Origin of the sequence: Pseudomonas sp. StFLB209, from assembly GCF_000829415.1 — a bacterium.
Lineage (GTDB): Bacteria > Pseudomonadota > Gammaproteobacteria > Pseudomonadales > Pseudomonadaceae > Aquipseudomonas.
On sequence record NZ_AP014637.1, the window covers coordinates 5,156,232 to 5,213,902 of the forward strand.

General features: G+C 59.5%; 46 protein-coding genes and 1 pseudogene (2 of these 47 cut by a window edge). 27 read left to right on the forward strand and 20 right to left on the reverse strand.

What is annotated here, in order from left to right:
- Positions 1-127: the beginning of an amino acid ABC transporter permease gene (locus tag PSCI_RS23150; protein WP_045491531.1), read on the reverse strand. Its footprint begins 539 nt before the window's first position; only the first 127 of its 666 coding nucleotides appear in the window; it begins with the start codon at positions 125-127; the stop codon falls past the left edge of the window.
- 254 nt (positions 128-381) lie between these two features.
- Between PSCI_RS23150 and PSCI_RS29575 the strand changes: the two genes are divergently transcribed.
- Entirely contained in the window at positions 382-549 is a 168-nt protein-coding gene (locus PSCI_RS29575; protein ID WP_173426699.1) for a hypothetical protein, read from the forward strand.
- On the forward strand, positions 546-1,184 hold the full coding sequence (locus PSCI_RS23155; RefSeq protein ID WP_045491534.1) for a helix-turn-helix domain-containing protein: 639 nt from the start codon (positions 546-548) through the stop codon (positions 1,182-1,184). Before PSCI_RS29575 ends, PSCI_RS23155 begins: the two co-directional genes overlap by 4 nt.
- 99 nt (positions 1,185-1,283) lie before the next feature.
- Here the strand turns inward: PSCI_RS23155 and PSCI_RS23160 are convergent, their stop codons facing one another.
- Complete coding sequence (locus tag PSCI_RS23160; RefSeq protein WP_045491536.1) at positions 1,284-2,195, reverse strand: LysR family transcriptional regulator; 912 nt, start codon at positions 2,193-2,195, stop codon at positions 1,284-1,286.
- Positions 2,196-2,331: 136 nt separating this feature from the next.
- On the opposite strand from PSCI_RS23160, the gene PSCI_RS23165 reads away from it, so the two are divergent.
- The 4 genes from PSCI_RS23165 (at position 2,332) to PSCI_RS23180 (ending at position 7,856) form a co-directional block, all read left to right on the forward strand.
- A complete protein-coding gene (locus PSCI_RS23165; protein ID WP_045491537.1) occupies positions 2,332-3,222 on the forward strand; it encodes an NAD(P)-dependent oxidoreductase in 891 nt (296 codons plus the stop codon).
- A gap of 3 nt (positions 3,223-3,225) precedes the next feature.
- A complete protein-coding gene (locus tag PSCI_RS23170) occupies positions 3,226-4,743 on the forward strand; it encodes an aldehyde dehydrogenase family protein (protein WP_045491538.1) in 1,518 nt (505 codons plus the stop codon).
- A gap of 5 nt (positions 4,744-4,748) precedes the next feature.
- The gene (locus PSCI_RS23175; protein ID WP_045491540.1) at positions 4,749-5,906 is read left to right on the forward strand and encodes a M20 aminoacylase family protein; all 1,158 of its coding nucleotides are present in this window, start codon (positions 4,749-4,751) and stop codon (positions 5,904-5,906) included.
- Positions 5,907-6,527: 621 nt separating this feature from the next.
- Complete coding sequence (locus PSCI_RS23180) at positions 6,528-7,856, forward strand: DUF3100 domain-containing protein (RefSeq protein ID WP_045491542.1); 1,329 nt, start codon at positions 6,528-6,530, stop codon at positions 7,854-7,856.
- Positions 7,857-7,924: 68 nt separating this feature from the next.
- Here the strand turns inward: PSCI_RS23180 and PSCI_RS29885 are convergent, their stop codons facing one another.
- A complete protein-coding gene (locus PSCI_RS29885) occupies positions 7,925-8,437 on the reverse strand; it encodes a hypothetical protein (protein WP_084710266.1) in 513 nt (170 codons plus the stop codon).
- 334 nt (positions 8,438-8,771) lie between these two features.
- Entirely contained in the window at positions 8,772-9,677 is a 906-nt protein-coding gene (locus PSCI_RS23190; RefSeq protein ID WP_045491544.1) for an AraC family transcriptional regulator, read from the reverse strand.
- Positions 9,678-9,857: 180 nt separating this feature from the next.
- Here PSCI_RS23190 and PSCI_RS23195 point away from each other — a divergent pair, with 180 nt between their 5' ends.
- Together PSCI_RS23195 and PSCI_RS23200 are read left to right on the forward strand one after the other, a co-directional pair.
- On the forward strand, positions 9,858-10,907 hold the full coding sequence (locus PSCI_RS23195) for an NAD(P)-dependent alcohol dehydrogenase (protein ID WP_045491546.1): 1,050 nt from the start codon (positions 9,858-9,860) through the stop codon (positions 10,905-10,907).
- 97 nt (positions 10,908-11,004) lie between these two features.
- Positions 11,005-11,244, forward strand: a complete 240-nt coding sequence (locus PSCI_RS23200; protein WP_144403313.1) for a hypothetical protein — start codon at positions 11,005-11,007, stop codon at positions 11,242-11,244.
- 61 nt (positions 11,245-11,305) lie between these two features.
- On the opposite strand, the gene PSCI_RS23205 is transcribed toward PSCI_RS23200, so the two are convergent.
- On the reverse strand, positions 11,306-12,529 hold the full coding sequence (locus PSCI_RS23205; protein ID WP_045491550.1) for an RNA-guided endonuclease InsQ/TnpB family protein: 1,224 nt from the start codon (positions 12,527-12,529) through the stop codon (positions 11,306-11,308).
- Between the two features lie 254 nt (positions 12,530-12,783).
- Complete coding sequence (locus PSCI_RS23210; RefSeq protein ID WP_045491552.1) at positions 12,784-19,164, reverse strand: non-ribosomal peptide synthetase; 6,381 nt, start codon at positions 19,162-19,164, stop codon at positions 12,784-12,786.
- A gap of 439 nt (positions 19,165-19,603) precedes the next feature.
- Between PSCI_RS23210 and PSCI_RS23215 the strand changes: the two genes are divergently transcribed.
- Entirely contained in the window at positions 19,604-20,383 is a 780-nt protein-coding gene (locus PSCI_RS23215) for a helix-turn-helix transcriptional regulator (protein ID WP_045491554.1), read from the forward strand.
- An 18-nt stretch (positions 20,384-20,401) separates the two neighbouring features.
- Here the strand turns inward: PSCI_RS23215 and PSCI_RS23220 are convergent, their stop codons facing one another.
- The 3 genes from PSCI_RS23220 to PSCI_RS23230 all read right to left on the reverse strand — a co-directional run bounded on the left by PSCI_RS23220 (position 20,402) and on the right by PSCI_RS23230 (position 24,786).
- Entirely contained in the window at positions 20,402-21,796 is a 1,395-nt protein-coding gene (locus PSCI_RS23220) for an aminotransferase-like domain-containing protein (protein WP_045491556.1), read from the reverse strand.
- 27 nt (positions 21,797-21,823) lie between these two features.
- The gene (locus PSCI_RS23225) at positions 21,824-23,269 is read right to left on the reverse strand and encodes a hypothetical protein (protein ID WP_045494794.1); all 1,446 of its coding nucleotides are present in this window, start codon (positions 23,267-23,269) and stop codon (positions 21,824-21,826) included.
- Positions 23,270-23,763: 494 nt separating this feature from the next.
- On the reverse strand, positions 23,764-24,786 hold the full coding sequence (locus PSCI_RS23230; RefSeq protein ID WP_045491558.1) for a zinc-dependent alcohol dehydrogenase family protein: 1,023 nt from the start codon (positions 24,784-24,786) through the stop codon (positions 23,764-23,766).
- A 316-nt stretch (positions 24,787-25,102) separates the two neighbouring features.
- On the opposite strand from PSCI_RS23230, the gene PSCI_RS23235 reads away from it, so the two are divergent.
- From PSCI_RS23235 to PSCI_RS23275, 9 genes are all read left to right on the forward strand, one after another.
- Complete coding sequence (locus PSCI_RS23235) at positions 25,103-26,017, forward strand: LysR family transcriptional regulator (protein WP_045491560.1); 915 nt, start codon at positions 25,103-25,105, stop codon at positions 26,015-26,017.
- A 346-nt stretch (positions 26,018-26,363) separates the two neighbouring features.
- Positions 26,364-26,663, forward strand: a complete 300-nt coding sequence (gene hxsD, locus PSCI_RS23240) for a His-Xaa-Ser system protein HxsD (protein ID WP_045491561.1) — start codon at positions 26,364-26,366, stop codon at positions 26,661-26,663.
- Positions 26,660-28,147, forward strand: a complete 1,488-nt coding sequence (gene hxsB / locus PSCI_RS23245) for a His-Xaa-Ser system radical SAM maturase HxsB (protein WP_045491563.1) — start codon at positions 26,660-26,662, stop codon at positions 28,145-28,147. The genes hxsD and hxsB overlap by 4 nt, the downstream gene beginning before the upstream one ends.
- Positions 28,147-29,382 (forward strand): His-Xaa-Ser system radical SAM maturase HxsC, encoded by a 1,236-nt coding sequence (gene hxsC / locus PSCI_RS23250; protein ID WP_045491564.1) that lies wholly within the window; start codon positions 28,147-28,149, stop codon positions 29,380-29,382. The genes hxsB and hxsC overlap by 1 nt, the downstream gene beginning before the upstream one ends.
- On the forward strand, positions 29,379-29,987 hold the full coding sequence (hxsA, locus tag PSCI_RS23255; RefSeq protein WP_045491565.1) for a His-Xaa-Ser repeat protein HxsA: 609 nt from the start codon (positions 29,379-29,381) through the stop codon (positions 29,985-29,987). The genes hxsC and hxsA overlap by 4 nt, the downstream gene beginning before the upstream one ends.
- 49 nt (positions 29,988-30,036) lie before the next feature.
- A complete protein-coding gene (locus PSCI_RS23260) occupies positions 30,037-30,450 on the forward strand; it encodes a hypothetical protein (RefSeq protein WP_045491567.1) in 414 nt (137 codons plus the stop codon).
- Positions 30,451-30,482: 32 nt separating this feature from the next.
- Complete coding sequence (locus PSCI_RS23265) at positions 30,483-30,788, forward strand: hypothetical protein (RefSeq protein ID WP_045491569.1); 306 nt, start codon at positions 30,483-30,485, stop codon at positions 30,786-30,788.
- A gap of 139 nt (positions 30,789-30,927) precedes the next feature.
- The gene (locus PSCI_RS23270) at positions 30,928-31,872 is read left to right on the forward strand and encodes a hypothetical protein (protein WP_045491571.1); all 945 of its coding nucleotides are present in this window, start codon (positions 30,928-30,930) and stop codon (positions 31,870-31,872) included.
- Between the two features lie 259 nt (positions 31,873-32,131).
- Complete coding sequence (locus tag PSCI_RS23275; RefSeq protein ID WP_144403314.1) at positions 32,132-33,781, forward strand: hypothetical protein; 1,650 nt, start codon at positions 32,132-32,134, stop codon at positions 33,779-33,781.
- Positions 33,782-33,944: 163 nt separating this feature from the next.
- Here the strand turns inward: PSCI_RS23275 and PSCI_RS23280 are convergent, their stop codons facing one another.
- Both PSCI_RS23280 and PSCI_RS23285 read right to left on the reverse strand, forming a co-directional pair.
- Positions 33,945-36,884: a DEAD/DEAH box helicase gene (locus PSCI_RS23280; RefSeq protein ID WP_045494797.1), complete on the reverse strand. Its 2,940-nt coding sequence runs from the start codon at positions 36,882-36,884 to the stop codon at positions 33,945-33,947.
- 539 nt (positions 36,885-37,423) lie between these two features.
- The gene (locus PSCI_RS23285) at positions 37,424-38,674 is read right to left on the reverse strand and encodes an MFS transporter (RefSeq protein WP_045491575.1); all 1,251 of its coding nucleotides are present in this window, start codon (positions 38,672-38,674) and stop codon (positions 37,424-37,426) included.
- A gap of 102 nt (positions 38,675-38,776) precedes the next feature.
- Between PSCI_RS23285 and PSCI_RS23290 the strand changes: the two genes are divergently transcribed.
- From PSCI_RS23290 to PSCI_RS30280, 3 genes and pseudogenes are all read left to right on the forward strand, one after another.
- Complete coding sequence (locus tag PSCI_RS23290; protein ID WP_045494800.1) at positions 38,777-39,781, forward strand: AraC family transcriptional regulator; 1,005 nt, start codon at positions 38,777-38,779, stop codon at positions 39,779-39,781.
- 400 nt (positions 39,782-40,181) lie between these two features.
- Positions 40,182-40,937, forward strand: a pseudogene (locus tag PSCI_RS30275) (MCP four helix bundle domain-containing protein); the annotation flags it as partial.
- A 21-nt stretch (positions 40,938-40,958) separates the two neighbouring features.
- A complete protein-coding gene (locus PSCI_RS30280) occupies positions 40,959-41,792 on the forward strand; it encodes a methyl-accepting chemotaxis protein (protein ID WP_373568512.1) in 834 nt (277 codons plus the stop codon).
- A 104-nt stretch (positions 41,793-41,896) separates the two neighbouring features.
- On the opposite strand, the gene PSCI_RS23300 is transcribed toward PSCI_RS30280, so the two are convergent.
- Positions 41,897-42,523 (reverse strand): TetR/AcrR family transcriptional regulator, encoded by a 627-nt coding sequence (locus PSCI_RS23300; RefSeq protein WP_045491579.1) that lies wholly within the window; start codon positions 42,521-42,523, stop codon positions 41,897-41,899.
- A 134-nt stretch (positions 42,524-42,657) separates the two neighbouring features.
- On the opposite strand from PSCI_RS23300, the gene PSCI_RS23305 reads away from it, so the two are divergent.
- A complete protein-coding gene (locus PSCI_RS23305; protein WP_045491581.1) occupies positions 42,658-43,098 on the forward strand; it encodes a hotdog fold domain-containing protein in 441 nt (146 codons plus the stop codon).
- Here PSCI_RS23305 and PSCI_RS23310 read toward each other — a convergent pair.
- Positions 43,090-44,103, reverse strand: a complete 1,014-nt coding sequence (locus PSCI_RS23310) for an AraC family transcriptional regulator (RefSeq protein WP_197540959.1) — start codon at positions 44,101-44,103, stop codon at positions 43,090-43,092. The genes PSCI_RS23305 and PSCI_RS23310 overlap by 9 nt on opposite strands.
- Positions 44,104-44,147: 44 nt before the next feature.
- Here PSCI_RS23310 and PSCI_RS23315 point away from each other — a divergent pair, with 44 nt between their 5' ends.
- The gene (locus tag PSCI_RS23315; protein WP_045491583.1) at positions 44,148-45,146 is read left to right on the forward strand and encodes a zinc-dependent alcohol dehydrogenase family protein; all 999 of its coding nucleotides are present in this window, start codon (positions 44,148-44,150) and stop codon (positions 45,144-45,146) included.
- Positions 45,147-45,521: 375 nt separating this feature from the next.
- Here the strand turns inward: PSCI_RS23315 and PSCI_RS23320 are convergent, their stop codons facing one another.
- Entirely contained in the window at positions 45,522-46,736 is a 1,215-nt protein-coding gene (locus PSCI_RS23320) for an aldose 1-epimerase family protein (RefSeq protein ID WP_045491585.1), read from the reverse strand.
- Between the two features lie 262 nt (positions 46,737-46,998).
- Here PSCI_RS23320 and PSCI_RS23325 point away from each other — a divergent pair, with 262 nt between their 5' ends.
- Entirely contained in the window at positions 46,999-48,852 is a 1,854-nt protein-coding gene (locus tag PSCI_RS23325; RefSeq protein WP_045491587.1) for an ABC transporter ATP-binding protein, read from the forward strand.
- A 127-nt stretch (positions 48,853-48,979) separates the two neighbouring features.
- Here PSCI_RS23325 and PSCI_RS23330 read toward each other — a convergent pair whose 3' ends face one another.
- Genes PSCI_RS23330 through PSCI_RS23340 form a run of 3 tightly spaced genes read right to left on the reverse strand, consistent with a single transcriptional unit; the run spans position 48,980 to position 50,708 of the window.
- A complete protein-coding gene (locus PSCI_RS23330; RefSeq protein WP_045491589.1) occupies positions 48,980-49,510 on the reverse strand; it encodes a hypothetical protein in 531 nt (176 codons plus the stop codon).
- The gene (locus PSCI_RS23335; RefSeq protein WP_045491592.1) at positions 49,507-50,031 is read right to left on the reverse strand and encodes a hypothetical protein; all 525 of its coding nucleotides are present in this window, start codon (positions 50,029-50,031) and stop codon (positions 49,507-49,509) included. The genes PSCI_RS23330 and PSCI_RS23335 overlap by 4 nt, the downstream gene beginning before the upstream one ends.
- A complete protein-coding gene (locus PSCI_RS23340) occupies positions 50,028-50,708 on the reverse strand; it encodes a hypothetical protein (protein WP_045491594.1) in 681 nt (226 codons plus the stop codon). Before PSCI_RS23340 ends, PSCI_RS23335 begins: the two co-directional genes overlap by 4 nt.
- Before the next feature lie 243 nt (positions 50,709-50,951).
- Between PSCI_RS23340 and PSCI_RS23345 the strand changes: the two genes are divergently transcribed.
- The 3 genes from PSCI_RS23345 (at position 50,952) to PSCI_RS23355 (ending at position 54,906) form a co-directional block, all read left to right on the forward strand.
- Positions 50,952-51,482 (forward strand): sigma-70 family RNA polymerase sigma factor, encoded by a 531-nt coding sequence (locus PSCI_RS23345; RefSeq protein ID WP_045491596.1) that lies wholly within the window; start codon positions 50,952-50,954, stop codon positions 51,480-51,482.
- Positions 51,479-52,417 (forward strand): FecR family protein, encoded by a 939-nt coding sequence (locus PSCI_RS23350; RefSeq protein ID WP_045491599.1) that lies wholly within the window; start codon positions 51,479-51,481, stop codon positions 52,415-52,417. Before PSCI_RS23345 ends, PSCI_RS23350 begins: the two co-directional genes overlap by 4 nt.
- Before the next feature lie 86 nt (positions 52,418-52,503).
- Positions 52,504-54,906: a TonB-dependent siderophore receptor gene (locus PSCI_RS23355; RefSeq protein WP_045491602.1), complete on the forward strand. Its 2,403-nt coding sequence runs from the start codon at positions 52,504-52,506 to the stop codon at positions 54,904-54,906.
- Positions 54,907-54,929: 23 nt separating this feature from the next.
- Here PSCI_RS23355 and PSCI_RS23360 read toward each other — a convergent pair whose 3' ends face one another.
- The 3 genes from PSCI_RS23360 to PSCI_RS23370 all read right to left on the reverse strand — a co-directional run.
- On the reverse strand, positions 54,930-55,877 hold the full coding sequence (locus PSCI_RS23360; protein ID WP_045491604.1) for a SphA family protein: 948 nt from the start codon (positions 55,875-55,877) through the stop codon (positions 54,930-54,932).
- A 70-nt stretch (positions 55,878-55,947) separates the two neighbouring features.
- The gene (locus PSCI_RS23365) at positions 55,948-56,715 is read right to left on the reverse strand and encodes a coniferyl-alcohol dehydrogenase (protein ID WP_045491606.1); all 768 of its coding nucleotides are present in this window, start codon (positions 56,713-56,715) and stop codon (positions 55,948-55,950) included.
- A gap of 49 nt (positions 56,716-56,764) precedes the next feature.
- Positions 56,765-57,671 carry the 3' portion of a benzaldehyde dehydrogenase gene (locus PSCI_RS23370; RefSeq protein ID WP_045491608.1) on the reverse strand. It continues 569 nt past the right edge of the window, so only the last 907 of its 1,476 coding nucleotides appear in the window; the start codon falls outside the window, past its right edge; its stop codon occupies positions 56,765-56,767.

A 57,671-nucleotide genomic window follows, 5' to 3' on the forward strand; every position in this document is an offset into this window, starting at 1 on the left:
TCACGGTGTTGAGCAGGGCCACCAGCAGCGAGGTACAGATGGCGATCAGGCCGACCTGGAGCGTCACGCCAACAGCTTTCAGAAACGCCGGTAGCGTACTGAGAATAAATGCATAGTCGAGGGTCATTGCGAGGACTTATAAGCGAGCAGTATTGGCTTGTGGCCAGTTGCTTATAGCCTATAGGTACAAATAGCCTGCCTGGAAATAACGTTATCGACTAAGCATAGGCACAAAAATCTGCCATTCGTCGCCATAAGCGAGGCACGAGCGTGCAGCTTTCGCTAAGTCCAAAAAGGAATTAACACATGTAAATTCAGTATTTCTGGGTCTAACTGAAAGTCGCTACTGTAGCCCCACTTACCTCGCACTGAGTACGCACCATGCAAGCCACCGCTACCGTCATCGACTTCACCCTCCATCGCAAACGCCGTGAAGCACGCCGTAACGCCGAGTTGATGTGGAAGATGTATGCCGCGTGCTCCGGGCTCAACGCATGGACCCAGATGATGGCGCAACAGGATGTGCAGATCGGCAAGGCACGGCCATGAGCCTGCTGCGCAGCGCAGTGGCCGCGCAGGAAGCGCCGCCGCTGTCGACTGAATATGCGCCTGCCGACGAGGACCTGATCGGCGAGCGGGTGGCCCTTAACCTGCAACGTCTGCGCAGCAAACGGTATCTGTCACTCGACGCCCTGGCGCGCTTGAGCGGGGTCAGCCGCGCCATGCTGGCGCAGATTGAGTCCGGGCGCAGCGTGCCGTCGATCAAAGTACTGTGCAAGATTGCCAAAGGCTTGAAAGTCTCGGTGGCGGCGTTTCTCGAAACACGCGCCTTCGAGGGAGTCGAGCTGCTACCGGCCCGCGACAGCAAACGGCTGGTCAGCCCCGGCGGCCACTTTGTCAGCCGTGCGCTGTTCCCGTTCGACCGTTCACGCCAGACCGAATTCTATGAAATCCGCCTCAGCCCCCTGGCTGAAGAAAGCTCGCAGGGTCATGCCGCCGGCGTACAAGAGAACCTGGTGGTGACTCAAGGCGTGCTGGAAATCAGCGTCAATGAGGAGCGCTACCTGCTCTCCCCTGGCGATTCGATTCTGTTCTATGCCGACCAGCCGCACCGCTATCGCAACCCGGCAGACAGCGAAGCGGTGGCGTATCTGGTGATCAGCCATCCCGAGCAACTGGACTAAGCCTGTTGGAGCTTGCCCGCTGCCACGGCGCCACTGGAGCAGCTTTAGCTGCGAAAGGCTTCGCAGCTAAAGCCGCTCCTACGGGCCATATTCGGGTATCTAACCCTCGCCCTTGAAAGCCGTCATGTCCTGCAGGACCATGCTCAACAGGCGGCTGGCACCCACGCTCAACTGACGGCCCAGGCGGCTGATCAGGTGAGTTTCCGGGGTGCTGAAGATCTCGCTCTCCAGCGGCAACGCCACCAACTGACCATTGCGGATCTCGTCTTCCATGATAAAGATCGGCATCAAGGTCACTCCACCACGCATCGAAAACCGCTTGAGCATGGCGAAGGTGCTGCAAGTCAGCGTCGGCGTCAGGGTTAACCCCAGGCGGTGTTCGGCCTGGGTGACGATCTGGCGAATCCCGTATGACACCCCAGGCAACGCCAACCGATAGCTGTCCAGCCCCTTGAGCGGCAATGGCTCGGTTTGCTGCGCCAAGGGATGCTCCGGGCTGACCGCGACGCACACCGGCTGGCGGGTATGTGCATGGGAGCGGATCTTGGGGTCGGTGGGCGGGTTGAATACCAGGCCCAGGTGAGCTTCATCCTCGACGACCTGGCGAATCACTTCGTTAGTGCCACACACGTTGACCTGCAGGTCGATGCGCGGGTACTGCTCGGAGAACCGGCTCAGCGGCGCGACCAGGCCATCAATAAAACCCTCGCCGATCGCCAGCACCACCGAACCGCTCTGCAAGCCACGCAATGCCTGCAGTGAATCGAGCAACACCTCCTGTTGCGAGAGCCGCTGACGGTAGTAAAGCAAGACCCGTTCACCGGCCTCGGTGGGCTTTACTCCGCGCCGATGGCGCTCCAGCAGCGGGCTGCCCAGTTCGTGTTCAAGCTGGGCGATCTGGCGGCTGACCGCCGAGGCCGCCACGTCGAGAAAGTCCGCCGCGGCACGCACGCTGCCCAGCCGTACGGCCTCGAAGAAATACAGAATGCGCCGATCCTGAACCAGACTCATAAGGCTCCTGTGTTGCTATAAAAGCAACAGAATTGGGTTTGACCGATTATTGCTGCGATGACTGAGGGCTGTCCATACTCGACCCATTGGCTTCATTCACTTCATTCATGATTTCGAATAACAGCGAGCGTGCGACATGACATTCAAGGTGGGCGTAATCGGGCTGGGCAATATGGGCGGCGGCATGGCGGCCACGCTGGCCGGCAAGGGATTCGATGTACGAGGCTTCGACCTGTCGCCTGCCGCATTGGCCCAGGCGCAGGACAAAGGCGTCAAGCCGGTTGCGGCACGTGACGAGTTGATCAAGGCCGTTGACGTGCTGATCCTGTCGTTGCCCAAGGCCGAGCATGTCGAGGCGGTGTGCCTGGGTGAGCAAGGCATCATCGAACTGGGCCGCGAGGGCCTGGTGGTGATCGACACCACCACCTCAACGCCGGAGGCCAGCCGCAAAGTGGCGGCGGCGCTGCGCGACAAAGGCATTGCGTTCATGGATGCACCAGTATCTGGCGGCCCCAAAGGCGCAGCCACCGGCAGCATGTCGATGGTCATCGGCGGCGACGAAGCAGACTTGGCCAAGGTCATGCCGGTGCTCGAAGCCATGAGCGGCAGCCGTGTGCACATTGGTAGCTGTGGCGCCGGCAACGTGGCCAAGATCGCCAACAACATGCTCGCCGCCGCGCACCTGATTACCACCGCCGAAGCCGTGAGCATGGCCGCCAAGGCCGGTGTAGACCCGGAAAAACTCCTGCAGGGCCTCAATGCCGGCTCCGGGCGCAGTGGCGCCAGCCAGGTGATGTTTCCGACCTGGGTGCTGAACAAAGCCTATGACTCAGGTTTCAGCATGGGCCTGATGCGCAAGGATGTGGGGCTGGCCAGCGATCTTGCAGCAAGTATGGATCTCGACCTGCCGCTGGCACGCACCGTTGCGCAGCTATGGCAAGACAGCAGCGCCACCCTGCCCGACGGCGCAGACTTCTGCTGCATCGTGCAGCGCACCGACAACGCCCTGTTTGGCCGTGAGGAATAAACCATGAGCATGCACAAGATTATCGAGTTGATGCAGCCGTTCTGGGGCGATCGTCAGGTCATCGCCAGTTATGTTGGCGGTGAGTTCATTGCGGGCCACGGCACCCCGATTGAAGTGCGCAACGCCCACGACGACAGCCTGATGCTGAGCTACCCCGATGCCGATCAGTCACTGGTCGAGGTCGCCAGCAACGCCGCCGGCACCGCTCAGCAACAATGGTGGGCAATGACCGCCCAGGCCCGTGGCCGCGCCATGTACCAGGTCGGCGCGCAGATTCGCCAGCACAGCGAGGCGTTGGCACAGATCGAGTCGTTGAGCGCCAACAAGCCGATCCGGGACGCGCAGGTCGAAGTGGCCAAGGTCGCCGAGATGTTCGAGTACTACGCCGGCTGGGCCGACAAACTGCACGGTGAAGTGATTCCGGTGCCGACCTCGCACCTCAACTACGTCACCTATGAACCACTTGGCACGGTACTGCAGATCACCCCATGGAATGCGCCGGTGTTCACCTGCGGCTGGCAGGTCGCACCGGCAATCGCCGCCGGTAACGCGGTGATCCTCAAGCCTTCGGAGCTGACCGTGCTGTCGTCGCTGGTCATCGGCGTGCTGGTCGAGCGTGCCGGTGTACCCAAGGGCCTGGTCAACGTGGTGGCCGGTTTCGGCCATAGCATCGGTCAGCAATTGATTGCCGGCGCCGATATCCGCAAGGTGGTGTTCGTCGGCTCGCCGGCCACCGGCCGCCACATTGCCAGCGCCGCTGCACAGCGCTGCATCCCGGCGGTGCTGGAGCTGGGCGGCAAGTCAGCCAATATCGTATTCGCCGACGCCGATCTCGACGTGGCGCTGCGTGGCGCCCAGGCAGCGATCTTCTCCGGCGCCGGGCAAAGCTGCGTGTCCGGCTCGCGGCTGCTGGTCCAGGCCTCGATCTTCGACAAGTTCACCCAGGCGCTGGCCAGTGCCGCGCAGCAATTTGTGGTCGGTGACCCAAGCGATCCGCAGACCCAGATCGGCCCGATCAATAACCCCAAGCAGTACAGCCATGTGAAAACCATGGTCGAGCGTGCCTTGCAAGACGGCGCACAGTTGGTGGGCGAAGGTGCCGAACCGGTTCCTGCACGACCCGGCTACTACATCAACCCCACGGTATTGTCAGGTCACAACGCCCTGCACTGTGCCCAGGAAGAAATCTTCGGCCCGGTGGTGGTAGCGATTCCCTTCGAAGACGAGGCCGAGGCCATCCGCATCGCCAACGACAGCCGTTTCGGCCTCGCTGGCGCGGTCTGGACCCGCGATGTCGGGCGAGCCCACCGCGTGGCAAAACAGGTCCGGGCTGGCACGTTCTGGATCAACGGCTACAAGACCATCCATGTCAGCTCGCCGTTTGGTGGCTATGGTGAAAGCGGCTATGGTCGCTCTTCGGGGCTGGATGCCTTGCGCGAATACAGTGAAGTGAAAAGCGTCTGGGTCGAAACAGCTGCCATCCCGGCGGCCAGTTTCGGCTACGGCGCGAGCCTGGAGTAACTGCAATGACTATTTCAGCCAAATTGATCGACGACGCCACCGTGTGGCGGCGTCAGTTTCATGCCGCGCCCGAACTGGGCTTTCATGAAGTGCAGACCAGCGAGCGGGTCGCCAGCCTGCTGGAGAGTTTCGGGATCGAGGTGCATCGTGGCCTGGGTGGCACCGGGGTGGTCGGCGTGCTGCGCAACGGTGAAGGGCCGGCGATTGGCATTCGCGCCGACATGGACGCCTTGCCGATCCAGGAACTGGGCCAGTGCGCGCACCGCTCGACCCATCAGGGCTGCATGCATGCCTGCGGCCATGACGGGCATACCGCGATCCTGCTGGCCACCGCCCGGCACTTGAGCGAGACGCGCCGCTTCAGCGGCACTGTTTATCTGGTGTTCCAGCCGGCTGAAGAGAACCTGGGCGGTGCCCAGAAGATGATCGAAGACGGCCTGTTCGAGCGTTTTCCGATGCAAGCCATTTATGGCCTGCACAACTGGCCCGGGGTGCCGGCCGGCAAGGTGCTGGTCAATCCGGGGCCGATGATGGCCTCGCTGGATACCTTTGAAATTGTCCTGACCGGCAAGGGCTCGCATGCGGCAATGCCCGACCGTGGCTTCGATCCGATTGTCGCGGCGGCCGAACTGATTCTCGGCTTGCAGACCATCACCTCCCGGCGCCTGTCACCGCTGGACAGTGCGGTGATCAGTGTCACCCAGATCAATGCGGGGGAAGCGATCAACGTGCTGCCGGAAACCGCCACGCTGCGTGGAACCGTACGCTGCCTGCAAACCCCGGTGCGTGAAAAGGTCCAGCAACTGATTGGCGAATTCGTCGAACAGTTGCCCGCCGCCTTTGGCGTGCACGGTGCGCTGAGCTACAACGTCGGGTATCCGGTCACCGAAAACCACCCGACTGAGGCGCAGATAGTGTGCCAAGCAGCGCAGTCTGCGTTGGGCGAAAGCAACGTACAGTTTGGTTGCAACCCTTCAATGGCCTCGGAAGACTTCGCCTTCATGCTACAAGCCTGCCCCGGTGCTTACATCTGGATGGGCGTCGATGGTCAACAGCCTTCAGCCGCCCTGCATAACCCCTACTACGACTTCAACGACCAGGTCATCGAGCCCGGCGTTGCGGTCTGGACCGCCCTGGTCGAACAGAACCTGCCGGCTCGCTGAGCCACTGCGCGGGGGCCGCCCGGCCCCCGCTTGCCCTTTCCTGTCTCCATGTCCCCGGTAGGACCGGCTTTAGCCGAGAAAGCTTCCCGGCTAAAGCCGGTCCTACACGCTAATGCCGATCAGTTAAGGGCAGCGCGGCCTTTGTGGGAGGCAGCTCTGCTGACGACTGCTGCGGTGAGATAGTAGCAAATGTGCCGGTTTTACTGGCCCTGTCGCGGGCAGACCGGGGCGCCGACCGGCCCCTCCCACTAGAACCAAGCTCGGCCGCAAGATCACTTAACTGATCGGCATTACCCGGTAGGAGCGGCTTTAGCCGCGAAGACTTCCCGGCTAAAGCGAATCGCCGCCCGGCCAGTCCGCGACAGCGGCTGAGCTTCTGCGCCTGGCGTTTGTGCGTTCTGTTTTAAGCAACAACAAATGAAATTCAGAATATTGGAGTGCGCCCAGGTGCTGGCCATACTGAGGACGCCCCGCCACTTGCGGTGCCTATAAAAAGATCAATCGCGACACTCCATGCCTGCCATGGATTTGCTTTCTGCCCTGAGTGCCGCAAGGCGCTCCCTGACAACACAACAACTATTGGGCCATCCTGACCGGTGCCCAGCAGGCAAGGGGATTCATATGCATCACGCCAACACGCTCGCCGTGCGCGAGCACAATGCCGTCTCAGCCACGGTCAAGCTGTACATCTGGGCTGCAATCATCCTCATCATCGCCGAAGTGATCGGCGCCCTGAGCATTCCGCTGGGGCCCGGCAAGGTCGTGCTGCTGCCCATGGTCTGGGCCCTGCTGATCGGTGCTGCGATCGGGATCGCCAGTCATCGCCTGCCTGGCAGCCTGGCCATCGACAAACGCGCCCAGGCCCGCGCGGCAGCCATTCTGCAGCCGGCGCTACTGGTGTTTATCGCCAAGCTGGGGCTGGTGGTCGGCGGTTCGCTGCCGGTGGTCATGGCGTCTGGCTGGGCGCTGGTGTTTCAGGAGTTCGGGCATTTTGTCGGCACGGTGATTCTCGGCCTGCCGGTGGCGCTGCTGCTGGGTATCAAGCGTGAAGCGATCGGTGCGACCTTCTCGGTAGGTCGCGAGCCGAGCCTGGCGATCATCGGTGAGCGTTACGGCATGGATTCGCCGGAGGGCCGTGGCGTACTGGCGGAATACCTGACCGGTACGTTGTTTGGTGCGTTGTTCATTGCCATCGTCGCCGGCTTCATCACCAGCCTGGGGATTTTCGACCCTAAATCACTGGCCATGGGTTCGGGCATTGGCTCGGGCAGCATGATGGCCGCCGCAGCAGGCGCCATCGCAGCGCAACAGACGCCTGAAGTGGCCAAGGAAGTCATGGCCCTGGCGGCCGCTGCCAACCTGATCACTACCACCTTGGGCACCTACTTCACCCTGTTTATCTCGCTGCCACTGGCAGTCTGGGGTTACCGGGTACTAGAGCCGCTGATCGGTCGCACCACCAAGGCCTCGGTGTTCGACAATGGTCCAGCCAGCAACGAAGTGTCGCTGGAGACCCCAGACCTGGGCTGGCTGGGTCGTATCAGTGCCTGGTTCGCTGCCGGTGGCTTGGCACTGCTGGCCAACTATGTCGGCTACAAAGTGCTGTCACCCGATGCGTTTGCCGGTATGGCGATCATGATTGGTGCAGTATTTGTCGGTGAACTGCTCTGCTCGCTGCTGCGCCGCAAGATCCCGGCGGTGTGCACCGTCTCGGTGGTCGCCATGCTGCTGACTTCACCGCTGTGCCCATGGGCGGCAGAGATTTCCCGGCTGGTGGGTTCGATCAACATGCTGGCGGTGATCACACCCATGCTGGCCTTCGCCGGTCTGTCGATCGCCAAAGACCTGCCAGCGTTCCGGCGCCTGGGCTGGCGCATCGTGCTGGTCTCGTTTCTGGCCAACTTCGGCACCTTTATTGGCGCGGTGCTGATTGCCGAGTTCTTCCACTGATCGACAAATGTTCATGAAAAAAGCCCGCCAGTGCGAACTGGCGGGCTTTTTTCATTCAGCGGTTCGAATCAGCAAGTGCAGCACATCATCGGCATACCATTGCAGCTCATCATCATGGGCATGCTGCAGTCGTTCATCATCTTGTTCATCAGCATGCAGCAGTTGTTCATCATCTCCATGCTCATGCCTGGCATCGGCATCATCATGCACTTCATGCAGTCGGCTTCGATGGTGCAGGTCATCATGCACTTCATCATCGGCATGGGCATGCCCATCGGCATCATCATTGGCATGTTCATGCCGGTCATCATGTTCATCATGTTCATGCCGTTCTCGGACATGCACATCATCGCCATGTTGCCGCAATGCATCATCATCGGCATGCCGCAGTTCATCATCATCGCCATCATTTCGGCGTTGTTCTTGAACATGGCCATGTCCATGCCGGCCGCAGGCTTCATGGTGCACATCATGGCGTCGGCCATCATTTCGCACTTCATGGTCGCCATCATCATCGGCATGCCCATCATCGGCATCATTGGCATGGAAGTGTTCATCGGCATCTGCATTGCGTTCATCATGATCGAAACTCCGTTATCGATAAGCGTGAATAACTGCTTGATGGCGCCGATTCTAAGAATTTGCCGGTTGCGCACAAGATGCCGAAACAGCAGCACCCCATGGGGCACACAACCGGGAAAAGGTCGTGCATGCGCACGAACCGCTGGCTATAGCGGATGATTCGACGCTATTGCGAAACAGCTAATCAGCATCGCTGCGATACCGATGCGATAGATATCGCTTATTGATCTATCCACCTTCAATTCATGAATAAACGTTCTAAAAGCGCCAAATATTTCTCAATACCTAAGCGGTCTTCTTCGGTACTTCGCAAAAATGACGTAAATCTGCCACTCACGCCAACAACTGTGCTGCGGCCAGTTCTCGCAACTGGATAATGTCGCGTTTGGGTGCAATGCCAAACAATCGCCCATACTCGCGGCTAAATTGCGAAGGGCTTTCATAACCCACCTTGAACGCCGCACTGGAGACGTCCAGATGCTCGTTGAGCATCAGCCGCCGGGCTTCGGTCAGGCGCAGCCACTTCTGGTACTGCAACGGGCTCATGGCGGTGAGTTGGCGAAAATGATGATGGAAAGTCGGCGAACTCATCTGCACCCGCGCCGCCAGTTCTTCGACTCGCAGCGCCTTGGCGTAGTTGAGTTTCAGCCAGTCAATCGCCCGCGCGATCCGGTGCCCCTGACTGTCGACACTGACGATCTGGCGCAGTTTGGCGCCTTGGTCGCCGCATAGCAGCCGGTAATGAATCTCGCGCTGGACCATCGGCGCCAGCACCGCAATGGCCTCGGGCTCATCGAGCAATTCCAGCAAGCGCACCATCGGCGTCAGGATCGCCGGGGTGGCGGTGCCGATGCCGACACTCTTGCCGGGGGTTTTGTCACGACTGAGCGCCAGGCCGCCCAACGCAATCAGCTCCGCCATGACCCGCAGGTCCAGTTTGAACACCAACCCCAGGCACGGCTGTTCAGGACTGGCCTGGGTCACTTCTGAGTTGGCCGGCAGGTCAAGCGAGGTGACCAGAAACCGCGAACTGTCGTAAGCAAAGCCCTCACCGCCCGCCCAGAGCTGCTTGGCGCCCTGAGCGACCAACACGATGCTGGGCGGCACCATGCAGCTTTGGGGCGGCGCCAGCTCGTTACGCCGGTACAGGGTCAGCCCGCTGATGGCCGTTTCAAGGTCTCCCGGTTCGGCAACCTGCCGAGCGATCAGGCGGGCCAGTGAAGCTTGTGGGGTGGTCATGGGCGAGCGAACCTGCAGGCTATTTGCTTGAGATGTGCAGAATAATTCGGCCGCCAGAGTGCTCCTACTGAAAATGTGCACAGCCAGCGGATCAGGCAAGAAATCCAGCGAAATACGTTAGCCGGTTCTGGTCGTTACCCGGAAAAATGTTGATCACGACCAACCGCCTGGAGTTTTCCCATGACCATCCATGCTTACGGCGCCCATGCTGGCGACCAGCCGCTCGTTCCGTTGCAAATCACCCGCCGCGCGCCTGGCGCCGACGATGTGCAGATCGACATCGCCTTCTGCGGTATCTGCCACTCCGACCTGCATCAGGTGCGTGCTGAATGGGCCGGCACTCAGTTTCCCTGTGTGCCCGGTCACGAAATCGTCGGTCGGGTTACCGCCAAGGGCGCGCATGTTGCAGCGTTTGAAGTCGGTGATCTGGTCGGCGTCGGCTGCATCGTTGACAGTTGCCAGCACTGTGAAGACTGCGACCAAGGGCTGGAAAACTACTGCGACGGCATGATCGGCACCTACAACTTCCCGACCCCGGACGCCCCTGGCCACACCCTTGGCGGCTACTCGCAGCAGATTGTGGTGCACCAGCGTTATGTATTGCGCATTCGCCATCCTCAAGCACAACTGGCCGCCGTGGCGCCGCTGCTGTGTGCCGGCATCACGACTTGGTCGCCGCTGCGCCACTGGAACATCGGCCCGGGTAAGAAAGTCGGCATTGTTGGTATCGGTGGCCTGGGGCACATGGGCATCAAGCTGGCCCACGCCTTGGGCGCCCATGTGGTGGCCTTCACCACTTCCGAGTCCAAGCGTGAAGCGGCGCGGCAGCTGGGTGCCGATGAAGTGGTGGTGACCGGTAATCCGGACGAACTGGCCGCCCACCGCAAGAGTTTCGATTTGATCCTCAACACCGTGGCGGCGCCCCACGACCTTGATGCCCTGCTGGTGCTACTCAAGCGCGATGCCTGCATGACCCTGGTCGGCGCGCCAGCTTCGCCGCATCCTTCGCCTAACGTGTTCAATCTGATCACCAAACGCCGCACCCTGGCCGGTTCGATGATCGGCGGCATCGCTGAAACCCAGGAAATGCTCGACTTCTGCGCCGAACACAACATCGTCTCGGACATCGAGCTGATCGCTGCCGAACAGATCAACCAAGCCTACGAGCGGATGCTCAAGGGGGACGTCAAGTATCGCTTTGTGATCGACAACGCCACCCTGGCGCCCTGAGCTATCCCTGGCTTGCCGGTGATTGCTCCGGGGCCGCACCGGCTCGCGGTTTTGCTGTTACGCTGAGTGCCCAGATAGTCCTCATATGGTGAAGCTCATGTCTCTGCCCGACCTGCTGATACCCGATGCTGTGAAGACCGAAGCCATTCAGATTCTGGCCGATATCGAACGCGCCGACGGGGTGCTGGAAATGTCCCGGCTCGCCGGGGTTGCCGAGGGCTTTACCCTCGGCCTGGCCTGTTCTCAAGGCTTGGCGCAGGCCGAGCTGGACACCCTGGAGCGGGTGTTCAGCTCGTCGGTCAGCCGCAGGATGGCTGTGCTGCGCAGCCAGGCCTGAGCGCTGGCTGACGACGACTTGACATCCTCCCCGGCCTGAAGGCCGGAGATTCCTACGGCGCTCAGGCGCGGCATCGGGCCGCCCCCGAGTCGCTTCGGTAGGTTCCTGCTGCTGGCGCCATGACCTCTGCGCTCACTTCACAGGCTAACCGGGCGTGTCCCGCCCTTAGTACATTGATCGCCCCGACCACATCGGCGTTGCCTTCGAAACCACATCCCACGCACCTGAACAGCGCCTGCGTCTGGCGGTTGGCCGCCGACACATGGCCGCAACACGGGCACGTGCGGCTGGTATCTCGCGGCGGCACGGCAATCAGCCAGCCGCCGCGCCACGCCAGCTTGTAGTCCAGTTGGCGGCGGAACTCGAACCAGCCCTGATCGAGGATGGACCTGTTCAGGCCAGACTTGGCCCGAACGTTTCTTCCCGGCGCCTCTGCCGTGCCTGCCGCCGACCTGGACATATTGCGTACCTGCAAGTCCTCGATACACACCATCGCGTGGTTTTGGCTGATCGTGGTGGAGCACTTGTGCAGGTAGTCGCGGCGGGCATTGCCGATTCGGGAATGAATGCGCTGGACGCAAGCTTTCGCCTTCTTCCAGTTGCGGCTGAATCTGACCTTGCGGCTCATCGCCTGCTGCGCTTTGCACAGCGCGGTCTCATGGCGTTTGAAGCTGTTAAGGGGTGCGTAGAACGAGCCATCCGAAAGCGTGGCGAACCGGGCAATGCCCATGTCGATGCCGATTGCCGCACCCTGTGCCGTGGGCTGCTCATCAATCTCGCGTTCGGTCTGGATGCTCACGAACCACTTGCCACACGACTGGCTCACGGTGATGTTCTTCACAGTACCCAGCGTCTCGCGGCTGTTGCGGTAGCGCAGCCAGCCCAGCTTGGGCAGAAACAGGCGGCTGTTGGTCTGGTCGAGCTTGATCTGTTTCGGGTCGGGATAGCGCAAGCTGTTGTTCTGCCCCTTCTTCTTGAACCGGGGAAAGTCGGCTCGCTTGGCGAAGAAGTTGGCGTAGGCCCGTCCCAGATCCTTGAGGCTCTGTTGCAACGGGTGAACAGGCGCATCGGCCAGCCATGCGGTTGGCGGGCTATTGCGCCACTCGGTCAGCAACTTGCACAGGCCCGCATAGCCGAGCTTGTTCTCGCCTTGCTCGTGACGTTCCTTCTGCAACGCCAGCGCCTTGTTGAAGACGAAGCGACAGGAGCCCGCAAAGCGGCGCATTTGCCGCTCCTGCCGGCCGTCTGGCATGAGTTCGTACTTGAAGGCTTGAAGTCGTTGCATGCTGCTCTTGAGCCATGAGCAATGAAGACGCCATTAGGCGCGGACGGCACGGTGTTTTCAAGATGCATGCCCATGGGGTCTTTGTAACGAAATACCGCCGTAGAAGGGCATCTGTGTCGCCATGTTACTTCGCATAATCCTGTGGTGGTGCGTCCATCGAACAGCAGCAGCCACCCCACAGCAACCAGGGACGGCTACGCCGTCCGCGCTATCCTTCCCCGCCCTGAACGGCGGGGCTTGTCGCGCCCCGATGGTCAAATCCTGCGTTTGCGGTTCAGGCTCGGGATGGTGGTCGCCGGAATGACCTGTGGCTGCTGCGCCTCATGCCGGGTGTGCAGCGCCAGATCCGCCAGGGTCGGATGGCTGAACAGCGCGCGGGCATCCACGTGCAGGCCGGCCTGGCGCATCCGTGCCACCAGGGTCACGGCCAGCAACGAGTGACCGCCCAACTCGAAGAAGTTGTCGTCGCGCCCTACCCGCTCGACCCCCAGCAATTGCGCCCAGATCCGCGCCAGGGTGGTCTGGGTGTCGCCTTCCGGCGCCCGATAGTCACGGCTGAGCACCGCGTCCTGGCCGGGTTCGGGCAGCGCCTTGCGCTCGACTTTGCCGTTGGGGCTAAGCGGCATGACCGGCAGGCAGACGAACGCCGAAGGGGTCATGTAATCCGGCAGCTGTTCAAGCACATGGGCGCGCAGAGCTTCGATACCCGGCGCACAATGCCCCGCCAGCAGGGTGAAATAGGCCACCAGACGCTGTTCACGCAGCAGCACCACCACCTCGTGCAGCGCCACATGCTGCATCAGCCGCGCTTCGATCTCGCCCAGCTCCAGGCGCAAGCCATGCAGCTTGACCTGGAAGTCATTGCGGCCGAGAAACACCAGATTACCGTCTGCCTCCATACGCACCAGATCGCCCGTTCGGTACAGCCGGTCACCGGCTACAAAGGGGCTGGCGATAAAGCGCTCGGCGTTATGTTGACTCAAGCCTTTATAGCCACGCGCAACGCCTACCCCGCCAACATGCAACTGGCCGCTCACGCCTTGCGGCACCGGCCGGTCATGGGCATCGAGCACGTAGGCACGGGTATTGGGCAAGGGACAACCAATCGGTAGCGCATTGTCCGGCAGCGGCATGTGCGGCTCCAGCGTGAAGGCGCTGCTGTCTACGGTGGCCTCGGTGGGGCCATAGACGTTGTGCAGCCGCACCTGCGGCAAGCGCTCACGAACCTGACGGGCCAGCGAGGCCGTCAGCTCGCCGCCGCCACACACCACATCGGTCAGGCTGGTGCACTGCTCGACACCCTCGGCATCGAGAAACTGCTGCAACAGCGCCGGCACGAACTTGACCACACTGATGCGCCGCTGGCGAACCTCACGCACCAGATAGTCCGGGTCGCGATGCCCGTCCGGCGCGGCCAGCACCAGCCGCAGCCCGGCGGTCAGCGGCCAGAAGAACTCCCACACCGAACCGTCGAAGCTGAACGGCGCCTTTTGCAGTAATGCCGCATCCGGACGCGGCGGGATCAGTTGCGAGCCCCAGTGCACCAGGTTGCATAAACCGCGATGCTCGATCATCACCCCCTTGGGGGTGCCGGTAGAGCCTGAGGTGTAGATCATGTACGCCAGGTTGGCGGCGCTGAAACCGACAGGCTGCGGGTTGCTGTCGGGATGTTGCTGCCAGTCGCACTGGTCGAAATCAAGCCGCGGGAGCTCATGCAGGCTCAGTTGCGCGCGGGTCGCGGCATGCACCATTAGCGCCACCGGCGCGCTGTCGCGCAGCATGTAGTCCAGACGTTCGGCCGGGTAGCCGGGGTCCAGCGGCACATAGGCGCCGCCGGCCTTGAGAATGCCCAGCAAACCGACGACCAGCTCCACACCGCGCTCCACGCACAAGGCCACTCGCTGATCAGGTTTGACCCCGAGGGCAATCAACCGATGCGCCAGGCGGTTGGCTTCAACGTTGAGCTGGGCATAGCTCAGGCTGCGGTCTGCGGCTTGCAGGGCGATGGCCTCAGGCGTGCGCCGCACCTGAGCCTCGAACAGGGTTTGCACGCCCTGCTCGATGGGCCAGTGGGTAGCGGTTGCGTTGTAGTCCAGCCACCAGCGCCGGACTTCGTGATCAGGGGTGACCGCCACCTGATGTAAAGGTTTATGCGGCTCGCACTCCAGTGCCTGAACCAGCCCCTCGATGGCGGTGCGCAGATAGTCCAGAACCCGTTGCGCGCCGATCTGGCGCGGCACCCGCGCGCTGAGCCGGAAACCGCTGTCCGTGTCGTCGACTGCCAGCATCAGGGCGTAGCTAACCACTTCAGTGCTGCTCAATAGCTCGATACCCGGCAGTTTTGCTTCATCCTGATTTGCTGCATGCCGGTAATTGAGCAGGCTGTTGAACAGCGGCGTACTGCCCGTCAGCGCGCTGCACCGCAGCACCTGCGCCAGCGGCGCATGCTCATGGGCCAGCAGCGCGGCCAGCCGCCCATGCACATCAACAGCAGCGCGGCTGACACTCTGGCCGGCGAGCTTGACCCGCAGCGGCAAGGTATTGATGAACATGCCCATGGCCCGGTCGGCACCGTCGCCGGCCAGCAGACGGCCGAGCAGTACCGTACCGAACACCACATCGTCGCGCCCGGCCAGCAGGCTCAGCACCTGGGCCCAGGCCAAGTGATAGAGGCTGGCCGGGCTGACACCCCAATGCCGCGCCTCATGACGCAAGCGCTCGGCCAGGCGCTGGTCCAGCCAGGCCCGCGCCTCTTGATGGTCACGGTCGTCGAGCGGGCGCTCACGCAGGTCGAAGGCCAGGGTCGGCTCGTCAATATCTCCCAGCCATTCACGGAAGAACACCTCATGCCCGGCCTGATGATTGCCCGCCCCGGCCTGGGCCACATAATTGCGATACGGCACCGGTGCGCTCAGGGTCGCACCGGCCCCCTGCAACAGGGCATGAATTTCGGCCATCAGCACCGCCGTGGAGGTGGCGTCGTTGATCAGGTGGTGGAACTGCAACAGCCCCAGCCAACGCCCTTGCTGCACATCTTCAGCACCGGCCAGCGCCATCATCGGTGCGCGGCAAATATCCAGCGGGCGCCGCGCGGCATCGAAACGCTCGCGCAATTGCTGCTGCGCATCGCCCTGCCGGGCATCCAGGCTCAGGTTTTCAACGCTTAGGCGGGCCTCACGCCAGACCACCTGCACCGGTTGCTCAAGCCCCTCCCAGAACAGGCTGGTGCGCAGAATGTCGTGACGATCAATCACCTGCTGCAGGGCCGCCGCAAACGCCTCGAAACACTCGCGGCTGGCAAACGCGAACAGCGCATGCTGTTGATAGGGATCGCGCTCACCGGCGGTCATATGGTGATAGAGCAAGCCTTCCTGCAGCGGCGCCAGCGGGTAGATTTCCTGCACATTGCGCGCCCCGCCCGGTACTGTGGCGACGATCCGCTCAATGTTGGCCTGGTCCAGTTGCAGCAGCGCCAGCATGTCACCGGTGATGTGTTCACAATCGGCCGGCACGCGATTGGCCGCCACGCTCACTTCACGGTTACGGCCCACCGCAGCGGCGAGGTTGGCCAGGGTCGGCTGGCCGAACAGCACCTGCACATCGGCGCTCAGGCCCTGCTGGCGCATGCGTTCGATCAGTTTCACGGCCAGCAGCGAATGCCCGCCCAGCTCAAAGAAATGATCCTGACGGCCCACCTGCTCAACCCCCAGCAGCTCGGCCCACAATGCCGCCAGAACGGTTTCGGTTTCGCCTTCGGGCGCCTGATACTCGCGACGCAACAGGGCCTCGGCGTCGGGTGCAGGCAAGGCGCGGCGGTCCAGCTTGCCGTTGGCAGTCAGCGGCCATTGCGCCATGCGTACATAAGCGTTCGGCAGCAAGGCCGCCGGCAGACACAACTTGAGATGCTCGTGCAGAGCGCCGGGATCGACCGGCGAAAGCTCGGTGAACCAGGTCAACAGTTGCCCGTCATGCACCTGCGCCACCGCATCCTTGACGGCCGCATGGCTGCTCAGCGCGGCTTCAATCTCGCCCAGCTCGACCCGCACACCGCGGATCTTCACCTGGTCGTCATTACGGCCCAGATATTCGAGATTGCCATCGGCCAGCCAGCGCACCAGGTCGCCGGTGCGGTACATCCGCCCGCCATTGAACGGGTCAGTCAAAAAACGCTCAGCGGTGAGGTCTTCACGGTTCAGATAACCGCGAGCCACACCGGCACCGCCGATATACAGCTCACCGACCACACCGATTGGCACCGGCTGTTGCTGCTCGTCCAGCACGTAAGCTTTGGCATTGGCCATCGGCTTGCCGATATGCAGCAGCTCACCCACCTGCATGACGCCAGAGGTCGCCACCACCGTGGCTTCGGTCGGGCCGTAGTTATTGACCACCGCAAAGCCTGGATCACGCAGGAACTGGCGCAGCCGGTCACCGCCGATCAACAGGGTCTTGAGGGTCGGGTGCGGCTGTTGCTGGCTAAAGGCGTATTCCGCTACCGGGGTCGGCAAGAAGCTGACGTCCAGCGGCTGAGCCCGCCACCAGTCGAGCAAGGCTTCGATGTCCTGCTCGCCGTCCTGGGTCGGGGCCAGATGCAAGGTCGCACCGCTGCACAGCGCCGGCCAGACTTCCCAGGCCATGGCATCGAAACCGAAGCCGGCCAGGCTGGAGGTGTGCTTGCCCACGCCCAGATCGAAAGCCTCGCAGTGCCAGTCCACCAGGTTGTTCAGGGTCTGGTGCTCGACCATTACACCTTTGGGCAAACCGGTGGAGCCGGAGGTGTAGATCACGTAGGCCAGGTTATTGACCGTGGCCCGTTGAGTCAGCTCGACGTTTAGCTGGGCTAAAGGCAGACGGTCCAGTTCGATCACCGGCACTGACAACACCGGTAGCCGGCCAACCAGCTCGCTCAAGGTCAGCACCACCTTGGGCTGGCTGTCACTGAGCAGGTAAGCCAGCCGCTCGGCCGGGTGCGCCGGGTCGACCGGCACGTATGCACCACCGGCCTTGAGCACCGCCAGCAAACCCACCAGCGTGTCGAGGCCCCGGCGGGCGACAACGGCCACTCGATCATCGGGCTGCACGCCCTGCGCCAGCAATTGAGCCGCCAAGCCGTTGGCGCGCTGTTCCAGTTGCCCGTAGCTCAGGCTTTGGCCCTGATACACGGCGGCTACGGCGTCGGGCCGTTCGGCAGCCTGCGCGGCCACGCGCTGATCAATGGCCAAGCCCTGTGGGTAACAGGCCTCGCTGCGATTCCATGCATCCAGCTGAGCCTGCTCGGCCGGGGTGGCGATGCTCAGCTCGGCCACTTTCGCGGCTGGGTTGTCCAGGGCCTGTTCCAGCACATGCATCAACCGTTCAGCCAATGCCTCGATGTCGACGGCCTGGAAATACGCCTCGTTGTACACGTAATGAATCCACACCCGGTCGTTGTAGCGGTTGCTGCGCAGGTGGATGGCCAGCGGCGTCGGCTCATGGCGGTTGGAGACCTTGAAGGTATGGGCCAATGCGTCGCCATAACGGTAGTCGTGGTCGTCCTGCTCATAAGACACCGTGACCTCGAACAACTGCGCACGGTCCTCACGCAGCAGACCCAAGGCACGATTGAGCTCACTCAGTGGCAGGCGCTGGTGGCGGAAATCCTGGCGCAACTCGTCACGTATACCCTTGAGCAGCTCAACAAAACTCAGCTCACGGCCAAACGGCATGAGGATCGGGCTGACCTGGGCAAACAGGCCCACAGTCGACTTGAAGCGCGCCCCGGCCCGATTGAGGATCGGCATGCCCACCACCCACTCGTCGCGTTGTTCGGTGCGGGTGAAATACACATGCAACATCGCCAGCAGCACATGAAAAGCCGATGCCTGAGACTCGCCGGCCAATTGTTTCATGCGCTCGTGCAGTCCCGCGCTGAAGGGCTGCACCAGGCTTTGTCCCGGCAATGTCGGTGCTTCGCGATAACGCGGGGTCAGCAGCGGTGCCGGGATACTGCGATATTTATCCAGCCACCAGTCAAGGTCACGGGCATGACGTGGCGAGCCTTGATACACGGCATCGTCTTCAACGAACGTGGCATAGGCTGGCGCGGCTTGCGGGGCTGGCTGCCCGGCGAGCAATGCACTGTAGATTTCCCCCAGCGACTTGAGCATCTGGCCAAAGCCCCAGCCGTCAAGAATCAGGTGATGCGCCTGGGTCGCCAGAAAGTGTCGCTGCTCGTTGAGCCGGATAAGAAAGAAGCGAAACAGCGGCCCGCCATCAAGTGCATAGCTGCGGCGCATCTGTTCCTGGATCAACGCCTGGGCCGCACTGTCGGGGTCATCGAACTGTGAACAGTCATACTGCGGCAGGTGCACGGCTGCGTGGCCGGCAAAGTGCTGCATCGGCAAGCCGTCGGCGCCGGCGCCGGGCAACAGCACGGTACGCAACGCATCGTGTCGGGCCACCAGCTGTTCAATCGCGCGCTGCAGCAGTTCCGGCGCCAGGCTGCCCTCAAGCTCGACATACCCGCCGATGTTATACAGCGGTGAATCACCCCGGCTCAGTTGATCGAGCCAGATATCACGCTGGGCACAGGTCAAGGCGAAGGTTTCGGTACAGGCAGGCCCAAGGGCTTGGGCAGCGGCGCAGGTGGAGTTCATAAGATCCGTCTCAGCTGATTCTGCGCGGTATTCAAGCACTGCCCTGTTGGGCTGCCTGCCCCCTTAAACCCGGACAACTTGTTGATGCGCGCCAAAGCCACACTTGTGCCGGCGGTTAGTTCACCGCCGCAGCGCCTAAATTCGTGTAGGAAATAAGATATAGATGCTGCACGTGATTGCCGCATCAAGCTTATCGTCACGCAATATTTCTCGTGTAATCAATCGTTTGCAGAGCACTGAAAACTACCCGCGCGCGCTCGTCAAACAGATATCCCCTTAAGAAACTGCAACTCAAATCGTCTGATTAATTGACAGGAGTTGTCCCCGGTTCCCACTACAGACGCTGACCGTTACATGGGCTTAAATCCAGAGCGAGTCAGCTCTCAACCGAGCACGTGCAGAGGATGCCACCCGACTTGGTTCCAGGAAGGCAAAAAAGATGAACATCACCGACAGTATGCAAAATAGCCACAGCCCACACCTCTACTTTCATCTGGGCGAACTGATTTCCAGTACCGGCGATGATGACTTCGCGGCCATGATGTTCCGGCTCATCGAACCGCTAGTGCCCCTTGACGGCCTGCAACTGAGCGAATGGACCCTGGACCAGCCCCAGACTGACGCGGTGCAGATCAGGCAGCTCGGCAGCCAGGGTCAGGCACCCATAACCGCCCAGCCCGAGCACCAGCAGACACTGCTGCAGCATATGCGGGTCATGACTGAAGCCCTGCTGATCCAGCCGCGTGCGCCCTTGAGGCGGCGCCTGGGCCCAAACGCCGCGCACCACTGCAGCCTGGTTTCACATGCTGGTAACCGCCGTTGGGTCATCACCCTGCTGCGTCAGCCTGGGCAACGCTTGTTTTCCCTGGCCGAACTGTCGTTTCTTAAAAGCCTGTCCGACACCTTGTTGCCGTTGGTCGAACGACACGCGCAGGCCAGCAGGCTCTGCCTGCTGCGCCGCCCGGAATCAAACGCCGGCGAGCAGCCGGTGCGGCCCTTGCGCCAAGCATTCAGTGAGCGGCTGGCGCTCGGCGAGATCACCTTGTCGGCCCGCGAGCAGGAGGTCTGCCTCGGCCTGTTGACCGGTGGCACCGTCCCGCAGTTGGCCGAGAGGCTCAAGGTCAAAAACAGTTCGGTGGAAACCTACCTGAAACGGGCGGCCGCCAAGCTCGGGGTCAGCGGCCGCCACGGCCTGGCCAGATGGATGGCCGGCACCTGAATAACGGCAAGCCGATGCTCAGCGCCGCGCCTGACGCAATACCCCGGCGAGTTGCTCAAGGGCCGCCGGCACATCCTGGGTCCAGTCCAGCGCATAGCTGATGCGTAGCTGCTGGCGGTGCAAGCCGCTGAGGCTGAACAGCTCGCCAGGGGCAATCACCAAGCGCTGACTCAGTAGAGTGTCGAATACCTGGCGCAGGTCCACACCCTGTTGGGTCTGCGTCCAGATACCACTGCCGCCAGCAGGTAATTCATAGCGCAACCAACAACCCAGGTGCTTGTCGAGCAGTTCACCCATGCCTTGCATGCGCTGCTCAAGCAGGTGACGCAAGTCCGCCAGGTGCTGGTCCAGGCGGCCGCTGTTACACAGCCGGGCAACGGCCTTCTGGCGAATCGGCGGCAAGTCAAAGGCGCGCAGCAGAAAGTACTCCTGCCAGCGCTGGTCGAACTGTTTACACAGCAGATAACCATAGGGCGCTTCAGGGCCCAGCGCCTTGTCGAAACTGCCAAGGATCAACAGCCGTTGCGGGTCGATCAACTCGCGCAGCGGCGGGCCATTGCGCTCAAAGGCCAGTTCGCCATGGCTGTCGTTCTCCAGTACCCATATCCGATAGCGATTGAGCAATTGCGCCATGGCCCTGCGGTTGTCGCCAGGTTGCAGCGTGCCCCTGACCGGATTGATCGTCGAAGGCAGAATCGCCAGGCTGACCGAATGCTCCAGCAACAGGTGATCCAGATCGGTCAGGTTCACCCGGCCGTCGTCGGCCAGCGGCATTTCCAGTACCTGGACGTTCAGCGACTGCAACAGCCGCAACAGCGTCCAGGTGCACGGTGACTCAACCAGCACCGTGCTGCCGCCCAGTTGCAGCACTTGAACGACCGCCTTGAGCATGCCGAGCAAGTCCGGGCCGATATAAACCTGCTCGGCGTGCCAGCAATCCCGAGTGTCCCGGGTGTAGCGGGCCGCCAGGGCGCTGCGCAGTTCCAGATCACCAAACGGTTGAAAACCGCTGTCCAGGGGGCGCGGGTACTGACGCACCAACTCGCGCTCCATGGTTTGCAGCGCGCTTTCCAGCGACAACAACAGATGCGGCTCATCACCCGAAAGCATGGTGCAGCCGGGCCGCCGCACATTACGGTACAGGCGTTCAAGCACGCTATGGCCTTCGCCGGCCAGTTCATCTTCAAAACTGCCCGGCACCGCGTAATAGCCTGACTTGGGCACCGAGCAAATGCGCCCTTCCTGCTCCAGCAGCGCATAGGCACTCTGGATGGTCGAAATCGACACCCGCAGGCGCCGGGCCAACTGGCGCAGCGACGGCAATTTGAGCGTCGAGTCGGTTTGTACCTCATTAATCAGGCGTACGAGATAGCGATACACCGCCTGATAGGCGAAATCGTCTTTTTCTTTCATGACAGGCCTTCCGGCAAAGGGATTGAATCAGGCTGAGCGAACGCGTCGCCGTTCAGGATCGGCCGCGCGTACGCGGGCGATGATCGAGTCGGCGGCAGCGAAATTGACCCGCGACTTGCCGTACAGGCTTTGCAGTTGCGCCAGGGTCAGGCCGCTGATATCCAACAACCACTGCACCACCTGATCGGCAGCAGGCTGGCCGGACAGTGCTCGATGCAGGTCAGCCACCGCCACCAGCATGCCGGGATGGCAAGTGCGCAGAAACACTTCCAGGCCCAGGCCTTTGTCAGTGAACGGCGAGAACAGCATGCACACCAGTTGCGCCTCGTTTAGCCCGTACGCCTGTTGGGCAAACTCAGCGGCCAGCACACGCCGCGCCTCGATACGTGAGTCGCCGTGATAGGCACTGAGCGCCTGATCGATCAGACGTGCCGGCACCTGTTTGTTGCGCATCTGGCGTTGCGCGTGCTGTAAGTAGCCTGCAATACCATCGGCATAGTCACGATGCTCGACAAACTGCGCACGTAGGCCCTGCATATGCGCCATCAGCAAGGGGTTGGCGCAGTCCGACTCACTGAAACTGAACGCCAGGTCATCGAAGCGAAACTCTAGAAACTCGGTAAGCAAGTTCCAGTGCTCATCGGCCCTGCCGGGAAACAGGTCGTTGAGCGGCACCAGCACCGGCGCCAATGGCTTGTCTGGTGGTGTCAGCGGCTCAATTGCTTGTGGCTCGCCATGCAACGCTTCGCGCCAGTCCTGACCAAGACCGTGCAGGCTGCGCATGACACTCTGAAAAGTCTGGTTGCGCCAATGTCCGGTGTGTTCGCCGCGGCCTTGCGCCAGACGCATCAGCCAGGTGATGTACTGCTTCTGCTCTTTGCGTGGATCGCCGCTGGCCACCGCGCCCACGCCCTCCCCCCAGGTCAGGGCGCGCGACAGCGAGTCCGCCAGGTTCAGGTGGCAACTGTCGCAGAAGGTGCTGCGCCCCTCGCCCGCCGACAAATGCCCGGCCAGCAGCATATCGGTACGGTTTTGCTCGCGACCGGCGCTGGAGAACGGCAGGTCCGGCTCAAAGGCGTGCACATACTGGTTATCAAACACCAGCATCTCGACGCGCGGATCATCGTAGAGAAACAGCGCCGAATAGATACGGTGAATATTGCCCAGCACATCGCTGCTCAAACCGCTGTGGCGCATGGTCGCCACGCGCAGATTGAACGTGCCCGGCGCCCGGGTGCAGATACTCAATTGCGCGGCGCGCAACAGTGCCAGGCTGTAGGCGCTGTCTTTGCCGCCACTGAACGGCAGCAGAATCCTGAACTGGCTGATCTGCTCCAGCCCGCCCGCGGCAACAATCAGGCGCTGGATCAGCAACTGCAGCGCTGTGCGCTCGGCGCGGGTCATGTAACCGAGCAGGCGCTGCAACACCTGCTGGTAGACATAATTCATCGCTTGCTCGTGAATGTCGCTCATCATCATTGTCCCGCGCTCCAGGAGATTGAAACACGAAGCTGCTGACTGTTGGTCTTGTTATCAAACATGGCTCGTTCCCTGAGTAATAATTCTCAACTCATTATCGGGATCGTCTGCACGATTACAAGCAACACTGTTTTATCCAAAGATGGACAACCCGCGACTATTAAACGATACAAATAAACAACAAGCATTTATAGCGCGCGTTTGTTATTCATTTAAACATGATCAGCAGCACATGCCACAAGCCGCGCCGCTCAAGCGCCTGACGGCCAAGCCGGCAGATCTCTGGAGCAGGTGGACTGGATTATCGATGATCGCCAGACAGGCAAAGGAGTTTAAGCGCGACAGACAATGACAGAAACATGCCTGATTGCGTAGCGAACTTTCCTACAACAAGACATGTAACCCGTAGGAGCTGCTTTAGCAGCGAAAGATTCTCAACGATATCTTCGCAGCTGAAGCTGCTCCTACAAACAAGAGAGGGGAAAGATTCAAGCGTCAGCCAACTCCAGTACCGCACGGCCACCAATCGGACAGCCATCCATATAACGGTGCGCCTGGGCCACCTGCTCGAACGGGAATGGACGGACCGCCAGCGGTGTCAGCACACCATCGGCCGTCAACTGGTTGATATCACGCAGCGCACGCTGCAGCGCCTCATTATCCGGATCGATGCCCAGTGCCGGCTTGCCAGTGAAGTTGCCCAGGCAATGCAGATAGAACTGGATGTTCTTCTGGAACGCCGCACACGCGGGGAATGGCGTCTGGTTGCCGCCCTGCAGCCCATAAAGAATCAGGCTGCCGCGTGGCGCGAGGACATCGCCCATGATCGACATCTGCGGGCCGCCCATGCCGTCGAACACCACATTGACACCTTTATTGTCGGTGTACTTGTTGACCGCCATGAGCAAGTCCTGCTCTTCGGTGACCACCACCTTGTCGGCACCCAGCGCCAGCAGATACTCGCGAGCATCTTCGGTCTTGGTCGCGGCAATCACCCTGGCACCGAGGGCTTTGCCCAATTGCACGAAGCACGGCCCGGCACAGTGGCTGGCATCGGTGACCAGTACGGTCTGACCCGGCTTGATACGCGCCAGATCCACATAGGCAAAATAGGCAATCAGCAGAGGCGTGTAGTGCACGCTGGCCTGCACCGGGGTCAGCACATCGGGATACCGGACCAGCGCCGAGCGCGGCAGGACAATCACCTCGCCATACACTGGATGCTGATTAGGGTCGGCGGATGGAAAGCTTGCCACCGCATCGCCCAGCGCGAGGTCTTCAACCCCTTCACCGAGGGCAGTGACCACACCGGCCATTTCCTGGCCGATCCCGGCCGGTAGCCGCGCCGGAGTACACGCCAGATTCTGCCGCCAGAGAACGTCGTACCAGCTAATGCCGATGGCCTGGACACGCACCTGCACTTCACCGGGCGCAGGCAACGGGTCCGGGTGCTCTTCAATCTTGAGCACCTCGGCCGGGCCGAACTGGTTGAAACGGATCGTGCGGGACATTGAGAACCTCGCCTTATGAACCTGAATGCCCTGCACTTTATCCGGGCTTTTCCGGCAGGACCAGTCAGTGGCTATTAATAGTCGACATGCCTGTCATTGATTCGTCATTGGACCGCATGATGCAGCGGATGACTCAAAGGCGGTCATTGTGGCATCCAAATGCCACATTGCAACCGCCTGCACAGTTGATTCTTGCCACACCGACAATAATCCAAGGCTTACCTGATGATGGCTTTTACCCTTACTATGCGCACCACAGCATGTTTGCCCGACGCCCCGCACCGGGTACATCGACCACCGTTCCGAGCCCCCACGTATGAACCGCAACGACCTGCGCCGCGTCGACCTCAACCTGCTGATTGTCTTCGAAACCCTGATGCACGAACGCAGCGTGACCCGCGCCGCGGAAAAACTGTTTCTCGGTCAACCGGCGATCAGCGCCGCCTTGTCGCGTCTGCGCGGGCTGTTCGACGACCCGCTGTTCGTCCGCACCGGGCGCAGCATGGAGCCCACCGCCAGGGCCTCGGAAATCTTCGCCCTGCTGTCACCGGCCCTGGACTCCATCTCAACCGCGGTCAGCCGCGCTTCGGAATTCGACCCGGCCACCAGCAACGCGGTGTTCCGGATCGGCTTGTCCGATGAAGTGGAGTTCGCCCTGCTGCCGTCACTGCTCAAGCGCCTGCGCTCCGAGGCGCCCGGCATCGTGCTGGTGATCCGGCGGGTCAACTACTTGTTGATGCCGGCATTGCTGGCTTCCGGGGAAATATCTGTCGGGGTCAGCTACACCAGCGACCTGCCGGCCAACGCCAAACGCAAAATCCTGCGCAAAAGCCGCCCGCAACTGCTGCGCGCCGACTCCGTGCCTGGCCCGCTAAGCCTGGACGACTTCTGCGCCCGACCGCACGCTCTGGTATCGATCGCCGGCGACCTGACCGGTTTTATTGACGAGCACCTGGAAAAATTGGGCCGCAAACGCCATGTGGTACTGGCCGTGCCACAGTTCAACGGACTGTCTACCCTGCTGGCCGGGACAGACATCATTGCCACCGTGCCGGATTATGCGGCCGAAGTGCTGACGGCCAGTGGCGGGGTCCGGGCCGAGGATCTGCCGCTGGAGTGCCAGACCTTTGAACTGCACATGGCCTGGCGCGGCGCGCAGGATAATGATCCGGCGGAGAGATGGTTGAGGTCGCGGATTCAGATGTTTTTCGGGGATCCGGATAGTCTTTAGGCGTCGTAACGCAGGCTGTTTAGCTGATCATTTCTGCCTTTCCACAAACCATGGAGATCCATTCACTTCCAGTGGATTGCTACATTGGGGGCACATGTGAGGGCATGCTTGGGATGGTTTGAAAAGGATGCCCCCAGCCTGAGGCCAAGCAAGCTATTGATGAGGATGGGTGGACTGAGGGAGATATGAACCCTCGGCCCTACCCCGTATCAATGGCCGAGCCGTAGTGAGCGCACCACCCACCATGCTAGACAAATGCGTGCAAATGTAAAAAATTATGATGGCACAATGCCTCGGAAACCGGCAATATCCACACGTTCCCAACGGATTTGAAGGAGCGCTTCCGATGACATGGCCAGTCACGCTGAAACTCGACAGCGCAGCCTACCCGCTCAGCGTGGTGCAACGCGCCGCTTATTCCCTGGCCAACACTGTCGCGATCCAGGTCGGTATTGAAACCAATCAGATAAGCCTCACGGCCCACCCCGCTGAAGCAAGGCTAACGCTTTCCCCGGAGCAGGCTCACTCGCTGATCCTCCAGCATCTGAACGACTTCGCCCTACGCGACCATATCAACCGCGAAACAGCAGGGTTGCGCGAAGTCCTGGCCCGAGCCGCGCTCGCTGGATGTGGGGTTTCGCAGTGACACTGATAGCGACAGACGCCAAGCACTACCGCTTGCTGCCTTTTCGATTCATGCGCATGAACACGGGACATGACCGTGACATCCTACTCACCTCTGATACCGGTGAGTACATGCACGTGAACGACGCGCAATTACGAGCCCTCAGCTACTTCGACGTTCAAGCAAGTACGCCTTTTTACAAGGACCTGCTGGCCCGCCACTTCATCTACGAACCAGGCCAACACGACCCGTTCCCGGAAATGGCTGCGCAGTATCGCAGCCGCAAGGACTTCCTCTTCCAGGGCCCAGCACTGCACTTGTTCGTAGTTACATTGCGCTGCAACCACACCTGCCAATACTGCCAGGTGTCGCGGGCTCCTCTGGGAGGATCCGGCCACGACCTGTCGGAAGAGGATGCACAGGCGGCGATCGATCGCCTGTTCGAATCGAACGCTCCCGCCCTGACTGTGGAGTTTCAGGGTGGCGAGCCGCTTCTGGCCTTCGAGCGCGTCCGCCAGATTGTCGAATGGATCGTTGAACGGAACGTGGTCGAACAACGGGATATTCAGTTCGTCATCACCACCACGCTGCACCACCTGACGGAGGAAATACTCGACTTCGCAGAACAAAATCACATCCAGTTTTCGACCTCGCTCGATGGGCCGGCGCCCTTGCACAATGCGAACCGCCCTACCCCGTCACGAGACTCCTACGAACGCACTGTAAAAGGCATCCAATGGGTCCGTGAGCGCCTTGGCCATGATGCAGTTTCCGCGTTGACCACGCTGACTTCAAGAAGCCTCGAACAACCTGAAGCAATCATCGATGAGTATGTAAGCCAGTGCTTCTCCAGCATCTCGCTTCGGCCTCTGAGCCCTTATGGATTTGCCACCAAGAGTGTCCATCGACTTGATTACCCTATTGAGCGATACCTGGCCTTCTACAAGAAGGCACTGGCCTACTTGCTGCATATCAACCAACAGGGCGTTTACCTCTCAGAGAGTTATACGAGCTTGTTGCTGAAGAATATTCTGACACCCTTCTCCTCCGGCTATGTAGACCTGCGCTCCCCCGCTGGCGCAGGCACTGCGGCGCTGGTCTACAACTATGACGGTTACGTCTATCCCTCGGACGAAGCCCGAATGTTGCTGGAGATGGGTGAAGACGGCTTGAGGCTCGGCACCGTGCAGCAACCCTTGTCTGAATTACTCGCATCGCCCGTTATGAATGCGTTGCTCGCCAGTGGTGTAGCAGAAGCGCTGCCGGGCTGCTCCGACTGCGCACTTGTTCCGTACTGTGGTGCTGACCCCGTCGAACACTATGCCCGCCAAGCTGACCCGATCGGACACCGAGTGTTCAGCAGCTTCTGCAAGAAGAACATGGGGCTGCTGAAGCATCTTTTCGGCCTGCTTTGCGATGGTGACGACAACGTGCAGAGAGTGCTGTTGTCTTGGTTGAACAGGCGCTCTTACAACGATGTCCCGCTCCCGGGTTACAGGGGCTGATGGCGATGCTGCGCAAAGATACCCACTTTGAAATCCATCACCTGAATGAGCCGAAATTGCTCAAGGTCATCACTCTGGATGAGTTCATCGAACAAGGCTTGGTTGTTTGTGCCGGAAGCGCTGAGTTCGGTGACCTGCTGCTTTGGCTGCCAAACGAAGAACGGCTACGGAGCCCGCATCTGCTCTCATTACCAGTGGGAGGATTCCTGATCCCGGAGCCAGTGATCGGCGACTTCGACAGCGCGCGGCCATACCTGCACACCCCCAAAGATGCGGATGTCGTGCAGCCCGGCGATGTCATTGCCATCACACCAGGCAGCACGTTGGTGCGAGTGCTCTATCGACGAGGCTCAGACAGCAACCTGCTGTTCATGACCGATCGTTGCAACAGCCTCTGCCTGATGTGCTCGCAGCCGCCCAAAGATATCGATGACCGTTGGCACATCGAGGAGAACCTACGGCTGATCGACCTGATGGACTCGGGCGAGGAAAATCTGGGAATCAGCGGCGGAGAACCAACACTTTATCGCGACGGCCTGCTTGAAATCCTGGCCAAGTGCAAAGCCGTTTTGCCACAGAAATCCATTCATGTACTCAGCAACGGGCGTCTGTTCCAAGACCCGAGCTGGATCGCAGCGCTCTCTGCCATCAGCCACCCTCAGTTGAGCTGGGGCATCCCCCTGTATGCCGACAATGCCGAAGACCATGACCATGTCGTGCAGGCTCCAGGCGCGTTCAGCGAAACCCTGCAAGGTCTTTACAACCTGGCGCGCGCCAACCAGATCATCGAGATACGCGTGGTACTCAATCGCCTGACCACGCCACGCTTGCCCGAGCTCGCCCACTACGTGTTCAGGAACCTGCCCTTCGTGCGGCATGTTGCGCTGATGGGTATCGAAAGCACCGGCCTGGCCAGGAAAAACTACGAAGAACTGTGGATTGACCCGCTGGACTATCAAGAGTCGTTGAGCCAAGCCGTGTATTTCCTGTTCAACCGCGGAGTGCCGGTTTCGATCTACAACTTGCCCCTGTGCCTGATCCCGGCCCACCTCTCGCGTTTCGCCCGCCAGAGCATCTCGGACTGGAAGAATCTGTTCATCGATACCTGCCAGCAATGTGCTGCCGTCAAACATTGCTCTGGCTTCTTCAAATCCCACACCGACCGCTGGCAGAGCCGCGGCGTACAACTACTATCGACCGAGGCCTTTAGCGCCTATGCAAGGAGTGCACAGTGAAATTGCTCGACCGCTGGAAAGTCCTGATCAGTGGGATCAGCCTGCTGCCAATAGCAGGTACCACCCTGGCACAATCGGGCCATCTGCCACTCGCCGATGCAAACTGGCAACCCAACGACAAGCTACAGCCTCCGGTATTTGCCGATACGCTCAATGCGCCAAACACCGTCAACATCTATGCGGCGCATCGCTCGCACAGTTCTCACCGGTCCCACAGCTCGCACAGTTCTCACTACAGCGGCTCAGGTGGCTATAGCGCACCTCGCTACTACAGCCCACCCGCTACTAGTACCCGAGGCTACAGCGCGCCGAGTGCTTCGAGCAGCCCTCCAAGCAGCAACAGCATTTATCAGTCGTCTGGCACTACCAGCGGGATAAGTTCGAGCACTTCTAAGAGTCGCGCGACCAATGAGCAGAAAAGCAATCTGGTCACCCGTGTGCAGACCGCGCTTATGGTGCGCCAGTATTACCAAGGCTCCATTGATGGGGTGATGGGCAAAGCAACACGTGGGGCGTTAATGGCCTTTCAGATGGACAGTGGGCTGACCGTGAATGGCCGGATGGATACACCATCGCTGAATGCGTTGGGTATCAAGATTCCATAAGTCGATTCAGGTTAAAGCTCGCGCCCGTTCAGCAACGAAGGAACTATCCATGCAGCACATCACTCAAGTCGACAACACTCTCTGGGCATTGATCAGCCGCCTGCAAGGCAAGGAACTGCAAACACCGTCGCGTAGCGCCCGTTTCCGTATCACGACCGTTGACGCAAATCGCGTTGTGATTGAGACCGGATCGAAAGACTCGCAGTTGGCGCTGACTCGAACAGCTTTCCAGCAAACGCTGGACTACCTCGCCGGTAACAATCATTTCGGCCAAGCACAAGCTGTGGAAATCAGCTCCAACCATACGTACGAAAACGCCGGTCCACTTTGCCAGGCGGCTCGTTACAGAGCAGAAGGCAAGCCGGGCCGTACCAACATCACCTACATTCTGCCGATTCTGGAGCAGTGCCAGGCAGTCGGCATCCGGTCAACCACCCCAAACAGCACTTGGCTGCTGCCCTGAGCCGCTCCTGATATCTTTACAAGGACGCCAACATGTACGCCAAAATGGACACCTTCCGCCCCAGCAGTGCCGCGTCGTTCGATCAACCCTGCAAGGTTACGATCGACATCGAGTTTATCACCGTCTCCTATGACGACGCGGGGCAGACCTGGCAATACCGAGGCCAGGCAAAAGGCCCGGGGCATTACGAACTGCAAGCAGAAGGCTTCGACGGCAGAGCAACGCTGCACCGCTTTGAAGGCTCGAATGTGCTGGACGGCACTTGGGTCGAAGACGGAGTACGCGGGATGTGGCGAATTGTCTGCCAGCCGATTGATTCGCCATTCGTGCCCACATAAATAAGCTGAACTCGTGGTGGTTTGATGGGCCGCCACGGGGTCATCCACCTCAACTGGCAAAACAAGACGTACATCAAGGTGGCCAAGCATTGCTATCCGCATGGATTTTAGAAGCACTGAAAAAAGTTCAAGGATGAAAATGATAGCTCTGAAAGCAAAACTGCTCACCAAATTCCTGCAATATTCCGTATCCCAGCGGTTCTATCTCGCCTCGGTAGTTACGTACCTCATCACGATTGCAGCTTCCCTATACACGGGCACATCCGCGCTTACCATCGGGACGACGGTCGCGGCTGCATTGATAATCTGCGGATTCATTGCCTGGTGCATCCCTTTCGCCCGCTGGCTCCATACAGCATGGGATAAGCCATTCACCAAAACGCCCATCATCATTATGCATCTGCTTGCACTGCTGGTATCGACAGCATGCGCGCGTTTCGCGGTTGCCGAGACGTTAGGGCTGCCCCCTCAAAGTTTTGATCTGACAGTCGGCTTTCTCGCGTTGCTGTTCTACATTCCATCGTGGCTGCTTGTGGTGGCAATACTCCTTGGTCTGACAGCAGTGCTGATCATGGTCATCGCGATGATCAGCCTGCCATTTGAAGCAGCCTGGCAACATATAACCCGCTTGGCCGCGCTCCTCGGCTTTCAAGCTAAATTCAAGCAATCGCGCAGTATGATCATGTTCCATGGTGCAGGAGCACTGATCATTAGCGTGCTATTTGCCATGAGCTACGGCTACCTTACCGACAACTTCAATCCGGCCTTCAAGGCCGTGACCAAAGTCATTGCACTACGAAGTGATTTCCACAAGACCCCTAACTATCCCGACGTGCGGACTGGAGAATATGTGCATCCATTGGAGAATGGCTTTATCGCTTACGCCCGCGAACTAGAAGACAAAAGTGTCATCATTGGCGTTCGTCTACAGCCTGCCGAGAATTATGATGTCGTCGTGTCAACTATTCCGCCTCTCAAGGTTGCAATAGCAACCATGGCAGAACACGTCAAGCAATCCCCAGCGCTGATTTGGCTGCTCAGTAACACTGCTTCAGAAACTAAGTCTGACTCGATGCTGCGTTAGGCCTGGTTGCCGAGCCAGCAGGACAGCAGCTTGAGACATCAGTGGATGAGTCAAGGCGCATCAGTTGCTCTCCACCGATCCATTTCTTACAGGGGCATAGAAGAGCTTAAGCGACGGAATCTGCATCTTCCAGCCCTGAATCTCCAAAACCCAAAAAACCGCCAATACAGATAAACGGCTTCAAAAAGACAGTGGAGGAAAGGCTTTGATCTGGTACGGACTACCAATAGGACAAATTAAGACGTTGCGGCGAATGATGATGCATCCGCCCGACTTTGACCCAATAAGTTACATTGAGAAAACCCTTCATGAACCTGACTCTCATCCCTCGAAGGAAACGCTGATTCTGGCTAGTGAGTTCAACAGGCTTAGAGAAAAGTTACTGCCTTCACTGGGCCAGATTCATTCCGATCTAGCGAATAGCGGACCATTAAACCTTGAAAACACCACAGCAAAGCCTAGGCCACTAGAATACAAATTCTTAAAGACCAGCCTTTCAGAACCACTCAAACAAGCGCTAACCATTAAAGCTTGCGATGGCATCAACATGCAACTAGACAGGATCTCTGACTCTCTTAAAATAAATGAATATCACGGCACAAAGCCGAATGAAGGCCTATATGACATTATTAGGCTTTACTTTCTTAGCGAGGTGCTTTTTCTTCTGCTATCAAAAACCGCATCCGCGACAAAGCAGGGTAACTCAATCGAAGTCAGACCATCCTCCCATGAAGTCACGAAGCAATTGCATCGAAAGTGGTTTGCTAATCAATGGGAGCAAAATAGCTGCGCAGCCAACATAGCTTATCTTGACATGATTCCTTTAGGCTTCGATAAGCATTCCATGTTCCCTTTGATTATAAAGGCGCTGGGCGAAAAACTTACAGACAAAATATTTTTTGTTCCCGAAGGGGAACTACCATATAAAATTCAAAACCTTCCAAGCATACAATGGGCTAGAAAGCTTTGTAAGCTTGCAGTTCTTTGCTCATGGTGTCAGATCAAGAACGAATTGAATTACGCACCCAATCAGCTCATCAGCAAGATAGGTATAACAACAGACGAAATTCAAAAAATCGAAGAGTTCTCGGAAAAACAGCCAAGACCTGACCGGGTGTTCGATGTCACCAGCAAAGGAATATCCATTAATAACCCCAGCATTACAATACAGCTTCGGCATACAATCAATTATCTCGCCAACAAGATTTCTGACGAGAAATTAAACCATGAAATTGGAATATTTTTCGAAAAAAGGTGTGTGTTTGACTATTTTTTCCGTGAAGACATCAAGAAAAATTACTGCGCATTTGAAGGCTTTGTACCTCATGAACTCGGTGAGAAAAATCTTAACCCTGACGCAGACCTGATAATCAAAGACATAAAGCGAAATCAATATTATTTTACTCAGGTTAAATATCTTCGAACAGGCGGCAGAGCCTATATTCTTGGGGATAGTGACCACCTCGTTACCGACAAAATAAATAAAGGCCTTCGACAGCTGACTGACGCTAGACTTGCACTAAAGGAAGGAAAACTCGACGAAATACTTAAAAGAAAAGGAATATACGACTGCACCAACGAGAACTCACACCTCCTTCTAATTCATAATATTTTTAACTTTGACTTCACAATATGGCCACAAGGCGTGATTTCGTACGAATGGAATACGCTCAGGAACGTATTAAATAATGGAATGGTACGATTTGGCCATAGCCAACAAGCTTTAAAAACTTGGCAGCATGCAAATGTTCTTCCACTTGAAGACCCTGATCAGCTTATAATGCACTACATTAAAAACTCCCCTGCACAAATTGCATGTTCCATCGGCACAATTTTTGATGCTGACAATATTGTAGTGCAAACGGAGATTAATGGAATCGAAATTCGTTGCAGAGGCCTCGGGCTTTGACTCAACCACGACAGCCAAGCATTGCCTGGCTTTTATTGATCGTAAGCGTTCCATAAACCCCAGCGTGTAAACGATGAGGCGGTGCGTCAGCGATGTTTCAATGGTTTTTCTGAAGCACCACACTAAGTGTTCAGTCTCTGAGAGTTATGAGTCCACCTTCGTGTTACGCACTGGTTACGACCCGGACATCTGAACCGGACACGTTCTTAATATAAGAGTAACTGGTGCCGAGGACAGCAAGCTGATCAGCGGAGATTTTCGCTGCTGAAATGGCGGGCTGTACGATCACGAATCTGAAAATCATCTCGTGGTCGTGGCACTTGTTGCGAAGCAGCTCCAAATCCATTGGGTCACCCTTGAGGATTCTGTCGAACCCTTTCGGCAGCGATTGCTGGTACCGTCCCATCAATCGATTGAAGAATTTTTCCTCGGTGTGCAGCCACTTCACCGATCGTGAGGCCTGGCCGCAGACCTCATAGACATCGTTCACACGAGCGCCAGGTCGAGCCTCTCCATCTTTTTGGGGGCAATACTTGCAGTGGTAAAGGTCGACAAAGATTGCGTCTTTGCTCTCTTTGATTGCCACCAAATCCGCAATCTCACCTGCGCTATCATCGTTGAAAATGAATGCATAGTCGTCCTCGATTCGGCTGTAGGTGAACCCTTGGACGGTGTCCATGTTACGAGTTGCTCTCATGGACTCGCTGTGAATCTGAGTGGTCCCCCAGTCCCAAGCCTCAATCAGCGCTATCGGAAGCTTCAAGTCCAAACTATTGGGTGTGTAGAACCGGTAATTGCCCTCGATCATCGAGCCGTCCACGGCTAGCAGGACCAAAGGGTTCATATCCAGGTACTGCTCGAACGAGCTCTCTTCGGCGAAAATGATCTTGACCCCAGGGCAGGAGACTTTGTAGCTGTCGTTCAGTAACCGTATCGTGATGTCAGGCAACAGACGCTCCGTGCCATCTACTGCAATGGCGATGAGGGGCACTTCTAGTGTCGGGTCATCTCTTCGCCGAGGCTTGCCAAGCTCGACATCAAGCAGGTTGAAAATCTCACCGTTGAACGCTAGCGAAATTTTCTGCTCGTTTTCGATCGCAATGGACTCTGGCCAATCAGCATAGAAAAGTCCCGTTGGCCAAGCCCCTTCGATCTTCTCCGAGCGAATCACATCCTTGAGCACTTCAGAAGGGTTGATCGAGGCATCGTTGAGTTTTTGCGAGGCACGTTTGCACCACTCAATCCAGTAAATGATGCTGGAAGAGTTCATCTCCCAGATCTTCCCTTTGTGAGAGCAGCCAACGGTGGTGCGCTGTCCATCTTCATAGCCCGTTGCGAAGATGTTGGACTTTTTCGCAGTGCCGTTCTCGATTTCACTGATGACGATATTGATGTCCCGCCCGACGTGCATCGTGAATCTCAGATCCTTGCGTGTCCTGGACAGCCCCACGTTCTGCAGCTTCATGAGCTTGATGTCGTGCAGGGTTCGGAAGGTAGACTCACCGTTGATTCGCCTGGCATCCTTGGCAATCAAATTCAAAAAACGCGTCGCTTGCGACTCATCACCAGAGGAGTGAATGAAGAGCGTCTTGTCGGGCGCGTGGTAGTACGCCAGGTACAGAATCCAGTTCGTGTCCACAATCGCCGAGGTCTGAGCCCATCCGACGGGTGTTTCTCGTCGGGTCACCATGATGATGGTGTCTGAATCGTCGTTGATAGAAAGGAACTGCAGCGGTTCTTTCTTCTGGGAGAAGTGATCCGCTTTTTCTGGCCGCCAATGGTCGCGCTCCACATGGTAGGCGATCGCACTGATCTTCGGGTTTGGGTTCAACCCGAAGATCTCCTCGGAGTCGGCATCATCCGGGAACTGTTCAGTGAACGCCTCTTTTTCGATTTCGCGGGCGATCTTGTCTTGGCTCACATCTCGAATCACGGCGCTCCAGTCGGCACTTTCCTTGTAAAGCACTGCCATCTGGTAATCGACTTTCTGGTTGGCAATGTTTGAGACGAATTTGGCGTCGCCTAGCGTGTCATCAACCCGGGTTAGCCGACCGATGAACTGTAGCGTGACGGCCGGACTGCGATGCTGGTCGTGAATAGCCGCGATTTTCAGCTCTGGCAGGTCGAAGCCTTCGCCCAGCATGTCCACGCATACGATGATCTTGTATTTCTTCTCGACAATTTCACCCAGCAGTTTGACCCGATTCGGCACCTTGCTGTGGATGAGAATGGGTGAGAGGTCTTCATGCTTTTTGTAGAGCTCAAATAGGGCTTCAGCACGTTTTTGCGATCGTGCACGTACCATCAGTAGGTGGTTAAAGCCTTGCTCTCGATCGCCTCGCAACAACTCTACCGCCTTATCAGCAACCACTTGGTCAGCCAACTCGAGGTTGTATTCGCGCACTGGGTGAAATTCGATCGACTTGAAGTAGCCATCGATCTGCGCATCCTTCAACGGGTAGTTGTAGATAATCTTGCCTTCAAGGGGCTGATTGTCCTCCCTGAAAGGCGTGGCAGTGAACTGCAGGCATGGCTTCTCTTTAAACGCGGTTTTCACCCGCCCCCATGTCATGGCGGCCACATGATGGCTTTCATCGATGATAAGGTGGCTGCAGAGCTCAGCCAAGGCTTGGAGGGACTCTGTGTCGAATCGCTGCAATGCTTGCGGGGTAGCGACAATTACATTCGCCTCGGCAAGCTGTTGGACATCTTCAGCCGACATTCCTGAGCCGATAGCCCTAACCACAGGGTTAAGTGCTGTGGCAGAAACAGCACCGATCTCCCGAAGTTTTTTCAGCCCGAGGCATTTTTCGACAAGCTGGGAACGCAAGGCATCTGACGGGACGAGCACCAATGTCCTTGCCAACCGCCCTGCGATAAGCAGACCAAGCATGGTATCGGTCTTGCCGGTACCCGTTGGCATCACGATCGTTGCCGTCGTGGCCGGAGACATCACCAAGTGGCCCAGTGAAGCGTATAGGGCGGCAAGCTGAGGCTTACGCAAACCCGGCGTATTGGTATCCCGGACTGCCAGGTTGAAGTTGAAGAGGTGTTGCTGCCAGCTTTGATATACGTCTAAGTACTTCCCTGTAGCATCGACCATTGCGCTCACCAAATTGAATGTGAGAATCAGCACCGATTATTAAATGGCTACATGCTATCAGTGAACATCATTTCAGGTGTCCCCCGAAAAGCAGTGCTCAAACGCGCCACGCCCTCTGCCTTCACCAACCGACTATCGATGCCAAACAGTCCAATCTGAGATGAAGGTACACTGAAAGCCATCCGAATCCATCTTGGTCTATTTAAGAAATCGCCATTCGCGATCACTCGCAAAACTGATGCCATTGGGGGCAAAATTGGGGACATATTTGATATTTTTCCGCCTAAAAATACCGTCCTAGAGCCTAGTCAAAATGTTTTTTGGGGATCCAGATAGTCTCTGACCTACACCTCCCTGCCATCAAACGTTGCCCACCTGGATCACGAACACGCCGTACCCTTCCGGCGGTCGTATCGAACAGGTGTCCGTGCTGTGTAGCTCAACCTGGCAACGACTTGAGGCGTACCTGGTGAGACGTCGTATCGTTGCCGGGTTAACTCCTGATCACGGACGCAATCAAGACGATTTGGCAAACCGAATCAAAGATGCAACGCGGGCTTGGGCTGGCCAACGCCATGGCCAGATGGGACCCGGACCCGCAGCGCAATCAGCAGCGCGGCCAGCAGCATCAGCACGGCCGCTGCGACGAATACGCCTGCGCTGCCACTGAGGCTGAACACTGCACCGCCAGCGGCTGCGCCTGTTGCGATGGCGGACTGCACAGATGCCACCACCATGCCCCCGGCGCTTTCCGCCTGATCGGGGACCGCACTGGCAACCCAGTTCGACCACGCCACCGGCACACCACCAAAGGCCAAGCCCCAGACCGCCAGGAGTATCGCCTGCCCCGGCACCGAGGCCGGTAACAGCACCAACGCCAGTGCTGCAATACCGACCAGCGCGGGCATCAATACGAGCGTGGCCAGCGGGTGGTGCTCCAGCAGTTTCCCGGCCAGCAGCGTGCCGGCGAAGTTCGCCACGCCGAAGCCCAGCAGCATCAGTGACAGCCCTTGCGGGCCGATGCCGGTAGTCCCTTCAAGCAATGGCCGAACATAGGTGAACATCGCAAAGTGGCCGCTGTGCACCAGCACGCAACCAAACATGCCCATGGCAATGCCCGGACGCTGCAACACCTCGAGCACGGTGCGCAGACGTGCCGGCCGGCGCGGCGCAAGGGGTGGCAGAGTGAACGACTGGAACACCAAGGTCACCACGCCAACCGCCGCCGCTGCAAAGAACGCGCTGCGCCAACCATACAACCCACCCAGATAGCTGCCCAGCGGCACGGCAACAACTGTCCCGATGGCAATGCCGCTGAAAATGATCGACAGCGCCCGTGGCAACAAAGCGCTCGGCACCAAGCGCATCGCGACCGCCGCCGCCATGCTCCAGAACCCGCCAAGGGCAATACCCAGCAAGATACGCATCAACAACAGCACCGCGAAGCTGGAGGAAACGGCGACCAACAGACTGGAGGCGACCATCAACGTGGAAAAGCCCAGCAACACCCAACGCCGGTCGATACCACGGGTCAGGCCTGGCACCAACAGGCCGGCGAACAGCGCGACGACTGCTGTCACCGTTACCGCCTGGCCAGCCAGCGCTTCGGACACGCCAAGGTCAGTGGCCATCAGCGTCAACAAACTGGCCGGAAGGTACTCAGCGGTCAGTAACCCGAATACCCCCATTGCCAACGAAAAGACCGCCAGCCACGCGGGGGTCGCAGGCTCCACCTCCAAGTCGACGCCAGGATGGCGGTCGGGTACGGCATTACATACACAGTCAGTCATCGTACGGATCTCCCAATCTTCATTACGAGCCGAAGTCTAGGCCTCCGAATCCGGATGATCTATGATTGAAAATCTCTATTTTTTGACCAAAACACCTGAATGATGCCTGCAGATCAGTTTGCTCTTTCTTCGGACCTCATTAACGAACTGTTGCGCGGCATGCGCCTGCGCGGCGTCGAATACCGACGTATTCAGGCAGGTCCTACCTTCGGCTTGGGCTTCACGGAAAAACCTGGGCACGCCTGGTTCCACTTCATAGCCGTCGGCAATGCGGTGCTGCAAATGGAGGATGGCACCCACTACGCGCTGTCTGCCGGCAACGCCGTATTCATCTCCCATGGCGCAGCCCATCAACTGCTTTCCCACCCTGGCGCGCCGGTTCTAGACATCAACCGCCTGGACGGCGCCCCGCTCGGTGACACCGTCAGCGCAGTGGATACCGGAGCCGATGCCAGCCCCACGCCAAGCACTACGTTGTTCAGTGGTTGTATGGAGTTTGAACTGGGCAGCATCCATGGCCTTGGCCAGCTGATGCCGGGCGTGATGCTGATTGATGCCGGCGGCCAGCGTTACCCCGGTTTGGTACCGATCCTGGCAACCATGGAGCGCGAGGTTAGCAGCGCACGGGTCGGCTTCGCCGGTATCCTTGCGCGTTTGGCCGACGTGGTGGCTGCGATGGTCGTTCGCGGCTGGGTGGAATGCGCCTGCGGCAATGCTTCAGGTCTGGTCGCCGCCTTGCGGGATCCGCGCCTGGCCGGTGCACTGCTTGCGCTCCATCAACAGCCAGGCCGCGACTGGACCGTTGCGCAGTTGGCAGCGCACTGTAATACCTCACGCTCGGTGTTCGCGGAGCGCTTCCAGGTGACAATTGGCATGGCCCCGCTGCGCTATGTCACCGAACTGCGAATGCGGCTTGCGAGCCAGTGGCTGACCCTCGAAAGGCTGCCGATTGAAGAGGTAGCGCAGCGTTTGGGCTACACATCGCAGGCCGCATTCAGTCGTGCCTTCAAGCGCATTACCGGCAAAACCCCTGGATTAAGTCGTAAGGTGAGGCAACCCGCTGTTACTCGCAACCGAGCGCAAGTCGTTGATGATCCATGCCTATGACCCATTCACGACTCCAAATCCAGAGTGATTGTCCGCGCATGGATCAACGATGAGAACACCTGAGGTCAACTGACGGCCGGATTGGGGTTTCTGCGAAAAAATCACAAACTGATAGTTTTTGCGAATATCACTGCCCTCATTGAACCTGTACCGTTGCCACTGAAGTTTCGCCCTCCTCGCCAGCCACCTTATTGGCGTCAAAAAATAGAACTAAATATCTCCTCAACAATTCCCGAAGGCCTGCCGATAGAAGTAACAAGGTGTTACGAGCGCAGATCCTCTTGTCTAAACGCTGGTTTAACAAGGCAGGATCCTACAGGGCAGGTTGCGGCGTAACGGTTAGAGCATGAAGCGCTTTTGCTGTTTACTTCACTGAGAAAAATTTATGTCTATAAGAAACATGAATATCGCTCCACGAGCGTTTCTTGGTTTTGCGTTCATTGCTCTATTGGTCGTCGCGCTGGGGCTTTTTGCGCTGAACCGCATGAGCCTGATCCGCCAGGCCACGGTCGACATGGAAACCAACACCATGCCGAGCATCACGCTGCTAGGCAACGTCAATGAATCGGTGCTGCGCCTTAGGGTCTTTTCATTACGCCTGCTGGTCAATCGCGAGCCTGAAATGCTGCAGGAGACCGATCAGCGGATTGCTGAAATAACCACCCAATTGCAAACGGCCAAGTCTGCTTATAGTGCGCTACCGGCCGAGGCGCAAGAGAGAGCTACTTATCAACAGTTCGATACAACACTGACTCAGTATCTTGGGTTACTCAATCAGGCACTGCAGCTGTCGCGTGAGAACAAGACCGAAGAAACCCGGACCATGATTAACACGGGTATGCGACAAACTTCTGACTTGATGACCAAACAACTCAAGGATCTGGTTGATATCAACCGAGCCGCTGCTATTGCAGGCTCTCACATAGCTGGGCAGCAATATGACGGTGCAACGGTTGCCATTATTGCCGTGGCGATAATTGCATCAATGATGACGGTCCTGCTCGCCTGGTTACTGACCCGCAGTATTGTGACGCCTTTGTCGCGAGCGGTTAGCGTTGCTCAGGCAATCGCGGCGGGCAACCTGACCAAACACATTGAAGTCGATGGCAAGGACGAACCGGCGCGCTTGCTTGAAGCGTTGGTGGTCATGCAGCAGAACCTTCGTACGACTATCCAGATGATTTCAGGGTCGGCCACGCAATTGGCCTCGGCAGCAGAAGAGTTGAGCGCAGTCACTGAAGAGTCGTCCCGCGGCTTGCAAAAGCAAAACGATGAAATTGAACAGGCAGCGACTGCCGTGAACGAAATGACCGCCGCTGTCGAGGAAGTTGCGCGCAATGCCGTGTCCACCTCCCAAGCTTCAGAGCAGTCAACGGATACAGCGCGTCAGGGTCGCGACAAGGTCGTGCAGACCGTACAAGCGATTCAGGCCATGACCCAGGATGTGCAGACCACCTCCAACCTGATTGAAGGCCTGGCAGAACAGGGCCGCGATATCGGCAAGGTGCTGGATGTGATTCGCTCCATTGCCGAGCAAACCAACTTGCTGGCATTGAACGCGGCAATCGAAGCTGCAAGGGCTGGCGAAGCAGGTCGTGGCTTTGCTGTGGTGGCCGATGAGGTTCGGGCTTTGGCCCACCGTACGGCGCAGTCGACTCGAGAGATCGAACAGATGGTCGCCGGTATTCAAAGCGGAACCGGCAATGCCGTGCAGTCGATGAGTTTGAACACCAGCCGCACGCTCACCACGCTGGAGCTTGCCCGGGCTGCCGGAGAAGCGCTTGAGCAGATCACCGAAGCCATTTCGAAAATAAACGAACGCAACCTGGTGATCGCCAGCGCCTCGGAAGAGCAGGCCCAAGTGTCTCGCGAAGTGGACCGGAATCTGGTGAACATTCGTGACCTGGCCACTCAGTCGGCAGCCGGGGCCAATCAGACCAGTGCCGCCAGTCATGAGTTGTCGAGATTGGCAGTGGCCCTGAACGGCATGGTGGCACGCTTTGTGTTTTGATTAGCGCTTGACTGAACAAGTGCGGCTGCAGTCATGAGTCTGATGCAGTCCGCACTTCAATCAGCACACTGTAGATCAAGCCTGCAAACCCGTGCGGCATGAGGCTAACCCGCTTTGGCCGCCGTTTCGATCGACTGCCACGCCGCCCGCCCCAGCATGTCCCGATAGTGCCTGGGGCTATTAACCACACGTTTCGATAGCCAGGCCCGTGAATAATTTTCTGCCTGACCAATGATCAGCGACGGCAATAACTCGGCAGGCACGTGCGCAAAATGCTCGGCGATGCCTTGCGCGGTCATCCATTCCAGCAATTTCTTGTTGCGCTGCTTGTTGCGGGCGGCGAGTTCTTCCTTGAACGGACCGGTGGCCACGGCAAAGCGCCCCTGCAGGACAAATCGTGCCCAGTCCGGTTGCGCGTCCACCCAGTCGACATAGCTGTGCACCAGCGCAAGTACCCCGGCCTTGGCGTCACCTGCGTGTTGCAGGTAGGCGTCGCGCAGCCGTTCCTGGTCATCAAGCGCTGCAAAAAACAGCGCCGCCACCAGCCCTTCCTTGCTTTGAAAGTGGTGGTAAATCGCCCCCACGCTGGTATCGCATTCGGCACGAATGGCCTCGATGGTAGTGGCTTCAATACCCATATCGTTAAAGAAGCGCAAAGCCTGGCGCAGGATGGCGCGTTTAAGGTCGCCGCGTCTCCCGGGAAAAACACGGTCTAGCAGATCAGATTCCATGCGGGTGCGCCTGAAAAAGACGAATGGTACGACGACCACGGGGGCTGCAGGAAGCGGCGCTTGACACCTGTCAAATACAGAATTATGTTCTGTAACAGAGTAATATTCTGCAACCAACAAGAAGGTCGTGTTCCATGAGCCAAGCCCTGAGCATGTTCAACAGCGTCGGATCATCTGCATTCAGCAACATGGTCTGCCAGATGGCCCCTTACTTCAGCACTATTACCCCGGAAGTGGCTGAGCTGAGGCCCGGTTATGCGCTGGTTAAAGTGCCGTTTCGCAAAGAAATCACCAATCACTTGGCATCAGTGCATGCCATTGCCTTGTGCAACGCCGCTGAACTGGCGGGCGGCATGCTGACGGACGTATCCATTCCCGCGGGCGGCAAGTGGATTCCGAAGGGCATGACCGTTGAGTACCTGGCAAAAGCCAAAACCGGCATCCGCGCAATTGCCGATGGCAGTGGCGTTGACTGGAACAGCGCAGGCGACAAGATCGTCTCGGTGGATATTTTTGATGAGGCGGATGTGAAAGTGTTTACGGCCAAAATCACCATGAATGTGAAGTCAGCTTGAGCTGAGCGAGGCGCCTCGGGCAACCCTGTGGCGCTCATTGCGCCATTGACCGGGGGCCACCCCGGTGGCGGCCTTGAACGCGCGACTGAGGGCCACATCCGAGCCGTAGCCCGTCTGCTCAGCCGCCATCGCAATCGAGTGCCCCGCCGCCAGCAGTAGCTTGGCCTGATAAATCCGCCAGGTCGCAATGTAGGCCAACGGCGGTATGCCGATAACCGACTTGAACAACGCCGCGAACGCCGAACGGGACATGGCCGCATCACGCGCCAACTGCTCCAGCGTCCAGGGATGGGCGAGGTCTGCATGAATACGCCGCAGGGTTTTCGCCAACTGCTGGTGACTCAGGCCGGCCAGCCAGCCATCGGCCATGTTGCCTTCGGATGCCGCCCACACCCGAATCGCCTGAATGAACAGAATGTCCAGCAACCGACTGACGATATAGGGCGTGCCCAACCCATCTTGGGCCTCCTCCAGGCCGATCTGTTCAAGAACCGAAAGCATGCGCCCGGTATCAGAATCGCTCATGGCAACGTGCACTACATCAGGCAGCAAGGCTGACAGCGGCTCGCCGGCGGCATGGTCGAAGCTGAACAGGGTCGAGAAAAACTCACAGGCCGGCCCTTCACCGCCAAAGGTGACCCGATGGCCTGTCACGTGATCCGCCACCTCCCAGCAGGAGATGGCGACGGTGTCCGGTGTGTCGCCCAACACGCCGTCCACGCCCTGCTTGATGATCAGGCAGTCACCGGCCCTGATCTCGACAGGCGCCTGCCCTATGCGGGTGAACCAGCACTGGCCGCTGGCAACAACCAACAGCCGAGCCTGCCCCCCACTGTCAAACGAAATCGCCCACGGCGCCTGCCCACGCAAACGAACAAACAGGGAGCTTTCCAGGTGCATGGCATTGAGTACGGAGTCGAAGGGGTGCATGGCGCCGACTTTGGACGATGGGTTAAGACTTCGATACTCCAGGCAATGGGCCATCCAGTCAAGCAAGGCCACCATAGGCCTTATTCAGGCCATTGGGACCTGATCGACCGAGGTGACGCATGAAGGTTTACCGTTTACAGAAAATCGGATCCATCGAAGGCCTGGAGCTATGTGAGGAGCCCATCCCGACACCAGGGCCAGGTGAGGTTCTGGTGCGCATTGTGGCCACCTCCCTCAACTACCGAGACTTGGCGATTCTCAATGGCTCATTGCCGTTCGGCGCGCAGGACGGTCGAGTACCGCTGTCGGACGCATCCGGCATTGTCGAGGCAGTGGGCGCCGGTGTGAGCCGGTTTGCGGTGGGCGATCGAGTGGTCAACGCGTTCGTTCCCGGCTGGGTGTCGGGGCCTTTTCGTGAGTTTGCCCCGCAATACGGTCTGCAGCTCGATGGCTGGTCCAGCGAATATCGCACTATTGACCAACAAGAGCTGGTAGCGTTACCCGACTCGATCAGTTTCGAGGCCGCAGCCACCCTGCCCTGCGCCGCCGTTACCGCTTGGTCAGCACTCAAAGGCATCGGCCCGCATCAACGGGTACTGACCCAAGGCACCGGCGGCGTGTCACTGTTCGCCGTGCAACTGGCCAAAGCCGCTGGCGCGCAGGTCATCGCTACCACGTCCTCGGAACAGAAAGCCGCACAATTGCGCGACCTGGGCGCCGATCACGTCATCAATTACCTTGAGCACCCGAACTGGAGCGAGGCCGTTCGGGCACTGACCAACGGTCGTGGCGTGGACCGTGTGGTCGAAGTCGGCGGCCCCGGCACCTTGATGCAATCGGTCAAAGCGGTCGCCATTGGCGGGCAAGTGTCACTGGTGGGCATATTGGCGGCCGGCGAAATGCCAGGGTTCATGGATATTTTCCTGAGCCAGGCACGCTTGCAACCGATTGCCACCGGTAACAGACAGGACCTGGAAGATCTCATCGCCACCGTGGCCCGGCATGATCTCAAACCGGTGATCGACAGCCGCTATGCTTTTGATGATGCGTCCAGTGCGTGGCGACGCTTTGCGGCACGCAATCTGTTTGGCAAGGTGGTGATAACCCAAAACCTGTGACCCAACGTCCGGTACCCAGGCCCTGCCATCGGTGCATTCCTGGGTTTGCTGGAACAAGTCAAAACAAGCGAGAAACGATCGGGTCGGACTCGCGCAAAAGCCTGTTTTTAACGCAGCGTGACCGAGCGCAGCTACTTTACGTACAGAGCCTAACCAAGGATTACCACGCAGCCGTTGTTTAATCGCGGCACAAAAACTTCAAGTAAAAATACGTCCAGCGGCTAACTAAACAACTCCTCCCGCCCTCCCAAAAGGACATCATGAAGCACCCGCTCGATACGCAAAACCCGATTGATGGGGCGCTCGACTTGCAGACAACGCGCGCCCGTGCCGGTGATCGGCGCTTCAAGCACCGGGCACCGGCAAAATGATTGTTTACTCTTTGCTCAAATCCACCAACGGCACCTGGCGCACCTCGGTCGCACGGCCGTTCTGGATCGTTTTGATCTGCTGCAGTGCCTGGTCCACCGCCGGTTTATCGGCCAGCAAGGCGTAGCTGATGCTGAACTGACGCTGTTGTTCAGGACCAATAGTCGGCACCAGATTCAGCGGTCGCTGGTAACGCCGGTTGTACGAGAAACTGGTGCCAGGCTCCAACCCGGTGACGTAGCCCTGGCCGCGGGTGTCAGTGTTTTTCCATAGCGAGAACACTGGCAACTGCTGGATATTGAAGCCCACTGCAACGCCGAGGCTGGCGGCTTTGTTGTGCAGCACCGTCAGCGTGTTGCCTTGGTCGTCGCCGTAAGGCACCACGTTGTACACGGTTTCATCGTAGTCAGGGGTCGGCCCGCGATAGGTCTGCCAGTCGCTCAGGTCGGCTTTGGCTTTATCGTTGAAAGGCGACACTTGCTTGACCGGCGCGGCAAAGCGCGCGCCCTCCTCCAAAAACGGCGTACTGAAGTTGCTGTGGTACAGCGCCTGGTATTCCTTTGGATAGTCGCCATTATTGGTCAGGGTGTCATTGAGCACGAACCGCGCCGTACCTGGCTCAGTCACCAGTTCGGTCTGCACACTGAAGTCCACTTTCTTGAACGCCTGCTCTTTCAACTCACCACGCACCCGAATGGCATACGGCGGGGTTTGGTCGATATGCACTGTGACCTTGCTGGCCGGAATATTCGCTGCGCGGCCATGCAGGGTCAGCAACTCGCCGTTGTCGATGCCCGGATGACCGACCCATTCGTAACCGCAGCGGGTGACCAGTTCGTTGAAGCCTTCCAGCCAGCCCAGACCGCCGCGCCCGTTAAGCTCAATGAAGGCCGGGTTGACCACTTCCTTGACCGGCGAATCCCAGCCCATCCTGGCCTCGCCGACCTGAGCATTGAGTACGTTCATCCCACGGGTCGGCACCAGCGTCAGCTTCATCGTGCCGTTATCAATATCAATCAGGCTCACACCTTCCTGACGCCCGCCATGCAGGGTGCGCATGCTGATGGAAAAAGGCTTGTCGAGCTTGACCCCAAGCTGCTCGCTGGTGATCCGCATATTGCTGGCGGGCTTGTCGCTGTCGAGCAGCACGAAGTCCCAGGCAAGGGCCTGAGTGCTAAGAGAAAGAGCGGCAATGGCGCAGGAAATCAGAGGCATTTTCATGGGCGGTTCCTTTCTTGGAATTATGATTCGCTTAAACAGATGAAACGTTTCAGCGACAGGTCCAGTCTAGTCCCATTTACAGCGCCGGTGTAGCCATCCATGGCCTGGCCACCTGTCTGCGACCGGGTCGAGACTCATGACTTTGCCAGCGCGCGCTCGCGCCTGACGAACTGAATCTTCTCTGGGAAAAATCGTCCAGAGATCACTCAAGACAATCACACAGTGGCAAAATCGCGCTAACTTGAACACTTCGGAGACCCCGATGCTTCGCATTTTTGAACGCTGGCTCGACCCTTTCCCGCCCGACGAGACGCCGCCACCGCCCATGGGCCTGGCGCGTTTTCTGTGGGCCTGCACCCGCGGTGCGCGTGGCTACATCCTCATGTTTGCGCTGCTCAGCGCAGCCGTCTCGATCTACGAAGCCTGGCTGTTTTCGTTCCTTGGGCAAGTTGTGGACCTGCTGTCGACCTGGCAGGCCGGCGGTGCGGTGAGCGCCGAAGAAAGCGGTGTGCTGTGGAGTATTGGCATTGTGCTGCTGGTCAGTATCGTGCTGGTGGCGCTGCGCACCATGGTTCAGCATCAGGTATTGGCGATCAACCTGCCGCTGCGGCTGCGCTGGGATTTTCACCGGCTGATGCTGCGCCAGAGCCTGTCGTTCTTTTCCGATGAGTTTTCCGGGCGGGTCACCACCAAAGTGATGCAGACCGCGCTGGGCGTGCGTGAAGTGCTGTTTACCCTGATCGAGATCATTCCCGGTATCGGTGTGTACTTCATCGCGATCATCGCCCTGGCCGGCGGCTTTGCCCTCAAGCTGATGCTGCCATTCATTGCCTGGATCGTGTTGTTCGGCCTGGCCATGCTGTATTTCGTGCCGCGTCTGGGTCAGGTGGGTCAGGAACAGGCCAATGCGCGTTCCTCGATGACCGGCCGGATCTCCGACGCCTACACCAACATCACCACGGTCAAGCTGTTCTCGCACTCCAAGCGCGAGGCGCACTTTGCCCGCGCCGCGATGGAAGACTTCAAGCAGACCGGCTTTCGCCAGATGCGGCTGGTCAGCCAGTTCGAGATCGTCAACCAGACCCTGGTGGTCGCGCTGATCATCGGTGCCGGCGGCTATGCCCTGTGGCTGTGGCACCAGGGTGACGTCGGCACCGGTGCAGTGGCGGCAATCACCGCCATGGCCTTGCGTATCAACGGTATGTCGCACTGGATCATGTGGCAGATGACCTCGCTGTTCGAGAGCATTGGCACCGTGCAGGACGGCATGGAAACCCTGACCAAGGGGCCCAAGGTCCAGGACGCGCCGAATGCCACGGAGCTTGCGACCACCGGCGGCGCCGTGACCTTCGACAACGTGAGTTTCAACTATAACGGCGAGCGCCAGGTACTCGACGGCCTGACGCTGAACATCCGCGCGGGTGAAAAAGTCGGCCTGGTGGGCCGCTCCGGGGCCGGCAAGTCCACCCTGATCAACCTGCTGCTGCGCTTTTATGACGTCGACCAAGGCGAGATTCGGGTTGATGGCCAGAACGTCGCCAAGGTCACGCAAGACAGCCTGCGCAGCGCCATTGGCATGGTCACTCAGGACACTTCGCTGCTGCACCGTTCGATCCGCGACAACATCGCCTACGGCCGCCCGGATGCCAGCGACGAGCAGGTCCGGCGCGCCGCCATCAACGCCCAGGCCGACGGCTTCATCCGTCAGTTGAGCGACAAGCATGGCCGCAGTGGCTATGACACCCAGGTTGGCGAGCGCGGCATCAAGCTTTCCGGCGGCCAGCGGCAACGCATCGCCATCGCTCGGGTGATGCTCAAGAACGCACCGATCCTGCTGCTCGACGAAGCCACCAGTGCCCTGGACTCAGAAGTCGAAGTGGCGATCCAGGAAAGCCTGGATGAAATGATGGTCGGCAAAACCGTCATCGCCATCGCCCATCGACTGTCGACCATCGCCGCCATGGACCGGCTGATCGTCATGGACGATGGACGGATTATCGAACAGGGCACGCATACCGAGTTGCTGGCGAAAAACGGCGTTTATGCAAGGTTGTGGCAGCACCAGAGTGGCGGGTTTCTGGGAGAGGATCAGGGGGTGGTTGAGGCCGTGGAATAACCGCGCAGCATTAACCTGCAGGAGCGGCTTTAGCCGCGAAAGACTTCGCAGCTAAAGCCACTACTGTTCAATTAGGCACTACATACCTCGGTGGGAGCATATAGCGCCATTTGCGCATCCCTCGCAGCTAAAGCTGCTCCTGCTCATGCGGTATCAGTGCACTGCGCTCCAGATCCTGCATCAGTTCGGTCAGCATCTGCCGCCGGTTTTCGGTAATCGGCGGCGGGACGTACCAGGTGGCCACGCTCATGCCTTCGCGCTTGTAGGTGAAAGTGCGCAGTAACTGGCCGTCCTTGTAGACCTTGCCTTCAAGGTTATGCACGTAGCTGTAAGGCACCGGCAAGGTCAGCAGGGTCAGGGCGTTGAGCGCCACCAGCACGCCCGCGCCCTCGCCCGGCGGCTGGCTGATGACCAGCCTATAGCCCTTGCGTGAGAAACCGTGGTCAACGAACGAGAACGCGCCCGATGACTTGACCGCCTCGGTCAGTTCGTTGCGTTCCTGCATGTCATGGCGCGTATAACCTTGCGGCACCACCATCAGGCTCATCGGCACATAGCGCTGTTGCGCGTGATAGCCCAGCGGCTTCATTGACGGGTTGCATCCGCCCAGCAACAGCAGCCCGCCAGCCGCTATTGATATCTTGACCAAGCGGCTCATCGTGGTGCATCCAGCGGCTGGTCGGCCAGGCTCGCAGTCTGCATGTCACGGGCAAAAGCGCGGGCAATACGCCGGATGTTTTCCTGCCGCTCTGGCACCCCGAGATCAAACAGCCAGGAATACTTGCCCATGTAGTTTTCGTAGTGATAACGCTTGAGCACCTTGCCGTCGCGCATCACGGTGAAGTCGGCCCTGGAGTCCATGTCGTTTTGCAGCGGCAACAGGAACAGTGTCGCAGCGCTCAGAAACACCAGCGGCATGGGCGCCAGTTCGCGTTTGACGTTCAGGTTGACCATCACCTGGGTTTCCCCGGCCTTGGCGCTGCCATTTTCGACCTTGCTGAACACCCCGCTTTCGCGCAGGTAATTGCTCAACTCGGCGCCATGCTCCAGTGAATCAACCATCACCGTGATCGGCGGCAGATAATCGCGCCCCGCCTCGATCTGTGGATCGGGCAGCGTCTGGGTGCCGGCGCAGCCGCCCAGCAGCAGGCAGGCAGCAAAGACCATCGGTTTGTTCATGGCGTGTTCCTTGGGGTGGTTGATTGCGCGTCGGTTCGCCCCTGCGCTGGCATTGGCAGGACGAAGGGATAGGCAGGTTTCAGGTCCAGGTTCATGGGCTGCAATACCGGTAAACCGGGGCTATAGCGCCGGGCGATTTGCTCATCGCGGGGTTGCTGATTGGCATGCAAGAACATGCACACCGACATACCGATGCAGCGCGAGCGAAATTCACCGAGGTAATAGGCCTTGCCGGCCTCCAGGCGCAGCGGCACCACGAACTGCTCGCGCGCCTGCAAAGAACGGAAGCTGCTGTTGGCACCAGTCCAGAAAAACTGGAAGTCATACAGCTCATAATCGCCCGGCTTGAGCGGCATGACGAACACACTGGCCTGGCCCGGCAGGGCCTTTTCATCGGCGCTGCGCGAGTCTTCGATGTCTTTGGGGGTATGCGCCACCTCGGCATGGCCCCACCAGGCTGCCGCACCGTCTTGCGAACCGCGCTTGCGCAGCAGAATGCGCTGATTGGTAAAAGCGCTGTCGCGCCCCTGCGGGCCGATGCTGCCGACCAGCCAAGCCACCGGGCTACCGGCCGTCGGTTGCAACGGCTCGCTGACGAACACCGGAGACTTGGCGGCGCAGCCGGTCATCAGGGCGATAGGTAGAAGACGTGCGAATGCACGGATAAATCCAGACATGAGGGGTCCTTTGGATAAGTCGCGTTCCATCGGTGGCAAGCGGCTGACAACTGTTGCAGGTTTGCGGGGTGTAACGAGGATTGCCGCCTCAGGGAGTCTCTGCCCGGCGGCTGCGCGTCTGATCGTTTTAAACCGCGAAGGTTCCCCCAGAAGGCTGGCTCATGTGGCGAGGGCGTCTGGCGGATTGCAATCAAACGGCCTTCCCGGCATCATTTGATAACAATTTCCATTAGCTTTTGAGCCATGCCACCATCCAGGTCTGACGCCGCGCAATTGAACGTCCGCAATCGTGTCCTGCATCAGTTGTTCGGCGATCACCACAGCTGGCTGCTCGGCCGCCTGCGCGCACGCCTGGGCTGCCCGGCAGAAGCCGCAGACATGGCTTCGGAAACCTTCGTTCAGGTGGTCGCTGCGCCTTGCCCGCTGACAATTCGTGAGCCGCGTGCGCTGCTGACCACCATCGCCAAGCGTCTGGTGTTTGCCAGTTGGCGACGCCGTGATCTGGAACGCGCTTATCTGGAAAGTCTGGCGCAGCAACCCGAAGTTTACGCCCCGTCGGCCGAAGAACAGGCCCAGGCACTGCAAGCCTTGGTGGCGCTGGATCGGCTGCTCGAAGGCCTGTCACCGATTGGCCGCAGCGCCTTTCTGTACAGCCAGCTGGACAACCTGACCTACGCCGAAATCGGCCAGCGCCTGGGTATTTCTGCGCCACGGGTTCATCAGTACGTGGCCAAGGCGCTGGCGCTTTGTTATCTGGCGCTGGAGCCGGCATGAAAGCCCGCCAACTGCCGCCCGCTGTAGCCCAAGCCGTTGAATGGCTGGCCTTGCAACGCTCCGGAACAATGAGTGACGGCGACCGGCAACGCTTCGAACACTGGCTGCACGCCAGTCCTGAACACAGCCTGGCCTGGCAGCAGCTGCAGCAGCGAATCGGTCAGGTGTTCAGCGGCACACCGCAAAGCTCGCGAGAAATGCTTGACCGTGCCGGCAACAGCCGTCGCCACCTGTTACGTGGCGCATTGGGGCTGAGCGGAGTGGGGTTGGCTGGCTGGTGGCTGCAAGGCCAGGGCCTGCTGCCCGGCCTGGGCGCCGATCTGCAAACTGCAATCGCCCAACGCCAGCGCTTCGACCTGGCCGATGGCAGCCGGGTGCTGCTCAATGCCGATAGCCGCGTCGATCTGCTGTTCGACGGGCGCCAGCGCACGTTGCTGCTGCGTCAGGGCGCGTTGAATATCGAGGTGGCGCGCGACCCTGAGCGGCCATTGGTGGTGCGTACCGCGTTTGGCGAGGCGCGGGCGCTGGGCACCCGCTTCAGCGTGGCGCTGCACGAGCAATCGGCGCAGGTCTGGGTGCAACAGTCGCACGTGCTGGTCTCGGTGCCTGGCGCGGCGCCCTTGCAACTGCGCGCAGGCCAGGGCGCGCAGCTCGACGGTCGGCGGGTGCAGGCGCTGGATCCTCAACTGTCCCGCGCCGCGGCCTGGGAAGATGGTCGCCTGGAGGTCCATGACCGCCCCGTGAGTGAGGTGATCGAAGCCTTGCGCGCCTATCATCCCGGCTGGCTGCGGATCAGCGCCGAGGCTGCGGCCTTGCGGGTGACCGGCATCTTCCCGCTGGACGACAGCCCCCAGGCACTGCGCATCCTCCAGGAGGTGTTGCCAGTACGGGTCGAGCGCCCGCTGAGCTGGTGGACCCAAGTGAGCCTGCGCTGAGCCTGAATTATTTTTTCATCGCCCCCTTAATAACCACCCCGCTCACGTCACAAGGCAGGCATCGACCTCATCAGGAACCCGCCGCCATGCATCATCCGTCGCCCTTCTCACCTATCGCCCTGGCCTTGGCGCTGGCTTTTGGCTCCAGCCTGGCCAGTGCCGACAGCCTGGCTGCGCCTGCTGATATCAGTCACGCATCATTCGACTTCGACCTGCCAGCCGGCCCGCTGGATGCCACCCTGACCGCCATTGCCCGCCAGAGCGGGCGCAATATCGCCTTCAGCGCGTCTTTGACCCGTGGCCTGAACAGCCCCGCGCTGCGCGGTCGCTACAGCGCCGAGCAAGCAGTACAGCAAGCCTTGCAAGGGCTGGCCCTGCAATTGGGCGTCACCCCCAGCGGCACCTTGAGCATCGAGCCGCGTAGCGACGCCGCCGTACAACTGGCGCCCATCGACATTGCCGCCGCCAGCCACGCGCAGAATGCCTGGGGACCGGCGTACAGCCGCGTGGCGACCCACAGTGCCAGTGCCACCAAGACCGACACCCCGCTGCTGGAAACGCCACAGTCCGTCTCGATCATCACCCGCGAAGAAATGACCGCCCGCCAGCACACCAGCCTGGCCGATGTACTCAACTACACCCCCGGTGTGATCGCCCAACCCAACGGCTACAGCCGGGTGGCCGATGACTACCGGATGCGCGGTTTCGACATCGGCCCGCGCACCGGCAGCGTGCTGCGCGACGGCATGAAGATGCAGAGCACTCAATTCGAAGGCGGCCAGGAGCCTTACGGCCTGGAGCGCGTTGAAGTGCTCAAAGGCGCCTCCTCGGTGCTTTACGGGCAACTGGCGCCGGGCGGGCTGGTCAACACGGTAAGCAAACGCCCGACCCTGACGCCGCTGCATGAGCTGAATCTGGAGTATGGCAATCACCAGCGCATGCAGTTGTCTACCGACCACGCTGGCGCACTGGATGAGCAAGGTCGCCTGAGCTATCGCCTGACTGCGCTCAGCCGTGACAGCGGCACCCAGTATTCGGCCATTGACGACGACAAGCACTACATTGCCCCGGCGCTGACCTGGCAGATCAGCGACGACAGCCGCCTGACCCTGCTCGCCAGCCAGCAGCGCACCCGCACCACCCTCACCCCGCCGATGCGTTATGACCTGACCGTGTATAGCCGCACACCCGGTTACAAGGTGCCGTATGACCTGTTTGCCGGCGAGCCGGATTACGATCGTTATGACGGCAACCTGCACACCGCAGGCTACCTGTTCGAACATCGCGTCAATGAGCACCTGCAACTGCGCCAGGCCGTGCGCTATTTCGAGTCCAGAGCCGACTACGACTACATTACCCTCAACACCAGCCGGGTCAGCGGCGCCAATCTCTCGCAACTGTCGCGCAGTTATAACAGCCGCGAAGACATCGCCACCGGCTGGACCAGCGACAACAGCCTGCAACTGGACCTGGAACACGGGCGCTGGCAACACACCGTGCTGGCCGGCGTGGACTATTACCACAAGACCTACGACAGCCATCGCTTCAGCGGTAACGCGCCGGTGCTGGACCTGGCCAATCCGGTGTACGGTAACCTGCCCAATGTTGACCGCTCAGTCGATCGCGGCTCAGACCTGCACGCCCGACAACTGGGTCTTTACCTGCAAGAACAGATTAAGTTTGATGAGCACTGGGTCGGCGTGTTCGGCTTGCGTCAGGACTGGGCCGACAGCACGACCCGCACCTACCGCGAAGGCGCACGCAGCACTACCGACGACAGCCAGCTTACCGGCCGGGTCGGGGTGGTCTACCTCGCAGGCAACGGCCTGGCCGCCTACGCCAGCTACAGCCAGTCATTTCTGCCGGCCAGCGGCAGCGGCGCCGACGGCAAACCGTTCAAACCCACCGAAGGTGAACAGTACGAGATCGGCCTGCGTTATCAGCCAGCCGACCGCGAATGGCTGCTCAGTGCAGCGCTGTATCAGCTGACCCAGCGTAACGTCACCAGCTCGATTCCCGGCTCCGATTTCGACGAGCAGACCGGCAAGGAACGCAGCAAGGGCCTGGAGCTCGAAGCCAAGGCGCAGTTGACCGATAACCTGGCGTTCAGCGCCGGCTACGCCTACACCGACGCCCATGTGATCGCCGACAACGACCCGCAACTGGAAGGCTCGCGCATTGAGGGCACGCCCTACCACAGTGCCTCGCTGTGGCTGGACTACCGCCTCGCCGCATTGGGTCTGCACGGCGTCAGCGTCGGGGCCGGAGCGCGCTACAACGGCACCACCCATACCCTGCCGAGCATCAGCGACCGCAAGATCCCGGCCTACACCCTGTTCGACGCACGGCTCAGCTACGCACTGGACGACCATTGGCAACTGGCCGTCCGCGCGCAGAACCTGACCAACCAGCGCTACCTGTACTGCGCCAACTCGTGCCGCTATGGCGATGAACGCAGCCTGGTGGGTTCAGTCAGCTACAACTGGTAACGGCTAGGCAGATGGCTGCACAGCTAGAACTTGTGCAGCCAGTTCAGCACCAGCTTGTCGCCCTCGGTGCGGTTCTCGGCGCCCTGTTCGAAGTACAGGTTGACCGACAGCACGTCCTCTTTGCTGAACGCGTAGAGCATCCCCGGCCCCGCTGCCCAGACCTTTTCGCGGCGGCCGCTGACCGCGTGGCCATCGACTTTGGTGTCGGTGAACTGCTTGAGCCAGTAGCCGTTCAGACCCACGCTAAACGCCTGGCTGACCGCGTATTGCAAGGTCAGGTTAGCGTGCAGCGCCTGACCGGCCTGGGTGTCGGAGACATCACCGAAGCCGGCCTGCGGGTCGTTGTTCTTGCCGTTCCACAGGTACATGAAACGGCCGCTGGCCGACCATTTTGGCGTGAACCAGTAGGTGGCCGCGTAGTACGGGTTGAACGACCAGAAGTTGCTGCCCGGATTGATCGAGCGCTCACGGTCATAGGCGCCCACCGGGATCGACACATCAGCTTCAATGCGCTGGGTCAGCACCGGGCTGCCGTCGGCGCGGGTCAGGGTCGGCAATTGCAAGAACGCGCCGAGCACCAGATCGCCCAGCCCGGCACGCGAGCTGAGCGCCGCGTTGTTCAGACCGTCATCGACATCCACATGGGCCAGTGATGTGTTGATCAGGGTAAAGCCCGGCATTGCGCCATTGGCCCATGGCTGGCCGAGGTAGATGATTTGCGTGGTCGGCGCGAATACCTCCAGATCCTGCCGGGGCAAGCCCAGCTTGTCGCCATTGGCATCATTGAAGCGGCTGGCCCGTGAGTAGGTCAGGTACTCTTCCAGGTACCAGCCAGGCCCGGCTGGGGCCGGCGAGCCATCATAGAAACTGGTGGAGCCCAGATTGAGTCCGGGCAAGTCGTAACCGTGGGCAGTCGAGCACAGCGCAACACAAAGCATGGCCGCAACCGGCCGCAAGAATGGCTTGGGCATCTTGTAAGTCCTGTATTGTTTTTATTGTTCAGAACCCCGCCGCCTCAGGGCTGGCGGGGGGGGCAAGCGCTCAAACGTAAGTGGCTGCCAGGCCGCCATCCACCGGCAGGTTTACGCCATTGACCCAGCGCGCCGCATCCGAGCAGAAAAAGGCAATCACCGCCGCCACCTCGTCGGCCAATGCCGGGCGGGTCATGCGCTGGCTGTCGCGGGCCACCCGCTCCGGGCCGAGCATGCTGACGAAATCACCGAGGATCGGCGTGAATACCGGGCCGGGCGCGACGCAATTGAGGCGCACGCCATGGTCACGGAACCACGCCTGCGATTGCTGAAAGCTCCAGACAATCAGCGCCTCCTTGAAGTATTGATAGCAATCGCTGTGCTGTACCGGGTTGGCGTCCAGCCAGGCGCGGCCTGCCGCGTAGCTTTCAGTGCCGGCCAGCGCCTTGTGCTGCTCCACGCGCAGCGGCCATTGCGCGCCCAACACCGACGCCACGTTGACGATGCTGCCGCCACCGGCCAGGCGCGGCAGCAGCGCGGTAGACAACTGCCGCACGCCCAGATAGTTGACCGCCGCCACCACGTCGAGCGGCGCGGTGCCGGGCACCCCGGCGATGTTGCACAAGGCATCGACCCTTGCCGGCAGGCGCTCGACCAGCGCGTCGATGCTGGCAGGGTCGCCCAGGTCGGCTTGAAAAAAACCGTCCAGGCTCAGTTGCGCCTCGTGGCGGTCCACACCGATAACCCTGGCGCCTTGAAAGCGCGCCAGTCTTGCCACCTCGGCACCGATGCCCGACGCAACGCCGGTGACCAGCAGGGTTTTGTTGTACAGATTCATGTTCAAGCCCTCTTATTGTTGTGTAGGCATGCCGCGATAAATCGATCACTCAAAACGGGTACTGCGGCGCGGTGTTTTTCACCGTCACCCATTGCCACTGGCTGTATTCATCCCAGTCCGCCGGGCCGCCGACGCTGCCGCCGTTGCCCGAGGCGCCGCGGCCGCCAAATGGGTTGCTGCACTCATCTGCCACGGTCTGGTCGTTGATGTGCAGCAGACCGCAGTTCAGCCGCTCGCCGATGGCCATGGCGCGGCCCACCGAAGCCGAGATCACCGCCGCCGACAGGCCGTACTCGGTGCGATTGGCCAACTCGACAGCCTCCTCATCGGTCGCAAAACTCACCACGGCCGCCACCGGGCCGAACAGTTCTTCCTCGAACACGCGCATGCCCGGCCGCACCCCGCTGAGCACCGTGGGGCGGTAGAACAGTTGTTCATACTCACCGCCCGCCTCCAATCGTGCCCCGGCCTGCAGGCTGTCGCTGACGATGGCGTGCAGGCGCTGCAATTGGCGCGGGTTGATCAGCGGCCCCAACACCGCTTCACCACGCGCCGCATTGCCGACGCTCAGCGCCCTGGCCTTGTCGGCCAGCTTGCGGGTCAGGCTGGCGGCGATGGACTCGTGCGCCAGAATCAACCCGCTGGCCATGCAGATCTGCCCCTGATGCAACCAGGCGCCCCAGGCGGCATTGCTCGCGGCAAGGTCCAGATCAGCGTCTTCGAGGATGATCAACGGGTTCTTGCCGCCCAGTTCCAGAGCGACCTTTTTCAGGTGCTCACCGGCCACAGCGGCGACCTTGCGCCCGGCGCCGGTAGAGCCGGTGAAGGCGATCATTCGTACATCCGGGTGCCGACACAGCGCCTCGCCCGCGTCAGCGCGCCCCGGCAGCACATGCAGCAAGCCTTTGGGCAGGCCGGCCTCTTCGAGCAGCCGAGCGATGAGAAAGCCGCCGCTG

Excerpts from the sequence above, each read along its gene's own strand:
- PSCI_RS29575 (WP_173426699.1), top strand. The coding sequence starts at position 382 with ATGCAAGCCACCGCTACCGTCATCGACTTCACCCTCCATCGCAAACGC.
- hxsC (WP_045491564.1), top strand. The coding sequence starts at position 28,147 with ATGGCGATGCTGCGCAAAGATACCCACTTTGAAATCCATCACCTGAAT.
- PSCI_RS23305 (WP_045491581.1), top strand. The coding sequence starts at position 42,658 with ATGAGCCAAGCCCTGAGCATGTTCAACAGCGTCGGATCATCTGCATTC.
- PSCI_RS23330 (WP_045491589.1), bottom strand. The coding sequence starts at position 49,510 with ATGAGCCGCTTGGTCAAGATATCAATAGCGGCTGGCGGGCTGCTGTTG.
- PSCI_RS23260 (WP_045491567.1), top strand. The coding sequence starts at position 30,037 with ATGCAGCACATCACTCAAGTCGACAACACTCTCTGGGCATTGATCAGC.
- PSCI_RS29885 (WP_084710266.1), bottom strand. The coding sequence starts at position 8,437 with ATGATGAACGCAATGCAGATGCCGATGAACACTTCCATGCCAATGATG.
- PSCI_RS23275 (WP_144403314.1), top strand. The coding sequence starts at position 32,132 with ATGCATCCGCCCGACTTTGACCCAATAAGTTACATTGAGAAAACCCTT.
- PSCI_RS23190 (WP_045491544.1), bottom strand. The coding sequence starts at position 9,677 with ATGACCACCCCACAAGCTTCACTGGCCCGCCTGATCGCTCGGCAGGTT.
- PSCI_RS23300 (WP_045491579.1), bottom strand. The coding sequence starts at position 42,523 with ATGGAATCTGATCTGCTAGACCGTGTTTTTCCCGGGAGACGCGGCGAC.
- PSCI_RS23170 (WP_045491538.1), top strand. The coding sequence starts at position 3,226 with ATGAGCATGCACAAGATTATCGAGTTGATGCAGCCGTTCTGGGGCGAT.
- PSCI_RS23210 (WP_045491552.1), bottom strand. The coding sequence starts at position 19,164 with ATGAACTCCACCTGCGCCGCTGCCCAAGCCCTTGGGCCTGCCTGTACC.
- PSCI_RS23155 (WP_045491534.1), top strand. The coding sequence starts at position 546 with ATGAGCCTGCTGCGCAGCGCAGTGGCCGCGCAGGAAGCGCCGCCGCTG.
- hxsD (WP_045491561.1), top strand. The coding sequence starts at position 26,364 with ATGACATGGCCAGTCACGCTGAAACTCGACAGCGCAGCCTACCCGCTC.
- PSCI_RS23180 (WP_045491542.1), top strand. The coding sequence starts at position 6,528 with ATGCATCACGCCAACACGCTCGCCGTGCGCGAGCACAATGCCGTCTCA.
- PSCI_RS23310 (WP_197540959.1), bottom strand. The coding sequence starts at position 44,103 with ATGGTGGCCTTGCTTGACTGGATGGCCCATTGCCTGGAGTATCGAAGT.
- PSCI_RS23285 (WP_045491575.1), bottom strand. The coding sequence starts at position 38,674 with ATGACTGACTGTGTATGTAATGCCGTACCCGACCGCCATCCTGGCGTC.
- PSCI_RS23335 (WP_045491592.1), bottom strand. The coding sequence starts at position 50,031 with ATGAACAAACCGATGGTCTTTGCTGCCTGCCTGCTGCTGGGCGGCTGC.
- PSCI_RS23230 (WP_045491558.1), bottom strand. The coding sequence starts at position 24,786 with ATGTCCCGCACGATCCGTTTCAACCAGTTCGGCCCGGCCGAGGTGCTC.
- PSCI_RS23350 (WP_045491599.1), top strand. The coding sequence starts at position 51,479 with ATGAAAGCCCGCCAACTGCCGCCCGCTGTAGCCCAAGCCGTTGAATGG.
- PSCI_RS23205 (WP_045491550.1), bottom strand. The coding sequence starts at position 12,529 with ATGCAACGACTTCAAGCCTTCAAGTACGAACTCATGCCAGACGGCCGG.
- PSCI_RS23270 (WP_045491571.1), top strand. The coding sequence starts at position 30,928 with ATGATAGCTCTGAAAGCAAAACTGCTCACCAAATTCCTGCAATATTCC.
- PSCI_RS23355 (WP_045491602.1), top strand. The coding sequence starts at position 52,504 with ATGCATCATCCGTCGCCCTTCTCACCTATCGCCCTGGCCTTGGCGCTG.
- PSCI_RS23325 (WP_045491587.1), top strand. The coding sequence starts at position 46,999 with ATGCTTCGCATTTTTGAACGCTGGCTCGACCCTTTCCCGCCCGACGAG.
- PSCI_RS23290 (WP_045494800.1), top strand. The coding sequence starts at position 38,777 with ATGCCTGCAGATCAGTTTGCTCTTTCTTCGGACCTCATTAACGAACTG.
- PSCI_RS23320 (WP_045491585.1), bottom strand. The coding sequence starts at position 46,736 with ATGAAAATGCCTCTGATTTCCTGCGCCATTGCCGCTCTTTCTCTTAGC.
- PSCI_RS23280 (WP_045494797.1), bottom strand. The coding sequence starts at position 36,884 with ATGGTCGATGCTACAGGGAAGTACTTAGACGTATATCAAAGCTGGCAG.
- PSCI_RS23215 (WP_045491554.1), top strand. The coding sequence starts at position 19,604 with ATGAACATCACCGACAGTATGCAAAATAGCCACAGCCCACACCTCTAC.
- PSCI_RS23340 (WP_045491594.1), bottom strand. The coding sequence starts at position 50,708 with ATGTCTGGATTTATCCGTGCATTCGCACGTCTTCTACCTATCGCCCTG.
- PSCI_RS23165 (WP_045491537.1), top strand. The coding sequence starts at position 2,332 with ATGACATTCAAGGTGGGCGTAATCGGGCTGGGCAATATGGGCGGCGGC.
- PSCI_RS30280 (WP_373568512.1), top strand. The coding sequence starts at position 40,959 with ATGATTTCAGGGTCGGCCACGCAATTGGCCTCGGCAGCAGAAGAGTTG.
- PSCI_RS23220 (WP_045491556.1), bottom strand. The coding sequence starts at position 21,796 with ATGAAAGAAAAAGACGATTTCGCCTATCAGGCGGTGTATCGCTATCTC.
- PSCI_RS23200 (WP_144403313.1), top strand. The coding sequence starts at position 11,005 with ATGTCTCTGCCCGACCTGCTGATACCCGATGCTGTGAAGACCGAAGCC.
- PSCI_RS23345 (WP_045491596.1), top strand. The coding sequence starts at position 50,952 with ATGCCACCATCCAGGTCTGACGCCGCGCAATTGAACGTCCGCAATCGT.
- PSCI_RS23160 (WP_045491536.1), bottom strand. The coding sequence starts at position 2,195 with ATGAGTCTGGTTCAGGATCGGCGCATTCTGTATTTCTTCGAGGCCGTA.
- PSCI_RS23195 (WP_045491546.1), top strand. The coding sequence starts at position 9,858 with ATGACCATCCATGCTTACGGCGCCCATGCTGGCGACCAGCCGCTCGTT.
- PSCI_RS23235 (WP_045491560.1), top strand. The coding sequence starts at position 25,103 with ATGAACCGCAACGACCTGCGCCGCGTCGACCTCAACCTGCTGATTGTC.
- PSCI_RS23365 (WP_045491606.1), bottom strand. The coding sequence starts at position 56,715 with ATGAATCTGTACAACAAAACCCTGCTGGTCACCGGCGTTGCGTCGGGC.
- PSCI_RS23315 (WP_045491583.1), top strand. The coding sequence starts at position 44,148 with ATGAAGGTTTACCGTTTACAGAAAATCGGATCCATCGAAGGCCTGGAG.
- PSCI_RS23175 (WP_045491540.1), top strand. The coding sequence starts at position 4,749 with ATGACTATTTCAGCCAAATTGATCGACGACGCCACCGTGTGGCGGCGT.
- PSCI_RS23265 (WP_045491569.1), top strand. The coding sequence starts at position 30,483 with ATGTACGCCAAAATGGACACCTTCCGCCCCAGCAGTGCCGCGTCGTTC.
- PSCI_RS23225 (WP_045494794.1), bottom strand. The coding sequence starts at position 23,269 with ATGAGCGACATTCACGAGCAAGCGATGAATTATGTCTACCAGCAGGTG.
- PSCI_RS23360 (WP_045491604.1), bottom strand. The coding sequence starts at position 55,877 with ATGCCCAAGCCATTCTTGCGGCCGGTTGCGGCCATGCTTTGTGTTGCG.